Source organism: Deinococcus marmoris (assembly GCF_001949125.1).
GTDB lineage: Bacteria > Deinococcota > Deinococci > Deinococcales > Deinococcaceae > Deinococcus > Deinococcus marmoris_A.
In genome coordinates this window covers 52,024-92,985 of the sequence record NZ_MSTI01000007.1, presented here as the reverse complement: position 1 = coordinate 92,985, position 40,962 = coordinate 52,024, and the positions used below count along the sequence as shown (strand labels likewise).

63 protein-coding genes and 1 tRNA gene (1 of these 64 only partly in view) are annotated in these 40,962 nt (G+C 65.1%); 6 read left to right on the top strand and 58 right to left on the bottom strand.

The window, feature by feature from the left end; translation table 11 throughout:
- The 6 genes from BOO71_RS01270 to BOO71_RS01245 all read right to left on the bottom strand — a co-directional run.
- On the bottom strand, window positions 1-3,673 hold a 3,673-nt coding region (locus BOO71_RS01270; protein ID WP_075830187.1), incomplete at its 3' end, for a phage tail tape measure protein.
- A gap of 74 nt (window positions 3,674-3,747) precedes the next feature.
- Window positions 3,748-4,152, bottom strand: coding sequence for a hypothetical protein (locus tag BOO71_RS01265; RefSeq protein ID WP_075830065.1), 405 nt, complete (start codon window positions 4,150-4,152; stop codon window positions 3,748-3,750).
- Between the two features lie 56 nt (window positions 4,153-4,208).
- Window positions 4,209-5,147 carry a DUF3102 domain-containing protein gene (locus BOO71_RS01260; protein ID WP_075830186.1) on the bottom strand — a complete coding sequence of 313 codons (939 nt, stop codon included), beginning with the start codon at window positions 5,145-5,147 and terminating at the stop codon, window positions 4,209-4,211.
- Window positions 5,134-5,811 carry a hypothetical protein gene (locus tag BOO71_RS01255; protein ID WP_075830185.1) on the bottom strand — a complete coding sequence of 226 codons (678 nt, stop codon included), beginning with the start codon at window positions 5,809-5,811 and terminating at the stop codon, window positions 5,134-5,136. Before BOO71_RS01255 ends, BOO71_RS01260 begins: the two co-directional genes overlap by 14 nt.
- A 113-nt stretch (window positions 5,812-5,924) precedes the next feature.
- Complete coding sequence (locus tag BOO71_RS01250; RefSeq protein WP_139322669.1) at window positions 5,925-6,266, bottom strand: hypothetical protein; 342 nt, start codon at window positions 6,264-6,266, stop codon at window positions 5,925-5,927.
- Window positions 6,263-6,541 (bottom strand): hypothetical protein, encoded by a 279-nt coding sequence (locus BOO71_RS01245; protein WP_075830183.1) that lies wholly within the window; start codon window positions 6,539-6,541, stop codon window positions 6,263-6,265. Before BOO71_RS01245 ends, BOO71_RS01250 begins: the two co-directional genes overlap by 4 nt.
- 167 nt (window positions 6,542-6,708) lie before the next feature.
- Between BOO71_RS01245 and BOO71_RS01240 the strand changes: the two genes are divergently transcribed.
- The 3 genes from BOO71_RS01240 to BOO71_RS01230 are packed head-to-tail and all read left to right on the top strand — an operon-like array spanning window position 6,709 to window position 7,441.
- Complete coding sequence (locus tag BOO71_RS01240; protein ID WP_075830182.1) at window positions 6,709-6,936, top strand: helix-turn-helix domain-containing protein; 228 nt, start codon at window positions 6,709-6,711, stop codon at window positions 6,934-6,936.
- Window positions 6,933-7,223, top strand: coding sequence for a DUF4258 domain-containing protein (locus tag BOO71_RS01235; RefSeq protein WP_075830181.1), 291 nt, complete (start codon window positions 6,933-6,935; stop codon window positions 7,221-7,223). The genes BOO71_RS01240 and BOO71_RS01235 overlap by 4 nt, the downstream gene beginning before the upstream one ends.
- Window positions 7,223-7,441, top strand: coding sequence for a DUF2283 domain-containing protein (locus BOO71_RS01230; RefSeq protein WP_075830180.1), 219 nt, complete (start codon window positions 7,223-7,225; stop codon window positions 7,439-7,441). The genes BOO71_RS01235 and BOO71_RS01230 overlap by 1 nt, the downstream gene beginning before the upstream one ends.
- A gap of 146 nt (window positions 7,442-7,587) precedes the next feature.
- Here BOO71_RS01230 and BOO71_RS01225 read toward each other — a convergent pair whose 3' ends face one another.
- On the bottom strand, window positions 7,588-8,169 hold the full coding sequence (locus BOO71_RS01225; protein ID WP_139322668.1) for a hypothetical protein: 582 nt from the start codon (window positions 8,167-8,169) through the stop codon (window positions 7,588-7,590).
- Window positions 8,166-8,627, bottom strand: coding sequence for a hypothetical protein (locus BOO71_RS01220; RefSeq protein ID WP_139322667.1), 462 nt, complete (start codon window positions 8,625-8,627; stop codon window positions 8,166-8,168). Before BOO71_RS01220 ends, BOO71_RS01225 begins: the two co-directional genes overlap by 4 nt.
- A gap of 119 nt (window positions 8,628-8,746) precedes the next feature.
- Here BOO71_RS01220 and BOO71_RS27520 point away from each other — a divergent pair, with 119 nt between their 5' ends.
- Window positions 8,747-9,043, top strand: coding sequence for a hypothetical protein (locus tag BOO71_RS27520; protein ID WP_175607328.1), 297 nt, complete (start codon window positions 8,747-8,749; stop codon window positions 9,041-9,043).
- On the opposite strand, the gene BOO71_RS01210 is transcribed toward BOO71_RS27520, so the two are convergent.
- The 42 genes from BOO71_RS01210 to BOO71_RS01010 all read right to left on the bottom strand — a co-directional run bounded on the left by BOO71_RS01210 (window position 9,040) and on the right by BOO71_RS01010 (window position 35,443).
- A complete protein-coding gene (locus BOO71_RS01210; protein ID WP_075830176.1) occupies window positions 9,040-9,432 on the bottom strand; it encodes a hypothetical protein in 393 nt (130 codons plus the stop codon). The genes BOO71_RS27520 and BOO71_RS01210 overlap by 4 nt on opposite strands.
- Complete coding sequence (locus BOO71_RS01205; RefSeq protein WP_075830175.1) at window positions 9,429-9,623, bottom strand: hypothetical protein; 195 nt, start codon at window positions 9,621-9,623, stop codon at window positions 9,429-9,431. The genes BOO71_RS01210 and BOO71_RS01205 overlap by 4 nt, the downstream gene beginning before the upstream one ends.
- Window positions 9,624-9,633: 10 nt before the next feature.
- Window positions 9,634-9,909 (bottom strand): hypothetical protein, encoded by a 276-nt coding sequence (locus BOO71_RS01200; protein WP_139322666.1) that lies wholly within the window; start codon window positions 9,907-9,909, stop codon window positions 9,634-9,636.
- 132 nt (window positions 9,910-10,041) lie between these two features.
- A complete protein-coding gene (locus BOO71_RS01195; RefSeq protein WP_075830174.1) occupies window positions 10,042-10,767 on the bottom strand; it encodes a hypothetical protein in 726 nt (241 codons plus the stop codon).
- A 54-nt stretch (window positions 10,768-10,821) separates the two neighbouring features.
- Window positions 10,822-11,238 carry a hypothetical protein gene (locus BOO71_RS01190; RefSeq protein ID WP_075830173.1) on the bottom strand — a complete coding sequence of 139 codons (417 nt, stop codon included), beginning with the start codon at window positions 11,236-11,238 and terminating at the stop codon, window positions 10,822-10,824.
- A complete protein-coding gene (locus tag BOO71_RS01185) occupies window positions 11,235-11,678 on the bottom strand; it encodes a hypothetical protein (protein WP_075830172.1) in 444 nt (147 codons plus the stop codon). Before BOO71_RS01185 ends, BOO71_RS01190 begins: the two co-directional genes overlap by 4 nt.
- Window positions 11,659-11,886, bottom strand: coding sequence for a hypothetical protein (locus BOO71_RS01180; protein WP_139322665.1), 228 nt, complete (start codon window positions 11,884-11,886; stop codon window positions 11,659-11,661). The genes BOO71_RS01185 and BOO71_RS01180 overlap by 20 nt, the downstream gene beginning before the upstream one ends.
- A gap of 6 nt (window positions 11,887-11,892) precedes the next feature.
- The gene (locus BOO71_RS01175; protein WP_254842976.1) at window positions 11,893-12,381 is read right to left on the bottom strand and encodes a hypothetical protein; all 489 of its coding nucleotides are present in this window, start codon (window positions 12,379-12,381) and stop codon (window positions 11,893-11,895) included.
- On the bottom strand, window positions 12,378-12,785 hold the full coding sequence (locus BOO71_RS01170) for a hypothetical protein (protein WP_075830170.1): 408 nt from the start codon (window positions 12,783-12,785) through the stop codon (window positions 12,378-12,380). The genes BOO71_RS01175 and BOO71_RS01170 overlap by 4 nt, the downstream gene beginning before the upstream one ends.
- A 3-nt stretch (window positions 12,786-12,788) precedes the next feature.
- A complete protein-coding gene (locus tag BOO71_RS01165; protein WP_075830169.1) occupies window positions 12,789-13,253 on the bottom strand; it encodes a hypothetical protein in 465 nt (154 codons plus the stop codon).
- Between the two features lie 63 nt (window positions 13,254-13,316).
- A complete protein-coding gene (locus tag BOO71_RS01160) occupies window positions 13,317-14,429 on the bottom strand; it encodes a phage major capsid protein (protein ID WP_075830168.1) in 1,113 nt (370 codons plus the stop codon).
- A 71-nt stretch (window positions 14,430-14,500) separates the two neighbouring features.
- Entirely contained in the window at window positions 14,501-14,848 is a 348-nt protein-coding gene (locus BOO71_RS01155; RefSeq protein ID WP_075830167.1) for a hypothetical protein, read from the bottom strand.
- Window positions 14,849-14,902: 54 nt separating this feature from the next.
- Window positions 14,903-16,609, bottom strand: a complete 1,707-nt coding sequence (locus BOO71_RS01150) for a S49 family peptidase (protein ID WP_075830166.1) — start codon at window positions 16,607-16,609, stop codon at window positions 14,903-14,905.
- A gap of 8 nt (window positions 16,610-16,617) precedes the next feature.
- Window positions 16,618-18,105 carry a hypothetical protein gene (locus tag BOO71_RS01145; protein ID WP_075830165.1) on the bottom strand — a complete coding sequence of 496 codons (1,488 nt, stop codon included), beginning with the start codon at window positions 18,103-18,105 and terminating at the stop codon, window positions 16,618-16,620.
- Window positions 18,106-18,120: 15 nt separating this feature from the next.
- Complete coding sequence (locus BOO71_RS01140) at window positions 18,121-19,770, bottom strand: hypothetical protein (RefSeq protein ID WP_175607327.1); 1,650 nt, start codon at window positions 19,768-19,770, stop codon at window positions 18,121-18,123.
- Entirely contained in the window at window positions 19,673-20,164 is a 492-nt protein-coding gene (locus BOO71_RS26635; protein WP_139322664.1) for a hypothetical protein, read from the bottom strand. Before BOO71_RS26635 ends, BOO71_RS01140 begins: the two co-directional genes overlap by 98 nt.
- Before the next feature lie 37 nt (window positions 20,165-20,201).
- Window positions 20,202-20,540 (bottom strand): hypothetical protein, encoded by a 339-nt coding sequence (locus BOO71_RS01130; RefSeq protein ID WP_075830163.1) that lies wholly within the window; start codon window positions 20,538-20,540, stop codon window positions 20,202-20,204.
- Entirely contained in the window at window positions 20,537-20,869 is a 333-nt protein-coding gene (locus BOO71_RS29145; RefSeq protein WP_075830162.1) for a DUF6527 family protein, read from the bottom strand. The genes BOO71_RS01130 and BOO71_RS29145 overlap by 4 nt, the downstream gene beginning before the upstream one ends.
- 26 nt (window positions 20,870-20,895) lie before the next feature.
- Entirely contained in the window at window positions 20,896-21,120 is a 225-nt protein-coding gene (locus BOO71_RS01120) for a hypothetical protein (protein WP_075830161.1), read from the bottom strand.
- A gap of 134 nt (window positions 21,121-21,254) precedes the next feature.
- Window positions 21,255-22,346, bottom strand: coding sequence for a hypothetical protein (locus BOO71_RS01115; RefSeq protein WP_075830160.1), 1,092 nt, complete (start codon window positions 22,344-22,346; stop codon window positions 21,255-21,257).
- Between the two features lie 17 nt (window positions 22,347-22,363).
- On the bottom strand, window positions 22,364-23,014 hold the full coding sequence (locus tag BOO71_RS01110) for a metallophosphoesterase (RefSeq protein ID WP_075830159.1): 651 nt from the start codon (window positions 23,012-23,014) through the stop codon (window positions 22,364-22,366).
- Window positions 23,011-23,481: a hypothetical protein gene (locus BOO71_RS01105; protein WP_139322663.1), complete on the bottom strand. Its 471-nt coding sequence runs from the start codon at window positions 23,479-23,481 to the stop codon at window positions 23,011-23,013. Before BOO71_RS01105 ends, BOO71_RS01110 begins: the two co-directional genes overlap by 4 nt.
- Window positions 23,466-23,759: a hypothetical protein gene (locus BOO71_RS01100; RefSeq protein WP_075830157.1), complete on the bottom strand. Its 294-nt coding sequence runs from the start codon at window positions 23,757-23,759 to the stop codon at window positions 23,466-23,468. The genes BOO71_RS01105 and BOO71_RS01100 overlap by 16 nt, the downstream gene beginning before the upstream one ends.
- On the bottom strand, window positions 23,756-24,922 hold the full coding sequence (locus BOO71_RS01095) for a hypothetical protein (protein ID WP_075830156.1): 1,167 nt from the start codon (window positions 24,920-24,922) through the stop codon (window positions 23,756-23,758). Before BOO71_RS01095 ends, BOO71_RS01100 begins: the two co-directional genes overlap by 4 nt.
- Complete coding sequence (locus BOO71_RS01090; protein WP_075830155.1) at window positions 24,919-25,224, bottom strand: hypothetical protein; 306 nt, start codon at window positions 25,222-25,224, stop codon at window positions 24,919-24,921. The genes BOO71_RS01095 and BOO71_RS01090 overlap by 4 nt, the downstream gene beginning before the upstream one ends.
- 1 nt (window position 25,225) lies before the next feature.
- Window positions 25,226-25,897 (bottom strand): hypothetical protein, encoded by a 672-nt coding sequence (locus tag BOO71_RS01085; RefSeq protein WP_075830154.1) that lies wholly within the window; start codon window positions 25,895-25,897, stop codon window positions 25,226-25,228.
- A 15-nt stretch (window positions 25,898-25,912) separates the two neighbouring features.
- Entirely contained in the window at window positions 25,913-26,074 is a 162-nt protein-coding gene (locus BOO71_RS27515; protein ID WP_175607326.1) for a hypothetical protein, read from the bottom strand.
- Window positions 26,071-26,844, bottom strand: a complete 774-nt coding sequence (locus tag BOO71_RS01080; protein WP_139322662.1) for a hypothetical protein — start codon at window positions 26,842-26,844, stop codon at window positions 26,071-26,073. Before BOO71_RS01080 ends, BOO71_RS27515 begins: the two co-directional genes overlap by 4 nt.
- On the bottom strand, window positions 26,841-27,416 hold the full coding sequence (locus tag BOO71_RS01075; protein WP_075830152.1) for a hypothetical protein: 576 nt from the start codon (window positions 27,414-27,416) through the stop codon (window positions 26,841-26,843). Before BOO71_RS01075 ends, BOO71_RS01080 begins: the two co-directional genes overlap by 4 nt.
- Window positions 27,413-28,057, bottom strand: a complete 645-nt coding sequence (locus tag BOO71_RS01070; protein ID WP_075830151.1) for a hypothetical protein — start codon at window positions 28,055-28,057, stop codon at window positions 27,413-27,415. Before BOO71_RS01070 ends, BOO71_RS01075 begins: the two co-directional genes overlap by 4 nt.
- Window positions 28,054-28,338 carry a hypothetical protein gene (locus BOO71_RS01065; protein WP_075830150.1) on the bottom strand — a complete coding sequence of 95 codons (285 nt, stop codon included), beginning with the start codon at window positions 28,336-28,338 and terminating at the stop codon, window positions 28,054-28,056. The genes BOO71_RS01070 and BOO71_RS01065 overlap by 4 nt, the downstream gene beginning before the upstream one ends.
- Before the next feature lie 19 nt (window positions 28,339-28,357).
- Complete coding sequence (locus BOO71_RS01060; RefSeq protein WP_075830149.1) at window positions 28,358-28,750, bottom strand: helix-turn-helix domain-containing protein; 393 nt, start codon at window positions 28,748-28,750, stop codon at window positions 28,358-28,360.
- Window positions 28,747-29,073: a PadR family transcriptional regulator gene (locus tag BOO71_RS01055; protein ID WP_075830148.1), complete on the bottom strand. Its 327-nt coding sequence runs from the start codon at window positions 29,071-29,073 to the stop codon at window positions 28,747-28,749. Before BOO71_RS01055 ends, BOO71_RS01060 begins: the two co-directional genes overlap by 4 nt.
- A 57-nt stretch (window positions 29,074-29,130) precedes the next feature.
- Entirely contained in the window at window positions 29,131-29,277 is a 147-nt protein-coding gene (locus tag BOO71_RS27510; protein WP_175607325.1) for a hypothetical protein, read from the bottom strand.
- A gap of 53 nt (window positions 29,278-29,330) precedes the next feature.
- Complete coding sequence (locus tag BOO71_RS01045) at window positions 29,331-30,275, bottom strand: 3'-5' exonuclease (protein WP_075830146.1); 945 nt, start codon at window positions 30,273-30,275, stop codon at window positions 29,331-29,333.
- Window positions 30,272-30,700: a hypothetical protein gene (locus BOO71_RS01040; protein ID WP_075830145.1), complete on the bottom strand. Its 429-nt coding sequence runs from the start codon at window positions 30,698-30,700 to the stop codon at window positions 30,272-30,274. Before BOO71_RS01040 ends, BOO71_RS01045 begins: the two co-directional genes overlap by 4 nt.
- 100 nt (window positions 30,701-30,800) lie before the next feature.
- The gene (locus BOO71_RS01035; RefSeq protein WP_075830144.1) at window positions 30,801-32,264 is read right to left on the bottom strand and encodes a hypothetical protein; all 1,464 of its coding nucleotides are present in this window, start codon (window positions 32,262-32,264) and stop codon (window positions 30,801-30,803) included.
- A gap of 262 nt (window positions 32,265-32,526) precedes the next feature.
- Entirely contained in the window at window positions 32,527-33,063 is a 537-nt protein-coding gene (locus tag BOO71_RS01030) for a hypothetical protein (RefSeq protein ID WP_075830143.1), read from the bottom strand.
- Window positions 33,050-33,415 (bottom strand): hypothetical protein, encoded by a 366-nt coding sequence (locus BOO71_RS01025; protein ID WP_075830142.1) that lies wholly within the window; start codon window positions 33,413-33,415, stop codon window positions 33,050-33,052. The genes BOO71_RS01030 and BOO71_RS01025 overlap by 14 nt, the downstream gene beginning before the upstream one ends.
- On the bottom strand, window positions 33,412-34,053 hold the full coding sequence (locus tag BOO71_RS01020) for a hypothetical protein (RefSeq protein WP_075830141.1): 642 nt from the start codon (window positions 34,051-34,053) through the stop codon (window positions 33,412-33,414). Before BOO71_RS01020 ends, BOO71_RS01025 begins: the two co-directional genes overlap by 4 nt.
- Complete coding sequence (locus tag BOO71_RS01015) at window positions 34,050-34,859, bottom strand: BRO family protein (protein WP_075830140.1); 810 nt, start codon at window positions 34,857-34,859, stop codon at window positions 34,050-34,052. The genes BOO71_RS01020 and BOO71_RS01015 overlap by 4 nt, the downstream gene beginning before the upstream one ends.
- A gap of 83 nt (window positions 34,860-34,942) precedes the next feature.
- Window positions 34,943-35,443 carry a hypothetical protein gene (locus tag BOO71_RS01010; RefSeq protein ID WP_075830139.1) on the bottom strand — a complete coding sequence of 167 codons (501 nt, stop codon included), beginning with the start codon at window positions 35,441-35,443 and terminating at the stop codon, window positions 34,943-34,945.
- Between the two features lie 99 nt (window positions 35,444-35,542).
- On the opposite strand from BOO71_RS01010, the gene BOO71_RS01005 reads away from it, so the two are divergent.
- Window positions 35,543-36,511 carry a tyrosine-type recombinase/integrase gene (locus BOO71_RS01005; RefSeq protein WP_075830138.1) on the top strand — a complete coding sequence of 323 codons (969 nt, stop codon included), beginning with the start codon at window positions 35,543-35,545 and terminating at the stop codon, window positions 36,509-36,511.
- Window positions 36,512-36,568: 57 nt separating this feature from the next.
- On the opposite strand, the gene BOO71_RS01000 is transcribed toward BOO71_RS01005, so the two are convergent.
- From BOO71_RS01000 to BOO71_RS00970, 8 genes are all read right to left on the bottom strand, one after another.
- Entirely contained in the window at window positions 36,569-36,994 is a 426-nt protein-coding gene (locus tag BOO71_RS01000; RefSeq protein WP_075830137.1) for a hypothetical protein, read from the bottom strand.
- Window positions 36,987-37,289, bottom strand: coding sequence for a hypothetical protein (locus BOO71_RS00995; protein WP_075830136.1), 303 nt, complete (start codon window positions 37,287-37,289; stop codon window positions 36,987-36,989). Before BOO71_RS00995 ends, BOO71_RS01000 begins: the two co-directional genes overlap by 8 nt.
- A gap of 811 nt (window positions 37,290-38,100) precedes the next feature.
- A tRNA-OTHER gene (locus tag BOO71_RS27505) sits at window positions 38,101-38,176 on the bottom strand.
- Window positions 38,177-38,602: 426 nt separating this feature from the next.
- Window positions 38,603-39,388: a hypothetical protein gene (locus tag BOO71_RS00990; RefSeq protein ID WP_075830135.1), complete on the bottom strand. Its 786-nt coding sequence runs from the start codon at window positions 39,386-39,388 to the stop codon at window positions 38,603-38,605.
- Window positions 39,388-39,750, bottom strand: a complete 363-nt coding sequence (locus tag BOO71_RS00985; protein WP_075830134.1) for a hypothetical protein — start codon at window positions 39,748-39,750, stop codon at window positions 39,388-39,390. The genes BOO71_RS00990 and BOO71_RS00985 overlap by 1 nt, the downstream gene beginning before the upstream one ends.
- A gap of 50 nt (window positions 39,751-39,800) precedes the next feature.
- Window positions 39,801-39,992 (bottom strand): hypothetical protein, encoded by a 192-nt coding sequence (locus BOO71_RS00980; protein WP_075830133.1) that lies wholly within the window; start codon window positions 39,990-39,992, stop codon window positions 39,801-39,803.
- Complete coding sequence (locus tag BOO71_RS00975) at window positions 39,992-40,279, bottom strand: hypothetical protein (protein WP_075830132.1); 288 nt, start codon at window positions 40,277-40,279, stop codon at window positions 39,992-39,994. The genes BOO71_RS00980 and BOO71_RS00975 overlap by 1 nt, the downstream gene beginning before the upstream one ends.
- A gap of 18 nt (window positions 40,280-40,297) precedes the next feature.
- Entirely contained in the window at window positions 40,298-40,585 is a 288-nt protein-coding gene (locus BOO71_RS00970) for a hypothetical protein (RefSeq protein ID WP_075830131.1), read from the bottom strand.
- Window positions 40,586-40,669: 84 nt separating this feature from the next.
- Between BOO71_RS00970 and BOO71_RS00965 the strand changes: the two genes are divergently transcribed.
- Window positions 40,670-40,962: the 5' portion of a hypothetical protein gene (locus BOO71_RS00965; protein WP_075830130.1), read on the top strand. It continues 223 nt past the right edge of the window; only the first 293 of its 516 coding nucleotides appear in the window; it begins with the start codon at window positions 40,670-40,672; the stop codon falls past the right edge of the window.

Sequence of the window (40,962 nt, the reverse complement as noted above, 5' to 3'; positions counted from 1 at the left end):
CCGTCTCGCCGTTGCGTTTCTTCTCGGCACTGGCGGCAGCCAGGGCATCGGTGCTGATGGCTTTGAGATTCTTGCTGATCTCGGCAGAGGGGCGGCCCAGATCGCCCAGGCTCTGCGTGATGTCGAGCTGGCCCTTCAAACGGTCAAAGGTCTGGCCGTACTGGGAGGTGGCTTTATCTGCCTTTTTGGTGGCCAGTCCAGCATATTCCAGCGCTCGGGCCGTGATGTCGCTCTGATCGCCAAAGGATTTGAGGGCATCTTTGGCCTTGTTCCATTTGGCCGAATTGGGCGCGGTGCCGCCAGGTGCGTACTTCTCCACCTGATCCAGAATGCGTCTGGCCTCCTTAACGTAGGTCTCAAACGCCTTGATCGGCGCAGCAGACGCGGCTCCGCCTGCTCCTGCATCGGGCCGGACCTCGGGCACCTTGGCCCCCAGCACGGGCAGCATGTCACCGGGACGCACGATCCAGTTGGGCGTGCCCAGTTTACCAATCGCCACATCGCCCACGGGGTTCACGCCGGGGCTGGTGGGGTTGCCATACTTGTCGAATTTGCCACCGTTGGCCGCATAGGTCACGCGGTTGTTGCCACGCACCATGCCGTCGCCGATGTAGATACCAGTGTGATTCTGGCCATTCTCCGTGTAGAACACCACATCGCCCTTCTGAAGATCTTTCGTGCCGCTATACCGCTGAGCAAAACCCGCCTTGAGCAGGTTACGGGCGGCATCGGTGGCCTCGGTTTTGCCGTCCCCATTGCTGTCGGTCTGGAACAGGGCATTGATCTTGCCTGCCACTTCTGGTGTGGCCTTGCCAAGCACGAGCCGCACCCACTGGGCGCAGTAATTCACGATGCTGTCGGCGCTGACCTGTCCCAGCTTGCCCGCCCCGGCCTCGACCACCTTTGCGCCCAGGGCGTCGGCTCCCGCCGCCGTCAGGGCCACACCCGCTGGGCCACCGGTCTGAAGCGGGCCAGTGAAGGTGCCGTTGGCCTGGGCCTCCTGCTGCACCTGAAAGCTCAGGTCTGCCACTGCGGCTTCCAGCGCAGCCACCTTGGCTTTCTGGGCGTCCAGACGGGGCTGGAACTGCTCTGACACTTTGCCCGTCGCGCGTTGCTGCGCATCCGCCACGCTCTGCGCAGACGCCAATTGGCTTCTGGCCGTGGCCAGTTCCTCTTCCTTGGCCTCCTTCTGCTTGAGCAGATCCGACTTGCCGACGCCGTTTTTCAGGTCACGCGCCTGATTGAACTTGCTCAACACGTCGTTCAGGCCCGTGAGCATGTCGTTGATACCGTCCAGCACGCTGGTTTTGGTAGACGCAAACAGCTCGCCCACATTCACCCACAGCGACTTCCATTTGGCCGAAACCTCATCAGATTTCTGGCTGATGGTGGCGGCCACCTTGCCGTAGGCTTCCGCCGTTTTACCTGCCGCGTTCGCCTGCCCTTCCAGGGTGGCGGTCAGGCGCTCGAAATTGCCGTTAGCCAGACCCGTCACGGCGGTCAGACCGCCCACGTCGCCGAACAGCCGGGCCATCGCCTCGCTGTTGCCGTCGGTCTTCTCGATCACGTCGCGCAGGAATGGCACGAGGCCCTTGGCTGCCAGCGCCTGGGCATTGAACTGGATACCGAGATCTTTGGCGGTCTCTTTTGCCTGCATGCTGGGCTTGATGATGTTCGTCAGCGCCGAGCGCAGGTATTCGATGGCGGAGGACGGCTTGATGCCCTGCGCGGTCAGTGCGGCCACGCTGCCCAGCACCTCGTCCAGACTCAGGCCGGCCATTTTGGCGGTGGGCAGCACCATACCGAGACTCTGGGCGAGTTGCGAGAAGCTCATCTTGCCGTCGTCGACGGCCTTAAAGAGTTTATCGCTGACCATTGTGGCGTCAGACGCTTCCAGTTTGTAGGCGTTCAACACGCTGGTCAGCACGTCGGTGGCAGTGGCAGTCTCCGTGGCTCCAGCGCGCGCCAGTTCAGCGGACTGCTTGAGCAGCGCCAGGCTGGCCGTCATGTCCTCAGTGCCCTTGACCCCTGCACCCAGCACGTCATACAGACCCGCGTTGAGATCCGTGTAGGTGGCCCCCACGTCGCCGCTCATCTTCAGGATCGCGCGTCCAGTGTCCCCGAGCTGGGCGGTGGTCTTGTCAGTCAGCGTAGCGATCTGCGCCAGCCCCTTCTCAAATTTGGCGTACTCGTTGACCGCTTTGGTTGCCGCCAGCGCCGCGCCGCCCACCACCAGGGCAAGCCCACCCACAGCCAGCCCAGCAGGGCCAGCAGCAGAGGCGATGCCCTGGAAGGCATTGATGGCCGCGCCGCCCTGGGAAGCCATCATGCCCAGTTGACCGGGCAGCATCCCGAAGCTGTTGACGATGTTGCCGGACAGGCCACCCGCATTGATGCCGCCCCGGATGGTGTTCTGCTCACGGGCGAGGCGCTGAATCTCGCGGTTGACCTGACCAAGCTGCGTGGTGGTCAGGTTGCCACTGCGGGCCATCGTCTGCAAACTGGCGGTGATCCGCGCACTTTCGGCGGCATAGACGGCAGATGCGGCCCGGAACTCGGTGGAATTGCGCCGCACGCCCGCCGTGGCCGTGTCGAACGCCGCCCGCATGGCTCCAGCCTCGGTCCTGATCCGCTGGAAGGCGTCGGTGTTAATGGAGCGCAGGCTGCCCGTCAGGCGGGTCAATCCAGCGTCCAGCGCCTTGAAGTCGGCTGTCCCGGCTGTGGCCCCGGCAGACGCCGTGCGGAGACGGCCTTGCAGGGCAGTGAGCTGGGAACCGAACTGCGCGGCGTTTACGTCCCCGCGCTTCCACTGGTTGTTCAGGGCTTCCAGCTCGGCCAGGAGTGCCCGATTAGCTGCTGAGATGCCCGGCCCACCGCGTCCGCCGCCGCCACCGCCGCCCCCACCACCACCGAGAGCGCGGAGCTGGCTGATCAGGCTCTGAAGGGCCGTGATCTGGGTGTTGATTTGCGTGTACACCGCATTCAGCGCCGTGGTGTTCACGGTCACGCGGTATTGCATGTTCGCGCCGAGGCCGTTCAACATGCCCTTGAGGGTGGTCAGGTCATTCTTGATCGCGTCGAAATTCGAGAAGCTGACTTTCAGCAACACCGAGCGGCCCTGGAGGCGGGCCAGCTCAGCATTGACGCTGGTCAAATCAAACTTCAGGCGCACCGTTCCAGTGTTCTGGAGTTTGCCCAGCGTTTGCATGATGCCCTGTAAAGCCGTCTGTGCCCGTGCGAGGTCTGCGGCGTTGCCTGCCCGTCCCGCCAGTGTTGCCGCTTCCTTGCGGGCCGTCACGAGTGCCCGGACTGCCGCCGCCGCCTCGCGGTCTGCCTGTGCGCCTAGCCGCGCGGTCAGGACCGACTGGGCTGACAGGGTTTTGAGTTCTGCCGTCACGCCCCGGATGGCCCCAGCCTGCTCTTTGTAAGCCGTCCCCAGCAGTCGGGCAGCTTGCGCGCGGGCCTGAGCGTCCCGCTCTGACATTCCCTTGAGGGCAGCCAGATCAGCCTTAACCTGCTCAATCGCAGTCTTTGCCGCGCGGTTGTCGATGTTCAGCTTCACACCGTTGGTACGCTCAACAAACTGACGGGCCTTCTGAAGATCACGCTCGATGCCTGTCAAATCTAGGCCCGTATCGATAAAGAGGCCGCCCACAGATTGACCTTTGGTCATGGTTTAGTCACCTCCAGGGCAACGAAAAACCGCCCGGAAGGGCGGCGTGAATGGTTATGAACCTGAGAGGCGATCTATTCAATGTCTATTTCTAGATTTGTGCTGCTGCCCGTGCATTGATAGGTGGATTGAATCAACGCACCGAAACTGTTTTGCGCCTCTATTGTCCCATTCAGACGGTAACCACTCGTCACCGTCAGCACGTCACGGCCTATCTCATTCCCAAACTTTGCGGTAGATGGGGCCTTGAGCTTTTCGCGCACGCCGCGCTGGCAGGCCACCAGAAAACTGGTTTGGTAGTCAGGCGTGGAGGGAGCAAGAGAACCCCAGATCGCCAGCGCGGCCAGGACGGCGATTGGAACCCCGATCAGTACCGCCGCCCATTCCCAGAAGCCCTTACGCTGGCCCGTGCGTCGCACCTGCGCCCGGTAGGCTTCCTCGGCTTCAATGCGGGCGTTTGTCTCAGGGTCCAGGGTCATGCCCCCAAGATAAACGCCCCAGCGAGTGCCAGGGCGCGGGTGCGGATGTGGGCGCGTCAGTTCAGCTCCAGCACCCGTTCATCCTTTTTTGCTTTCACGTCCAGCAACGGCGCGGCATCAATGGTGCGGGTCTGGTCAGGAGCGCCCACCCACTTCTGATGAAGCTGCTCCAACATTTCTTTGATCCGGGTCACGCGCACCGGGCCGTAGAGCTGTCTCCCCTCTGGACTCTGGGCAATCTGCGCCACTTCATCCATGCTGTACACATCCAGGGCCGTCAGGGCAGCCAGGACTTTCGAGGCGGCGCTGTCGAAACGGGCCGCAGCTTTGGCGTAGTCACGCTGCTTGAGTTCCTGCTCCCGGGGAAGCAAGGGCAGCGAGGGCACCTGAATCACTGTGCCGTCCTCCAGTTCCAGATCCTCAATCTCGCGGGGCAAGGGCGTAAAGGGGCGCTTAGTCAAGGGAGGAGTCACGGCCCTTGCTAGCACGGGCGGCGCTGGAGGTGCGGCAACCTCAGCGACGGGTGGCGGACTGGGTGGCTCTACGGGCGGCGGCGCGGCATCCGGGACGAACTGCTGATGGTGCTGCTCCAGGCGTTCCACCACCAGTTTCCGGGTGATCGGCTCCCCGGCCTGGGCGCGTTCAACGATCTCCTCACGCAGCGGCGCGGGCATCGTGCCACTGGCAAGGGCGTAGAGGGCAGAGGGGGCAATATCCAGTTGTGCAAAATTTGCACTTCCGAAAACCTCGGCAACCTTGATGAAGTTATATGCGGCGCGGCGACTCCAGTCGAATTCAGCTTTTAGCCAGCTATCGAATTCGCCGTAGCCCAGGGCATCCCTGACTTGGATCAGCCGCTGGCCGATCTCCACAATGTCCTGTGCGGCGCGGCGGGCCAGGGTGCGAATCTCCCCAGTGTGTTCCTGCACCATCTCGCGCACCTGGGGCGTCAGATCGTCGTAATCGAACAGGGGTTGCAGATCAGTCTCCGGCATTCTTGACACGTCCTCTGGGGGGAATGATTTCGAGCATCATCGGCTGAATGCTGGGCAGCCTTTCGGCCACGCGCAGGCCGTTGGGCTTGAGGTTGTCTTCCTTGTAGCCCTGCTTTTCCTTGCTTCTCTGAATGCCGTTCTGCGTGCGGGTCAGGTGGTTCTGCCAGTCCATCCACATATCGATGGTGGCGATGCTGACTTCACCGTGCGAGTTCTTCAGGATGCTCAGGCCGCACATGGTCATCACGAAGCCGCGCAGGTAGCGGATCATGGTATCCACGTCCTTCAGCTCCACATCCAGGGCGACGGCCAGGTCTTCGCGGCTGAGCAGGTTGGGCAGCGCCTTCTCGATCAGTGCCAGCCCCTCAAAGTAAGTGCGGTTGGGCCGCAGATTGACCCCGGTCTTTCTCAACAGCAGCCGCGCCTGCACGAAGTGTTCTTCCTTGCCGTAAAACACGCCGTAGAGCATGGTGGAAAGCTGCTGGACGCTCATCCAATTCACGGCAAACGCGCCCATCACTGCGCCTGGCTCACGGAAAACGGAGCGGACCACCACCTGCGGAACCTTGCCACGCTTGTAAGGGATTTCCAGGGGGTGATGATCGAACATGGCCTGCTGCTGGGGCTTCTTGATCTGCTTCTTGTTTCTGGGTTTGCGGCTCATGGTGCCTCCGAAGATGTGCAATGACGCCCGCCCGCCACTGGGGCGGGCTGGGAAGGGCGGGTGTCAGGCGGCGTTCAGGTGGGCGTGCGCCCCGGTGCGGACCTTGGAGATGGTCATTTGCGGCCCTTGGTGTGGCGAGGCACGATGCCACGGGCCGTCAGCACCTCGGCGGCCAGCACGGGCAGATCGAACGGCTCAGAAAGAGCGCTGTGAAGTCCGCTCCACTGGAGGCGGTACGTGGGATTGTCCGCCCAGGCATCCAGCCACGCGTCGAAGACCTCACGCACCATCGCCTTGAGGTGCTGGGCACTTGCCTCCCAGATCACCTCGTCCTGAAGGCAGGCTGAGCAAAGCAGCCAGTCATGATCCCGAAGGGTGATCACCGTGGCATGCGGAGCGCCGCACATCTCGCAGGTGATCCGCTCTGCGCTGGGAGTCGCCTCCTTCCCGGTCACGCCGCCACCCCCTGCGCCAGTTCCAGCAGGTAGCTGGGGGTGGGGATGATCTCACTGACCAGGGTCAGGGCCGCGCCTTTCAGAATGCGGTCTGCTTCCAGCACAGGCACCTGCTTGCCGTCCACCGTGGCGATCATCTCGCCCGTCTGGCGGCTCAGGGTGACGCGGTAGGTCCTGACGCTGACCACCACGCCGCACTCGCGGTCAATGGTGTGGGCGTCCCAGGTGCGGGAGATGGCGGGAACTTTTGCGGGGGCTTCAGCGTAAACTGGCATACGAACCTCCTTGGGGTTCGCAGAAAGGGGGGCCATGCCGTGAGAAGTAGGGCCCTTTTCTGCTGCCCAAAGGTTACACCTATAGGTTGCATAGTGTCAACCTATAGGTGTAACATGCATGCATGGAAGCCTTAGACATATATGGAGACCGCCCGTACACTGGCGGGATGGTTCGGTGGCGCGTAGGCGAATTTCTAGAGCAGCACGGCATCACGCCCTACCGCTTATCGGAGAAGACCCAGGGGAAGATCAGCCGGAATGCGATCTATGAAATCTCCCGAGCCGACACGAAACAGGTGAAATTTGACACGCTGGACACGCTGATTAAGACGCTCCGCGAGATGACTGGTGCGCCTGTAGGGCTTGCCGATCTTCTGGAATTCACAGACGAGTGACCCCGCCAGTCTTCAAGTACACCGCCCACGCTGAGTACCAGTTGTTCAACCGCAACATCACGAAACAGGCGGTGGAGCGCACGTTGACTCAGCCTGAGATGATCAAGCTGGATGGTGAAGACCCGGATGTTTTTATTGCGAGCCGTGAGACTTCGCCGGGGACGGTGCTTAAAGTGTGGTATCGCCAGTTGGAGGGTGGGCCGGTGGTGCAAACTGTTCTCATCATCACGCTCCGCCGGGAACGCCCGGACGCGCCTAAGAAACCCAAGGGAAGGAGGAACCGCTAATGGAAATCCGTATCGACACTGAAGCCGACGCCGCTTACATCCGCCTTCGCAAGGGCAAAGTCCACCGCACCGAGGAACTCGGAGAGGGCTATATGCTTGACTTCAGCCGTGCTGGAAAGGTCATTGGCATCGAGGTTCTGCACCTGTCCAAGAAGTCTGCTGGCGTGCTGGGCGTGGATGTGCCTGAGCGCGTATGGAAGCTCGCACTCTCAGCCTGATCCCCTCCCGCTCCCGCTTCGGCGGGCTTCTTTCTGCATTCACTTCAAACCTCCTGCCCCGATCAGGGCCAAGTAAAAGCCCCAGCGAATGCCGGGGCGTTGATAGACGAATATGCGCGGAGAGAGCCGATTGAAGCGAGTGGCGTTCAGTGGTCCTTGTGGGTCTCAAGCCTCACAAGCGAAAACGGCAGGCCAGTGGATTGACGCAGAGTCTGCGCAAAACCCTGTGTTCCAGGTCCCAGAAACAAGAGACCTGCCGCAACCACAACCTTGAAAGACCGGGCAATCCGCACCAGGAATCTGCGCAGACTCGGTAAGGCTGTGGCCGCCAGCGCCAGAACCGCCACAACTAAGGAGAAGACCTCCGGGCGCTCAATCAATGAGGCGGTCAACAGCGCGGTGACCACCGTGGCAAGCGCGTAAGCTGCGCCAAATTCCTTGTATCGCCACTCGTGATCCAGCGTCCAGAGAATGGGACTCGTGGAATAGAAGATCAGGAACACAAGCAGCGCAGGTGCGCAGACGAGGGCCGAAACAGCCACCGCCTCACTCTCCGATTGAATACGTCCATTCAGGATCAGCAGTGTCAGCGCCGCCAGAACCGCGAGATACACCCCCAGTGCGACAAAGAACACCAGCATCCTGAGCAGATCGACACCAGGGTGGTTTGCCGAAATGCGTCCTACCAATCCCGTCCGCCGATGCGAATTCTTGGTGTGCTGGATCATGAGGTATCACCGTCCTTGAAAGGCGAGGCGTCTTCTGGGTCTCCGGTCTTCCATTTTGACCTATACCACTCTCTCACCCTCAAAGCAAGTCCGCCTAGGATGAACCATACAAAAGTGATCACCGCAGCTCTATCACCAACCCAACCTATGGCCGAGATTAAGAAAATGGGCGGATCAGCAGTGCGGAAGAAATTGGAGACCAACTCAATCACAAATGTGGTGGCAAGCGATCCGATGGTGATGCTGACCGCCGCAATAAAAGCCTGGGCGGTGTCGATCAGCAGGGCCATCAGCCATGAACTGGTCATGAAGCGCCAGGCAACATGAAGGGGCTGCGTGTTCAGGATGACTGATTTGTCATTCGTGATACGAATCACGTAAAAGCCCGGGGAGAGCCGCTGGAGCTGCCGCTTGAAGTCTTTGGCCTCATCGGCCTTACGCGCCTTGTCTTGTGCCATTGATGGGAAAAAGGATAGCGTTCCCATCTTCCAGAGAGCCGGGAGGCTGTTCCCCCGCTTTTGCAATAGGCGGTTCCCAGTCACTTCAGCCCTCCCGTCAAAGCCACCCCATCCCAGATTTGAATGAGGGGCCGTCCATCCCGCCCCGCAGGCCAGCGCGTCCAGACTGGCCCATTCAGCAGGCCCAGCCGCATGGCCTCACCCAGTCCCTGCGCCACCTCGGCATGCACGGGGTACGGCGTGGACCGACTGACCGGCCCACCCTCTCCCCTGCGCCGGAAGTCGGGCAGGATGCGGCTGTTCAGGTCTTTCGGGGCCTCTGCGCCCCAGGACAGGGCCGCGCCCCAGACCTGCCGCTGCCACTGCCGCCCCTCACTCTCGGCGTGCGCGTGCAGGGCGTACTTGATCTGGTCTAGCGGGGCGTCGAACCACTGGACAGCAGGCTGGAGAAGGCCGAGGGCCGCGAGGGCACTCGGCCAGTCGAAAAATCCGGGTCACCACCCTCACCTGAGCGCGGCGGCTGCGTGGCCGTCCACCACGCGGGGAAGTGGTCCGGCCCGGTCAGGTCCTCGAACTCGTCATAGGTCAGGCCGGGCAGACGGCGGTGGACCAGCAGATAAATCGCGCCCGTCTGCTCCTCCACATCCATCTGTCTCAGCGCCTGCACGATGCGGATTTCCCGCCAGGAAGGCGCAAGGTACGGGATCAGGAGCGGGCCGTAAGGGTCACAGAACTCGGTGTTCGGAATCCCGAGGGACGCCTCAATGGAACTTGAACGGGCGACATGCTGCTCCTGGGTAGTCATGAACGCAGCGGCCTCGCCAGAAAGCCGAGTTGCCAGCGCAGTTCCTGAAGATGCTCTTCTCTTGACTGGCCCGGAACCAGCACGCACATGGCGTTCAGAAAATCATCGGTGGACATGGCCGCTTCTCTGGCCTGTCCGCCGCGCTTTTCAAGCTCCTGCGCCATTTCCGAGAGGGATTCAGGGGTCAACATGGTTCCTCCATTACAGCTTCCCTCTTCTGACCAGCATGACCGTGATCGGCGTGTGCAGAAAGATGCCCTCTTCAGCCAGTCTGGGCACCCTGGCCCGCAGGCCACCGCGCGGCACGGTCCAGCCGCCCTCACCCTTCTGCATGCCGTCCAGGGTTCGGGCGCGGCGCAGCGGGGCATGGGCGATATAGGCGCGGGCCTCGATGCGGTCCGCGTGGACGGTGCAGCCCAGCAGCAGCAGGTGTGGCGTGCGGCCCCGCTCGCCCAGCACGATCAGTTTGTGGCTCAAGTCGGGGACACCTCCGGGAATTGGATTGGTGATGCATTGGCGCAGGCTGCCGGAGTTGCACCGGCATGGCCGTCTGGGGCCTGCAAAAAAAGGGCCAGCCACTGTGACTGGCCCTCTGGGGGGAGAGAAGCTCTAGTTGATGGGAATCCAGGTGGGCGTCGCGTCATTCAGGTTGGCCCAGTACGCGTTGCCGCTCAGGTTGCTGCTGAACTGAACACGCTGGGTGCTGCCCGCCGCCGCCGTCCGCACCGGGGCACCGATGTTGACCATGCCCAGCAGGGCAAACCCGTCCGGGTACAGCCACAGCAGCCGCTCACGGTTGTTCGGAGACTTCTGGGTGCCCTTGATGGTCAGGCGCAGGACCGTGGGGTCATCCAGGCCCGCCAGGGTCTTGATCATGCTGGTCAGGTCTTTGCCGTTCACGCTGCGGATGGGCGTGCTGCGCCCGTGGACCTTGATGGTTTCCTCGTCGTCGGCCAGGGTGGGGCTGCTTTCCTCGGCCAGCGGGATTTCCACCAGATTGGTGTAGGTGCTGACCGCGTTGATAGCGATGGCCGTCGCGGCGGGCGCGATGGTCACGGCACTGGCCGCGCTGGTCAGGTCCGCCGCCGCCGTCACGGTCACACTGGACGTGCCGAACCTCAGCACCGTATTCGCGGGGATGGTGACCGCGCTGGCGCTGCTGAGCTGCATGGTGGTGGCAGCAGCAGCCACGGCGGCAGTGTTCGTCACGGCGACTTCCGGGATGAAGACGGTGGCGTCCAGGGGGACCAGGAAGGTCCGCAGATCGGTGCCGCTCCAGGTCTGGGGAGTGGAATCGGCAGGAATCGAAGTCGGAAGTTTGCTGATCAGGGTCATGGTGGTCTCCCAATGAAGAACCCCGCTGGAGCGGGGGCAAGAGGCTTATGGGTTTCAGACAGGCGGAGGTTCCGTGTTCTGAATGAACGTCACACTCAGACGTTGTCCGGCGTAATGGCTGGAGGTCTCGGCGTCATACATCACGGGCGTGGCATCGGCCAGTTCCACCCGCTGAATGCGTAAGCCCGGCCAGCGGTCCACCGAACTCGCCTGACGCCGGAACCACGCCATGAGGTTGTCGAGCTGGCGCTTGCCACTCGCGTTGCCGCTGGCCCCGTAGAGCATCACCAGCACCAGGCGGGTCCGCTCCTGGTAGCCGTAACCAGTGCCCGTCTCGCTCTCCCCCTGTTCGGTGACCACGGCGTAGATGCCAGCGGGCTGCGGGGTGGGATTGAGATAGCTGGCGATGCTACCCGACTCGTCACGGGCCAGGGCGACACCCAGAGAAATCAGGAGCTGGTCTAGCGTCACCTGAGCCTCGCGCCGCGCTTCTTCACGGCTTCCACGAGACGCTGGCGCAGTTCGGCGTCGCTGAGGGCTTTCGAGACCCACGGGCGCGCACCTTTCGGCCCAGTCCGCTTGATCGGCGAGCCAGCAGGCGCTGGAAATTCAAGCGCCCAGGCTTCAGGTGGCACTGGGGCCACGCTGTTCAGCGCGCCCGCCCGCTGGTGGAAGGCGTCCACCGCTTCATGGCCGAGAGAGCGAACGAGCGCACCGCCCTGCATCGCGGGATATTCCCCGGGTGCAGAACTCGGGCGGGGCAGGCCGGGATGCTGAACCCCACTGCCAGAACCGGACATCTTCTCCTTGAGGAAGCCCGCCACCGTCTCCCCCATCGCCACGCTGACTGGACCGAGTTGGGCAGCAAGGGCGGCTTGCAGGCGGCTCTGGTCAATCACCAGGCGGTTCATGGGTCTCCAGTGGCGGCGGTGGGCCGTCAATCATGGTCACATCACTTGCCAACACGGTGAGCTTGATGGTGCTGAAGCTGCCGTATTGCTCTTCCAGGACGTAGCCTCGCAGAAGGGGGATGGGGTGACCATCCACCCTGACTTCCAACTCGTCTCTCTGTGCCAGGCCAGCCTGGCCTCGCCAGCGGTAGATTTCGATTTTCGCCATTTTCATTCACCCCCTCAGCGCGTTCTGCGCTTTGCCCAAAACAGCCCACGCGCACCGCTGAGTCCCTATGTCCTCTGCGTCCGCCAGAGGCCGCAGCCGAAGCGGTGCAGGCAGTTCTCCGCCTGTCACCACCAGCAACACCCCCGGCGTGGCCAGCGGCGCGGAATGGTGGATATAGACCTCCCACACCGGCACCGGGATGTCCGCCCCAATGCCAGCACGGGCGCGTTCCGTGGCGTCCAGTTGCATGGCAATGCAGCCGAAGGTGCCCAGGGGAACCCCTGCGCCCGGCGTATCTGGTGTCGGGTCATCCGGCAGTGGATTGACCGGGTTGCCGTTCTCGTCGTAGTCCTCCGGCGGCAACTCTCCCGCCCCCCCGGCACTCACAGCGTCCTGCTGCGCGTAGATGGTCACGAGCTGACCGAGTTCCGCATAGAGGATGTCCAGCTCCGGGCGGGCCAGGGCCTGAAGTTCGGCGGTCAGTGACCCGCTCACCGACTCGTTCCAGGGAACAGACGGCGCTGTGGATACGTCCCAGCCTGTTGCAAGGCCAGCTCGGCCCGCTCCAGCCAGTACTCAGCGCTCGCCAGCAGGTTGACCTGAGCGGTAGACCCATCCACCTGGGCCTTCTCGATCTCGATCTTGCCCACCTTGATGCGCTTCGTGGCGGCTGCCGTGGCGGCCTGACGGATCACCTGCACGTCCAACCCGAGGGCCAGCGCGACGGCATACGCCTGGATGGCCCGGAGCAGGGCGCGGGCCTTGATGGTGCCCGCCTCCGGGACTGGGCCAATCAGGTTCGTTTCCGCCCAGTCACTCGCCTCCTGAACGTCATCCACACTGACCGTGACCGCCTCCGGGAAGCGTTCTGCCATATCCGCCGGGGTGACCGGGGGCATGACCTACTCGCTCTCGGTCAGCGTGCCGTTCTTCAGCCCGGCATTGATCAGGGCCGTGGGAGCCACCCGCACCGGCCCCCCACCAATCACGCGGTGGCCTTCGGGCTGATCGGGATCGGTGTACGTGCCGCCGTAAGCCGCCACCTTCTCCGACACCTGCACAATCAGGGTCAGCAGCTCATCATCCGGTTCGGGTTCTTCCCCGGTGATGGCGGCCACCACGGCATCGTCATCCTCGTTGGCCAGCCACTCCGCCAGTTGATCGGCGGTCTGACCTTCCGGGATCTCGATGCCCAGGCGGTCCTCAAGCTGCGAGGTGAGGATTTCGAGCTTCACGGCGTCGGGTTCAGTCTCCGCGCGTTTGGCCCACTCCTCCAGCACGGGGGCCAGTGGCTCCCGTTGCGTGGCGTCGATCTGCACACCGAGCAGCGCGTTCAGCGCGTCGGCATTGTCCTGTCTGGTTGCCATGTGGGCCTCCGTTGAAACAGCGTCAGGGCCAGCGCTCAGGCTGGCCCATCAGGAGAGTGGGCTTCAGGCCCCGGTGCGGGTCAGGGTCACGGCGGCAGCGATGTCCGGCTTGCCGAAACCGTACTGCTCGCTGATCTGCACAGCCTTGATCTGACGCTCGATCACCGCGTCGTATTCCACCAGGTCCATCGCGGGGTTGTACGCCATGGTCAGGCCCAGGGCGGGATCAATCGCCATGAGCTGCTTGCTGCCGTCCATCACGCTGCGGGTGGGCGCGAATTTGGGCATCATCCCCAGCAGGCGCGGGAGCGTACCGTTCTCGCGCAGGTTCTCGGACTGCATGCCGTTGTTCGCCGGGCTGGACAGGAAGTCCAGGGCGAACAGCGCGCCCATCTCGGTGGTGTCGCCGGTCAGGATCATCGGTTCGGCCCCGAAGTCGCCCGCCCGCTGGATCAGCTTCACGATGTCGCCGATGGTGTAAGCCGCGCCCGCGCTCGCCACGTTGGGGGCCGCGTTGCCGCCGTCGCCGTTCTTGAGCATGGCCAGCGCCGCACGGATCTTGGTGGTCTCGGTGCGCCGCGCCAGGCGGGTGAGCCAGCGGTTGAAGGTGGACACCGATGCTCCAGCAATGGCCTCGTAGGTGGCCTCCAGCCGTCCGCCGCGCTTGAGCAGGATGATGGTCTTGCCCGCGCTCTTGATCACCAGCACGGGGAACTCCGCGCCCTCGGCGATCCGGGCGGGATCGGTCTCGGCGTCGTCACTGTCGGTCAGGGTGTCCATGCCCATCGCGCCGGTGGTCACGGGCACCATGTCGGCCACCAGATCGGTGATGCGGAGCTGGTTGGGGCGGTAGTTGTTGATCTCGCGGAAGCGGCCCTCGATGTACAGGGGGAACAGGATCTTGTTGTCGGGGTCCGTGAAGAACACGTCGTTGACCGTGGCGGCCTGGTGGCGGCCACGGGTCTCGATGCCCTGGGCGCTCAGAATCTCTTTCCACACGGGGACGGCGTGGCCTTGGGCGTCCTTTTCCTGACCGCTGATCTCGCGGCCACCGAGTTCCAGGTGTCCGGCCTCGGCCATGCGGGTCAGCTTGTCTTCAAAGCTCAGGCCCTCGGCCTTGGCCTGGCCCTTGAGGTCCAGATTGATGTCGCTGATTTTGGTGACGTATTTGCTCATGGGTGTCCCTCCTGGGGGCCAAAAATGCGCCCCGGTCAGGGGGCGCGGGGCGGTGGGTTGAAGGGCTGAACTTAGAGCTGAATGTTGGCGGTTCCAGCCACCACGGCATTGACCAGGTATTCCTTGCCGCCAGCCGCGACTTTGGCCTTGCCTGCGCCGTCCACCACGAGAAGCTGGAAGCCGGTGGCCAGGGTGCCCACGGCAGGAATGTCGGTGAAGCCCGATCCGGGCAGGGACACGGTGCCCAGGCCGTCAGATTCGATCTTCAGCACCTTGCCTGCGAGCTTGTCGCCGTCTGCGCCGCGCCCCACGGTGGCGGGGGCGGTGAAGGCCACGGCGTCACCGACAACGGTGCCGGGCGCGATGTTCATGGTGACGATGCTTTCCTGCTGATTGAACACGAGTTCGTTCACGCGCATAAAAAGTTCCTCCTATAGGAACGAAAGGGCGGGGAGGGAAGGGCGACGGCAGGCTCAGTTGCGGTTGAAGGCGCTGCGCTTGGGTTTGTTCACCTCCGGCGTGCTGGTTTCGGGCACGGCGCTCTGGCGTCCGGTGGGGACCAGGGTGTCGCGGCGGTCACGGTAGGCGGTCACGGTGGTTTGCAAGTCGGTGAGACTGGCCTGACCGGCCAGCTTGACGATCTGCGCCGCCGCGCCCGTGTTCCCGTCCACCGTCACGGCCAGCGTTTCGAGTTCGGAGAGCAGAGCCGCGCGGTAATCGGTCACGGCTCCAGCGCGGGCGGCGGCAGCGATCCAGGCGTCGCCCGTGCCGTTGATGGCCTGTTCGGCAGTGAGGCCGAAGGCCGCACCCAGATCAGTCATCACCGTGGCGACTTGTGCGTTGGCTTCTGCCAATGCAGCGTCAACAGCGCCAGCCTGCGCGGTCTGCGCCAGAGCGGTTTGAGCGGTGAGCTGCCCACTCAGGAATGCCTGAAGGGCTTCAGGGGTGGCGTCGATCTCGTGGACCGTGCCGTCGTGCGCGGTCAGGGTGACAGTCTTCATATCAGGAGCCTCCGGGGGCGTGGGGGTGGCGAGGGCGTGGGCCGCTTCCTGCAAGGCCGTGGCACGGACGCACAGGGCGGCGTAGTCGGGATCGAGGTAGTCGTGGGAGGCGTGGACGGTGCCCACCGCTTCCCAGAGGCGTTGACTGGCGGCCACCACCTCCGTCTGCGCGTCCTTCGGCAGCAGCAGGGGCGCGGCCAGCAGGGTGTCCAGGCGGTCTGCCTCGGCACTCAGCCGGCCATACGTGGGGTCCGCCGCCCGGCGCTGGCTTCTCGCCTGCCGGGCCTGCTGATCACTGGCCTGCTGGAGGTGTTCGGCCACCACGCTGCTCAGGGTGCCCACGCGGTCCGCCAGTCCAGCCGTCACGGCCTCCTGACCAAACCAGACCGCGCCGGTGGCCCAGCGCTCAGCCACTTCTGCCTCAGAGCGCTTGCGGCCCAGCGCCACGTCCGCGATGAACAGGGCGTGGATGCGGTCCACCTGCGATTGCCAGTCGGTCAGGATGTCGCCGCTCATGGCCTCGGTGGGCTGCCCCAGCGCCTTGCCGGGGGTGCTGCGGACGTAGGTGACCACCAGCCCGGCCTCGTCCATCAGCTTGCTCTCGTCCACATGGGTGCCGATCACGCCGATGCTGCCCATCTCCCCTGCCGGGGTGATGACCACTTCACGGGCCTGCGCGGCAATCCAGTAGGCGGCAGAACAGGCCGTGGTGTTGCAGACGGCGGTGGTGGGCTTGATCTGCGAGGCCCGGCGCACCGCTTCCGCCGCCACGTCGATGCCGCTGACCGCGCCGCCCCCGGAATCGATGTCCAGGATGATGGACGTCACGTTCGGGTCATTGGCGGCCCGCTGGACATCCTCAGCGAACGAATGCGGGCTGGCCGCGCCGCACAGTTCCACCATCATGTTCCCGCGCGGCAGGATCGTGCCGTACAGGGCCAGCACCGCCACGCCAGGGGCCTGGGCCTGGGCGCTGTCCAGCACCTCGGCGCGGGTGTCGCGGGCCGCGCGCAGTTTCTCGATCTGTTCGTGACCGGCGGGACCAGCCTTGAGGTAGGTGTTGTAATCGGACACGAGCTGGCGGTGGCTGGCCTCGCGGATGGCCCACGCGCCACTGCCGAGCAGGGAGGTCAGGCCGGAGAGGCGGGTGGGGGAACGGGTGGGGTTCTGGGGGTCCATGTAGCCTCCTAGGCGGTGCGGATGTCGGTGATGGGCAGGCTGACGCGGTAGCGCCGCGCCTGCCGGTCATAGGTCAGGGCGCTTCGGGCGGCGGTGTCGCCGTTCAGCAGGGGCAGGTTCGGGGGGGCGGGCACCGTGCCCTGCCACCATTCCGGGGCCTGCTTGGCATCCCCCTCGGCGATGTCCCAGCGCTGGGCGGCCTTGCTCCACCAGCCGTCGCCGAACACCTGCTTGCCGAGTTGATCGGTCTGCATGCGGGTGTACTCGGTCTGGGCCTGGGACAGGGCGAATGCGCTCTCTGCCGAACCGAAGCGCACCCACACCTGGGCGGGAATGCCCTTGAGGCGCAGGTGCAGGTTCAGGCCGTGTTCGAGCTGCCGGGCCAGGACCATCTGGATGTTGGCGGCCTCGGCTTCCACCATCGGGTAGGCCACCCTCGCCAGCGCTTCGGTTGCGCCGTCGAGGTGACCGCGCAGGAAGGGCAGGGTGCGGGTGCTCGTCCACAGGCGGCGGTTGTTCTCCAGCATCAGGTCTGGGAGACCGGCCAGCGACTGGGTCAGGTTGGTGACCTTGACCTCGCTGCCCGTCGGCCCCACGAACAGGCCACGCGGCGCGTTGTCGTACACCAGCGCGGCGGCCTGCTCGTAGTACGCGGCGGTCAGGGTCTCGAAGGCCGGATCCATCCGGGAGTTCAGCCCCAACTGCTCGGGCGTCGGCTCCGGGAAGGTGGCGGAGACGAACGCGAGGACGCGCATCATGTCCACCACCCGGTCCACGCTCTCGGTCAGCCGCACCTTGCGCTCGGCACTCTCCAGCGCCGCGATAAACAGCGGGATGCCGTACGGGTCCGCGCCGTCGGTCAGGATCGGCAGGTAGCGGTAGGTGAGGCCCGGCAGTTCCACCGGTTCCGCGCTCAGGGCCTGCTGCTCGTAGAGCAGGCCGGACTCGGTGCGGCGGATGAAGATGTCTTCTGCCGGAACCACGGCGACGTTCTCCACGCCCCGGCGGGAGGCCAGCGCGTACCACTCCAGGCTGGTGGCCCCGGTGCGGACGATCTCCCCCACCTGGTTGTTGTTCAGGCCGTCCAGCCCGCCGCCCTCGGGAAAGACCCGTTCGGCGAACGCCTGGATTTCCTGCTGGGCGGCCTGCACGGCCCGCTTCCCGCCCACAAACTCAAGGGAGTGGCCGGGATTGGCGATGGCGATCTGGTCTCTGAGGCTGCCGTTCATATCCTCGTCGCGCTGGGTGAGCCAGCGCATCAGGCGGATCACGCGGCGGCGGGAGTCTGCCGGGTAGCCGGGGAAGGTGCCTTCCAGGCGGACCAGGGTGGAGCCGAAGCCCGCTTCCAGTCCGGGGGAGGAGTGGCGGCCCAGCCCGCTGTTGCGTGCGCCCCGGAGGGCAGCGGCAGCGGCGTTGGGTCCCTGGGTGGGCGGTGGGGGCGAGGCGCGGGGGCCGAGGGTGAGCGGCGTGTTCAGGGCCGCCCAGAGGTCATTCATGCGTCCGATGGTGGATCACCTCCTTCGTGCCAGGCGGCTGAGGGTGTTGAGGGTGGTCACGGCGTTGACGACGGTGCCCTGAGAGGCAGCGGCTGGCTGGGACAGGATGCGTTCAAGCCAACTGTCCGCGTCCGCGATGTCGAAGGGTTTGAATTCGGGCAGGCGTTCCAGGGCGGAGAACAGCACCCCGTGGGTGCCGCGCACTTCCTTGAACTCCCCGCGCTCGCGTGCGCCGAGGGTGACCTGCCAGCGCTCCCGCTTGCCCCCGGTGGCCGTGCTGGCCTTGACCTGCTCCAGCCGGGGCTTGCGGGTTTGCAGCGTGATGCTGGGGTAATCGTCGGACTGGACCAGATGGTTCCAGGTGGCGTCGTAGGCCGTGATCCAGATGTCGCCGCCCTGGTTGCTTTCCAGGGCCACGCGGCTGGCTCCGTATTCCACGGCCTTGACCAGCGCGCGGGTGAGCATGCCGTCCACGGTGTCGCGCCCTTCCCAGGAGTACAGGCCCACGATCAGCCGATTGGGCAGGCGGCCTCCCACGCGGATGCCGTTGCTGTCGCTCTTGTCCGTGGCGGTCACGGCGGGATCACAGACCACGATGATGTCCTCGAAGTCTTCCAGAGGCGGCTCGTCGATCAGCAGGCTTTGCAGGCTGAAGTTGGCGTAGAGGCTGCCCTCCAGCGCGCCCACCTCGTTCTGCTTTTCCTCGATGAACTGCGTCGGCCCCATCTGGTTGAGTTCCGCTTCCAGCATGGCCAGAGGCCGCGCCTGGGGCCAGGTGCTCTCCCCTGCCGTGATCCGGTAGATCGGTCTGCCGTGTTCGTTCGAGCCTGCCTGCGCAAATTCCAGACCGCGCACGGCGGGCCAGGGGCCGGACACGAAGCGGTCCATCAGGAAGTCGGCGGGGTGGTCCGGGCAGAGGTCCGCGAGGCGGGTGAAGACGCCGTGCGGGTTGATGATGTTCTGGAGGCCGAGGATCACGCGGTTGGGCGCACCGGCTGGAATGATGCTGGAGGTGATCGTGCGGATCTTCTTCTCGGTGGTCCGCATGGTGTCTTCTTTGGCGTCCAGATCGTCGAGGATGATCACGTCGGGCCGCGCGCCTTCCAGCAGCAGGCCGCGCACGCTGACGTCCAGTCCGGCGGCGTCCACCACCACCCCGGAAGCAGTCCGCATACGGTCACGCCGCCAGCCCTTGCTGTTGCCGAAGCGGTTGACGCTGCGCTGGGAGAGCAAGGGATAGTAGCGCTCGACTTCTGGCGATTCGAGGACTGCGCCGATGTTCTGCACGGCGTCATCGGCCTGGTCCTGCGTTTCCTTGACATAGAGGATGTAGCGGAAGCCTGCCGCCGCCAGCCGGATCACGGCGCGTTCGGCGTTGGTGGTCTTGGAGAAGCCGCGCGGCCACACGTAGAACTCGGTGGCGCTCTGGTTGGGCTTCATCCGCCAGACGCGCTCCCAGAACTCGGTATGGTACTCGGCCAGCGGCTGGGTGTACGTGCGGGGGAACAGCGCTTGAAGCCAGGGCAGCGGCTCTCCAGGGGCGGGCAGGCCGTCACCCAGGGGCCGCTCAATTGAGGGCGGGGTCTGGGCTTCCAGCAGTTCGAGCAGTTTCCATGCTCGGCGCTGCCTGGGTTTGAGTCTGGCCAATTCGAGTGGCGAGAGCATGGTTGACCTCCTCCTCGCCCGTGGCGTCAGACACGATCTTGAATGCGCCGGAAATCTTGAACAGGTCCCGCTCATCAGCAGCCACCTTGATCATCCGGTCGAGCAGCACCTCTCGGGCGCGCTTGGCCTTGGCCAGGTAGGATTCCTGGATCTCGGTTTTAAGGGCGGCGATTGTTGATGCGCCACCTGTAGCGTCGGGTGGGTTTTCTGCCCACCGCATCAGTGTCGATCTCGCTACACCTGTCTCGCGTTCGGTGCGGCTGAGGTTGTGCCCGTTGGCCGCCAGCAGGGCGAGGATGACGGCGCGTTCCTCGTCCGTATAACTCCTGCGGGGAGGCTTGACCTTCCGCTTGGGCACCGGCTTCCCGGCGGTCTTCTTCTTGGATTCGGGCAACCGGGATCACCTCCTACAGGTGTGGCTTAACGTTAAGTTAGGCCCGTTCAGGCCAATGCCAGGTGCCGACAGCCTTCGTGTCCTCGTCCTGCTTGGCGCTGCCCACCGTGAGGACGCCGGGGTACGAAGCCGAGGCGCTGGACGGTACGAGGTCCGGCTTGCAGAAGCCAGGAAACACCGGTTCACCCCCGAAAGCAGCGTCACTGGAGCGGGCGTTCTGGAGATCATTGCAGCCGTCCAGATGCACCGTGAGGTTGGCGATGCCTGCCTGTACGGGATCAGGGCTAGGCCAGCAATTCACCACTGTTGCGGCACGGTGATCGCCGTTAGCAAGGACGTAATGAACGATTCTGCCGATAGAGGGGGCTTGATTCATGGTTCTCCTTGTGACTCCAGGTCAGGAGGCCACGTCCATTCAGGAAGCGGCCTGACCTGGCTTGCGAGGGCGTGCGTGCAATCGGACAGGAAGATGATCTCCCCCGGCTGGGCACCGTTGCAGCCCACGAACGAGTGGCAACGGGTCTCCCCTTCTGCGTTGCCACCGACAACGAGTACGGAGGGCGAGAAGACCGGCCTCTCGGTGTCTCCGTTCCAGGTCCACGCTCCCGGACCTTTGACGATGACCGTGTGGTAGCCGCCGCAACCCTCACAGCGGAAGGACAGGCCCTCTCGCCCGTCGGCGTACTGGACAGCGTGGGTTTTCAAAGGTGGCTCCTAGCTTGACGTTAAGTTCAGGGCTTTTGCAGCCAGGGCCGCGTCTTCTTGAATGCGTATTCCTCGGCGAAGGCCAGCTCGTATTCGGGCGGCAGATCAGCCACCTGACCAGCACACCACTCGTTGACATGGCTCAACCAGCCCCAGGGCCGCGTCCGCAGGTGCATGCGCCAGGCGGACAGGCTGAACAGGTGCGGCACACTGGCCCAGAAGTCGATGGACGGGCGGTCTGGTCTGGGCATGACACCCCCTGGGAAGGCATGAAAAAACCGCCCAGTGAAGGGCGGCGGCTGGGCGAGATTCAGAGTCAAAGCGAGACGATAAGTTCAAAGTACGGCATTCCGCCAGAATTGTCAACGCACGCTCTGCCAAAGCGCTAAATCGGAGTCAGCGAGCAGCGCAAAGCTTCCAGAGCGGCGATCAATCCGGGGTAGCGGTCCTGAATGCCGTCCTTAAGACGCAGATGCGTGTCATCCGTCCAGCGCCACACCAGATCGTCGTCCCCATCCGGCCTGCGCCCGGCCCCCTGCTCGTCCACGATGCGGGTGTGGGTGTCCAGCACCCAGGCAGCCAAACTCGCCCAGCCGCCGCCCACACGGATGCCGGTGCGCCGCTCGGTGGCCCCAGCTTCGCTGGCGTCCACGGTCAGGCCCAGGCCCCGGTCATCCCAGTACAGGTCCAGGTGGAAGACGTGGTCTCCCCCACCGTCGGGCAACTCCAGTGTGAAGGTGTCGCCGTCCTGGTAGTGGCGGCCTCTCAGGGTGCTGCGGCGCTCGCGGGTGATGCGGGCGTGGGCCAGCAGGTACTCGCGCTCCCCAGCCTCTGCCTGGGCGGCGTAGTGCTGGGCAAGGGTCCACTGTCCGGCACTGGTGTAGCGGGCGCACAGGCGCAGGGAGCTGAGCATCTGACTGTGGGACTCGATCAGCGTCTGGGTCAGGGGGTCCGGGTTCTCTCCCGGATTGGATCTGGCATGGGCCGGGGCGGGCATGGGGAACACCAGCGCCCTGGCGATCAGGTTGTGTTCCTGCCGCTGATGGTGCGTGACCACGGCAGGCGAGATTTCCAGGGCGGGCAGCGTGGGGGAGAGGCGCTCACGGCGGGCCTGAAAGCGCTGGGCGGCGCGGAGGGGGCGCTGTTGCACTTCCTGAAGGGCGTGGGCGGCTAGGGCCTCGGTCAGCTCGGCGCGGTGTTCCTTCGGGGCACTTCCGGCCATGCGGCGGGCGGCGGTCAGGGTGTCGAGCTGGGCTTCGGAGAGGGCGAGCTGGGCGGCGTCCAGGCGGGCGATATAGGTCAGGTGTTCAGGGGTGTTGTGCCAGTCCTCGGCTTCCTCGCGGGCTTCCTGGGCAGCGGCAGACCGCTCGCGCTCCACATCAGCGTACTGGAGCAGACCCCGGTAGGCGCTGCGGGTGCGCTGTTCATTCACCAGCAGGGCCAGGGTGTCGGAGTGGAGGGCTTCAGGTGCGGTCATTCGGTCCTAGCTTAACGTTAAGTTGAGCCATCTTGCTCCTCAAGGCGAATCAGGTGCGGGGTCCAGTCCGCCGTGTCCAGCGCACACAGCACGCCTGTATGGAAGGCTCCAGTATCGATGAACCATGCCACGGTGCCGTCCGGGGCCTGAAGGCTGACGGGCCGTTCCATCGGGGTATGCCCATGCACGGAATGGGAGACGCCAGGGCGCAGGCGGTGGAGCGGGGCCTCTCCGGGACGGCCCCACAGGTGAATGTCCTCGTCCTGGTCACTGGGGTCAGGGCGCATGGCATGGGCGAACAGGACATGCCCGCGCTGAATCCAGGGCCGGGCGTGTTCCAGCAGCCACTGAGCGTCATCTTCTAGGTCCGCAGAGTCGCCGCCGTAACTGTCAAGGGTGGCCTGACCGCCATTGTCCAGCCAGTGATCACGCGCCCGGCCTTTCAGGACGGCAGTGATCAGCATCTCCTCGTGGTTGCCCAGGCAGAGTTGAGCGCGCCCGGCTGCGGCAAGTGCGCGGACCAGCCCCACGACGCCTCGACTCTCAAAGCCACGGTCCACCAGATCCCCGATGAAGACCACCGGGCGGTGCGGGAAGCGGTCCAGGGCCAGGCGCAGCAGATCCAGGCGTCCATGAATGTCGCCAATGACGATGGGAAGCGTATTCAAGGCAAAACCTCCTGGATGGTGATCGTGACGGCGTGCAGCATGCTGAGCTGCTGAATGACGGTGAAACGGCGCACGCAGCCGTCCATGCCCGCTTCACCGTCGGAGTCGTCCCAGATGACGCCCAGTGGGATGAACAGGCCGCGCTTCTGACGGCGGTGCTGGCGGAAGAGGGCGAGATTGGACTTTGGGCGCACCAGGGAATCCAGCAGATGCTTGGGGGCCACGTATTTCGAGTCCACATCAAGCGGCGCAGGCGTGGCGATCACCACATCGATCTCCACACACCGCAGGGGCAGTTCTGGCATCTGACCAGTCCGCTTCAGTTCCAGGGCCACGCGGGCGCAGAGCAGATCCCGGGCCTGCGCCCGCCTGTGTTCAGACGTCCGGAGCATCTCGTTGACGCTCATCAGCCTTTGCCGGGGCAGGTGCAGGTGGATGCGCCGCAACCCACTCACGGCTGGGTACACAGCGTGCCCTGTTGAACATGCCAGAGGTGGCGGTCATGCCCGGCCAGGGTCAGCGAGTACCGGGGGTTTGCGCCGGGCTGCTCCACTGCCAGCCAGCCCTCGGTGTCCAGGCGGCGCAGGACCGAGCGCACGGCGGTCTCGTGGTCCAGCAATTGCAGGTAGCCAGGCACCTGCAAGCGCGCCTTGCCGGTCACGCCTGTCAGCCCGGCTGGGCCTGCGTCCAGGGCAGCCAGCAGGGCCGCTTCCAGACGCAGGCGGGGCGGAATGCCCGCGTTCAAACGGCAGCCTTGCGGGCGGCGAACACGTACTGACCGCTCCCCGTGCATTCCACCTGATCCGCCGTCACCAGTTGGACCAGGGCGTCGTCGAGCGCGCCTGATTTGATACCACTCTTGATCACGCGGTTGAGCAACATGGTCTTGCTCATGGGTCTGCCGTGGTTCTTGAGTGCGCCGCGCACGATCTCCACTTCCTCGCTCGTGGCCTTTACAGCGGCCTGGGGGACTGGCGGCAGGTCACGGGGCAGGTTGACCTCGCGGGGCGGCGGCGCTGCCTTGCGGGGTTCTGGGGCATGGGGCGTGGCCGTCTGAGGCTTTGGCGGGTGGTCTCGGATTACGGTCTGGGGCGGAGGAGCGGTCACGGTGGCAGCGGGGATCTCAGTGGCCTGTTCGGGGGCGGCGGTGTCGGCGGGCAACTCGGGTGCAGGCACGCCCGGCAGGCGGTAACGGCGCGGAGAGCCGTCGGCAACCACGTCACCACGCGCGAACATGCCGCTGATCTGGCTGTTCACCGTGCCGGGATTGATTCTGGGTAGACCCTGAGCAATCTCACGCATCAAACTGTGCGGGTGGGCCTCGATGAAGGCGAGAACCTGATCGTGGTTGGTGGATATGGGCGGCAGATCGTGACTGTCCCCTGAGCGCTCGTCAGATCCGGGGCAGGCGATTTTTTGCGGTTCAGGCTCAGCAGCCTGCGCGGTGGGCGTCTCGTCGCGACTGGGCTTCCTGGGGACCCTGAAACTGACTTCCTTGCCGCGCTCAGGATCAAAAACGGCATCGGGGTAATCGACGATGAACATCTTGTTGCCCGGCTGCTCCAACTCCAACCCGGCCTCCACGGGCAAGGCGACTTCAGGTGGGACGTTCTCAGGTGTGATCACCTCCGTCAGCTCAGGCACCTCTGCTGGGGCCTCAGCGTCCCCCGTGGGGGACAACACTGGGTCAGGCGACAGCGCTTCAGGTGCAGCGTCGCCGAACAGTTGGGCGGCGTGGGCTTCCAGGCCCGCCAGCAGGTGTTGCGCGCGCACCGCGTCCTGAATGCGGATGGTCAGGCGTTCGATGTTCTGGAGGCGCTCTTTCAGTTCAGCGTTCAGGGCGGTCAGCGGCGCGGCCTGCGTTTCAAGAAAGGCGATGCGGGCGGACAGGCTTTGGGTGTGGGTCATGCGGCTCCTTGGGGGCGGGGTGGCCAGAATTCGAGGCCCGGATGCTCACGGCCAGTGTTGATCTGCATCATCTGCGGCGGGGGTTCTCCCACCACGCGCACGCTGACGCCGTCCAGGAAGGGCATGCAGACCAGCGGGCGCAGCCACGCGCCGATCACCACCCGCCGGGGCAGGCAGATGGGGCGGCGGGACTCCAGATAGACGACATGCAGCGGCACGGCCCCCTGACCGACGGCGCGCAGGAGTTCGGCGTCGCAGGTGCAGGCCAGCAGGGCCACGGCGCGGGGGATGGCGGGGATCACCTCACCAAGCCGCCTTGCGGTTCCACAACAGCCAGCCCAATGACCACCGGGGCTGATCCGGGGCACTTTCCCCGGCATTGGCCACCATGAACAGGAAGCGCTTCTGGCTGATCTGGCCCACGCTGAAGCCCCACTCGCGCGAGCTGCCATACGGGTAGTTCCAGACGTGGACCGTGCCCAGCATCAGGCCCACGCTGGGCCGCGACGGCGTACTCGTGCGGAGTCGAAACTGGGGTGCGCTCAGCGACAACACGCCGGGGGCAAGGCGTGGCCGCGACAGGTTGACATGCAGGCTGACCAGGGGCAGATGCAGGGCGTATTCAAAGGAACTGAATTGACCAGTCCGCTTGTCGTACCCATAGCGGTCCAGGTACAGCACGGCAGGGCCGATACGGCGCAGGCTATGGCGGCTGACGTTCTTCATGTCCCTTGCGGTGCGCTCCCGCTGTGCCGGAGCGTCCCAGTTCTGGCGCAACCAGGTACGGAAATGGGCGCGGTAGGTGCGTTTCGTGCCCACGAGCTGGTAGAACTCCGCGCCCTGATACTTCGGCGCAGGGCCGCTGAAAAAACCACCCTCAGTACGGGGATCATGGAACGTGGTGGTTCCGTGGCTGTCGGTGACCCGGACCGTCCCAGGCTGGGGCGGGCGGCTAAGCAAGTCGTGAAGTTTCATGGGTGTTCCTCCGGTTCAGGGCACTTGATTCGGGGCAATGCGGCGCAGCTCGGCCAGCCGTTCGCGCTCGGCTTTCTTCTTCAGGCGGGCAGCGCGGGCAGCAGCACAGCCACAGACCTGACGCCAGGGAATGCGGCACTGGCAATGCGGACAGATGGGGCGGGTGTCAAGCGTCACGCGGCCCTCGCAGGCAGGGCGGCGTCCATCCGGGCCAGCACGGCCATCAGGTCACGGGGGCGAATCACGCCGGAGGCCAGCCACACCCGGACGGCATACAAGTCAAACCAGTAGCGCCCGTACAGGTCCTCTCGGTGGGGCGCGCCGGCCTTGACCCACTTGAACACCCGGCTGTCCGACACCCCGATCAGGTCCGTGAACTGCGGCGCAGTGTGCAGTCCGGCGTAGCGGCGGGGCAGGGCGCGGCGGCCAAAGCGGCGGTTGAGTTCAGGCAGATCGGCGGGGCAGAACAGCAAGGCGAATCCGCCCTGTCCCTGCGCCCGCACCCAGCGGATGCCCGCCAGTTTGTCCGGGTGTTTCGTGGTGAGCCGGAACAGCCGGGCCTGCGACGCTCCGATGGCGTCCGCTGCCGCCTGGGAAGGCAGCCACCCCGCGTAATCCGCCTGCTTTGGATGGGCATACATGGCCCGGACCTTGCGGGCCTCGGCGGGTTTCACGCAGGGGCAGTGGCCCCAGGGCGTCACCTTGAAGTCACCCTTGCTGGCCCGGTACCGCAGCGCCTGCCGGGTCACGCCCACCTCGATGGCCAGCAGGCTCAGGCGGATCAGCCCGGATTTCTCGGGGGCCAGGCCACGCTTGGCAATGCGGTACTCGATAGTCCGGCTGTTGACGTCCATCGCTCGCGCGATCTCACGGCCCGTCATGCCCCGGCGCAGGCGAAGGATGATGGCCGGGTTCGTCAGGGGTCTGCGAGATGGCCTGGGCGTCATGGCACTGGACCGCCCGCATCCACAAACCCCTTACGCGTCACCTTGACCCTGCGCCCATCCGGGTGATGCCAGACCAGGCCCTCCCAGTCGGGATGCGCGGCAAGGTAGGCCCGCAGGCCCTCAAAGTCGCGTGGCGCGTCCGGCAGGGGATGAGCGCCGTGCTGGATCAGGACATGCTGGTCGCCGTGAAGATCAGTCTCTTTGCCACCCTGCACCTTCGGCCCGATCAGCTCGTAGGTGCCGTCCAATAGGCCGGGGCAGGTGCGCCACGCCTCGCGGTGCCATCGGCTGGCCGGATCGGTGTCCAGCACGGGCACCCAGCCGGGCCAGTGACCGGTGGTCTCGTCTGCCGCAGGCTGGGCGGGAATGAAGTCGGCGGGCGGGGTTCTGCCGTGTTTGGCGTCGTAGCGCTTAAACAGTTTGCCTGCCTGGACCATGCAGCACGTCCCGTCGTATTTCCGGGTGGCCACGCCTTCCCCGGCCAGCACCCATTCGCTGCCGGGAACGACGTCATTGGTGAGTTCACGCTGGCCGTGATAGTTGCGCTGAAACAGGCTGGGGGTCTTCTTCATGGGCTTCTCCAGTCGGGAATGGGCGGGAGCGTCCCTTCCAGGATGTCCAGGGCACGCTCCAGGGCTTCAGCGGAGAAGGTGGCGTGATGCTCACCCAACTGCGGCTGATAGGTCTTGTCCAGCAGGGCGCGCAGCAGGTCAGCCGCCGGGCCAGCCGCCGAGGGGACAGGCGGCACTTCGAGTTCGTCGAGTCGGTGCCTGCCGAGGCCAGTGAGGCAGTACTCGCCCACCGCAGCCCGTTCCAGAAAGCCGTGTTTACAAAGGCGGTGCAGCGATGTCCGCAGTTGATCGTCTGCGATGTGCCGGTCCCAGTGCTGCTCATACCGGAAGGCGATCTGCCGGACCCCGAGTGGTTGGTCCAGGCAGACCAGCAGGACGTCATGCAGCGTGCTTCTGAACGACACGGGCCGCTGCGGCGCAGGCTCGGCGCGCTTGCGGGGGTAGGACATGCGGAACTTTCCGGGCACCTCCTCGTGCAGGCTGTTGCTGAGCAGGTCCATCAGGGTCTCCCAGAGGCCGAGCAGCAGCTTGATCTCCTCGGCGGGGGCGTTGCTGGCATGGCGGGCACGCAGGTGGGCTTTGAGACGGTCCGCGTGATCGATGAGGCGGACTCCAGTGGGGGGCGGGGCCTGGACGGTCACAGGGTCACGTCGGGCGGAATCAGCATCAGCCGCTGCACGGGGCGGAACAGGTTCCACCACGGGTGGACCACCGAGCAGCGCACAGAGACCTGGCCATAACACTCGGCCATGCCGCGCAGCTCCGCGTCCAGGGCGTCTCCGAAGTCCTGGCCTTTGCGGGGGCCTCGCAGGACGCGCTCCAGATCCAGATCGGTGTACAGGGTGATGAGGGCGATGCTGCGGGCCTGCTCGGCATCGTCACAGGCTGAGAGGACATCGCGGTAGGGCGGGCGGTGGTCCATAGCGACACCTTTGCGTGGTTTACACGCCCAGCACCCGGCGCAGGTGCAGGAAGATGATCAGGTACTCGGCGACACCGCGCGGACGCCGTCCCCGGTACTCAATGCGGGCCAGCAGTTCGGTCCACTCGGGCGTGACCTGCGGGCCGAACACCGGGTCATCCAGCAGGGCTTGCAGCCCCAGCGGGCGGCCCGCGCCGGTGAGCTGTCCGGCCCAGTCCACGCCCGTGAGCAGCTCGGAGACGCTCAGGCCGTAGACGTGGGCAAGGGCGCGCAGGCTGTCCAGGCCGCGCGGCGTGCGGCCCCGTTCGAGATCGCTCAGGTACGGCACGGTGTGTCCGGTAACGTCTCCGACATCCCGTAGACGCAGGCCACGCGCCTGCCGCAGCTCGCGCAGCCGCTGGGCGAGGGTCATGTGCCGCGCGGCTCAGTGCTGATCTGTACGGACACCAGCAGATCATTCAGGCGGGGGCGGTTCTCATCCTGCTCCACCCATGCGCGGCCCTCGGCGGTCAGGACGTATCGGCGGCGGCGGGGCGCAGGGCCGGTCTCGAACTCGCTCCAGATCAGGCCCGCACGTTCCAGACGGATCAGGTGAGCGTACAGGCTGCCGATGTTGACTGCGTATTCCTGGGAGAGGGGGAGGGCGTACTGGTGGCCGGTGAGCAGGGCATGCAGCACGCGGGTCTCTGCCGGGATTCGCCGGAGTCGGAAGCGGTTGATGATGCGGGTGAACATGTGGGCCTCCAAAGGACGCGCCCCAGCCGGGAGGCCAGGGCGGGGGAGAGGGACGGACTAGCTCAGGACGTGCTGGTAGTCATCCCGGCTGGGCGAGTACCGCACGCTCAGGACGCGGCGGTCACGGCCCGCGTGGAACACCCAGGAGCCGACGGGCAGGGCGGTGGGGAGGCGGAGGACGGGGGCGGTCTGGTGGGTTGCCATGCCGTGGATTGAACGCCTGGTAACGGGCACGAAGAATTCCGCCAGATGGCCGTTTACCAGTCCGGGTGTTCTTCCGGGGACCAGCCCACATCCTCCTCGGTCACGGTCATGCCGTCCGGCAGTGTCGTGGGCAGTTCAGGCGGCGCGCTGCTCAGCCGGGTCATCAACGCGGCCAGGGCCTGTGCGCCGCCGAGGGCGCGGTGGGTCTCGGCCTCGGGAGGGACATCCTGCTGGAGACAGGCGTTGCGAAGGGAGGTCCAGCGCCACTCGCCGTGGTAGTCGCTCCAGTGCCAGCCGATCGGGGCGTAGGCGTTCATGGCGCAGCGCCAGAACTGCGCGTCGGTCAGGGGATTGCTCAGGCCGTGTGCGGCATTGCTGGTGGCGCAGGCGCGCCGGTCAAAGTCGGCACTGAATGCGACGCACCAATGGCCCTGCATGACCGGGCTGAGCAGCGCCAGCACCTCCGGCCATGACGGCGCGTCACGCAGGTCCGCCTCGGTCAACCCGTGAACGCGGTGCGCGCCCTCCTCGATGGCCACCGTGGGGCGCACGAGGGTGTTCACCAGCGGCGTGCCGTCCAGCCGGACCACCGCGATCTCGATGATCTGCCCGGCCAGGCCAGTGGTTTCCGTGTCGAGGATCAGCATGTTCGGCGCGGCGGCCCAGCGCTGGAGTTTCTTCAGCCCCTTGCGCCAATGGGCCTGTGCTGCTGACAGGGCTTCGGCTTCCAGGGTGGCCACCTCCTCGGCGAAGTGGGCCTGGAGTTCCAGGCGGCGGGCGTCGCGGGCCAGCTTGCGGGTCTTCCTGGCCTGGGCCTCGCCCGCGCGGTCTATCGGGGCTGCTGCCGCCACGGCGTACAGGTTGCAGCGCTCGTACCCTTTCCGGGTGCGGTACTCGTACAGGGCCAAAACGTCCCCCGTGGGGGACAGGCCCAGCCGCTTCAGACCGGTCTTGTGGTTCAGGCCGTCCGGGATCTCGCGGTGGACGGGAAGGGTCACGCCTGCCCCATCTCCGTGCGGACTTTCGTGACCGACTCGCGCCGCGCGCCCACCAGCGCCGCCTGGGTGGACTGGTTCAGCGTGCCCGAGGTCAAGCGGTCCAGCCGGGTCAGCCGCAGCGCCAGCGACCCGGTGCGCAGCATCTGGGCATGCACCAGCGCCAGCCCGGACTCCAGTTCGCTGGGCAGTGCTTTGCGCGTCAGGCTGCCCGAGACGGACACAGTCTCAGCGGGGCGCAGTTCGTCGAGCCAGTCGGACGGCAGGGCGTCCAGGCCCGGCCAGGTGGCCCCCACGGGGAAGGTCAGGGTCTCGTGTTCGCCGAGGATGGCAATCATGCCATTGGTAACCGTCCAGGCGTGATCCAGGTCCGGGCCGGAGAGCATGCGGGTGTACGGGTGGGGACTGGGGCGGGTGGGGACGGTCACCAGAGGCTCCTTTTGGGCGGGGTCAACAGGCCAGCCACCAGCAGGTCAGTGGAAGCCGCGTCGGGGGAGGCCCGCAGTTGGGCGTCAAATTCCTGGCGGTTCATCCGCGCTTCTCGTTGGTGAATTCGCTGTGGAATTTCTGGAACTGGTATTCGCCCAGGCCCTCGACGAAGGCGCTGCGGCTGCTGACTTCCGCAATCTGGTAAGCCTTGCCAGAGCGTCTGCCGTACCAGGTTTCTCCCTCGGCCACCGGAGGCAGGGCGGCTTCGCGGGTGGCCTGTTCCTCCGGGGTCAGGTACGCCCCGGGCATCGGGGTCACGGCAGTCATGGTGCCACCTTTCCCACCCTTGATCTGACCCCCGACTTCCTTGTCCAGCGCCCGGATGATGTACGTCCAGGGGTTGTCCGAACCGGCGGTCTTGCGGGCCTCGGCGATCACCTCGACGGCCCGCTCGGGGTTGATCTGGGTGATCCAGCCCCGCCGCTGCCCATAGCGCAGGCCCGGCGGGGTTTCGTCCATCAGGTCGTTGAGCTTCTTCTGGCCACCCAGAGCTGGGACCAGCAGGGCGCGGGTTTCCTCCGGGTCATGCGGCTCGTCAGAGGCCGGGACAGGCGCAACCACGACAGGCGGCGCGGCGGGCGGAACATTTTCAGGAGCAGTCATCGTTGCCGATTTTTCGTTCGCCTGACCCTGATCTCCAAATAGGAAGCTCAGTTCGTCGTCTGTGATGGACGCGTCAGCGTCCCCGCCGTCAGGCGGCAGCACGGCCACGCTTGCGGATGGGCTGTCTGCCTCGCCTTCATCTTCTGGGCGCGAAGCGATTGTGGTGGTGATCGGTGCGTTGTTGATCTGGCTTACCTGCGCCTCTGGACCCTCGGGCGCGGGTGCGTTACCAGTAACGTTGTATTCACCACCTCTCTGTAAAGTCTCTGGAAAAGTCTTTGTGGTGTTCTCTGTTATAGGTAACCCCGTTTCGGCGTTTTCGGTCGCCCCCTTTGGGTGTTTTGCAAAACTCCCATTCGGCGTTTTGGAAAACTCCCTTTCGGCGTTTTGCAAATCCCCCTCACCCGCTTCCGCTTTCGCCTTTGACCGAGGTTTGGCTTCTCCGTCCTTAGCCTTTGGGCGACGGGTCAGATCGGGGCGTTTGGTCCGGGTACCCGGCTCGGCATTGCGCTCCTCCTCAGACTTCTTTGAGGTCTCGTTCCAGAGAGTCAGGAACACGTCCCAGTCCAGACGCAGGTGCGTGGTGCGGTCCCCGGCGAATTTGTAGACCTGTTTGATGACGATGCCCTTGCTGGCCAGAATCTCGCCTGCACGGATGGCCTGCTTCTCGGTCAGGCGCACCTCGGCCCACCACTGCGTCCATTGCTTGGCGATCCACAGGTGGCCGTCCTTCTGGACGCGCAGCTTGACGTTCCCTTCCCTGTTCGGGAGATGCCAGTACACGATCTGACTCAACAGCAGGCCAGCGGCGAGATCGCCTGTCATATCGACGTAAACTTTTTTGAAATCGAGGGTGTCGCGGCTGTCTCTTTCCCAGCGTAAAAACTCGGCTGAATTCAAGGTGGAACTCCTAACGCTCCTGGCCCTTCTCTCGGGGCCATTCGGTCTCGGTTGACCGAACCCCATAGGGCGCGTATCCTATGGGTAGGCGAAAGCCACCGCGTAAAGGCGGCAACTAAAACGGTGTGGATAACCTCTGTGGATTACGAGCTGGCCGGCTCCCACTGGGGTTTTTCCCTTTTGGTCTGTTGCTCGGTGACCGCCGGGGTGCTTACAACATAGCGCGAATGGCTGGCAATGGTGGCCTGAAACCCACTGCCGTTCACGGTGCTGGTCCTGCCAAGACCTCCCGCAGCCGCCCCTGCTGCCATGCCCGGAGCTGCGGCCCCCATTTCGTGCGGAGCCACGCCATCTCCTCGTGCAGCTCCGCCCGCGACATCCGGCGCACCGCGTCGTCCCTGGCCTCATGGGCCTGGGCAGTGAAGGTGCGGTGTCGCCAGGGGGCTTGTGGGTCCGTCAGCAGGGCGACGATCTCGGGGGAGGGTGGATCGGTGTCGCCTTCATCCGGTGGGTCTTCGGTGGGCGAGTCGGGGCGGATCACCAGGTAGCGCGATCCGGCGATGTCCTGCCAGTCTGTGGAGTAGCTGATCCAGCCTGCCTTCTCGGCCACCACTGCGGCCTCCAGCATGTCCGGCTCGCCTGCCTTGCGGCTCAAAGCCACGAAATCGCCGTCTGCTGTCCCGACGGTGAGCTGTAAGCCATGCCCCAGCGTGTGCGCCCGCTGGCGTCCGTCCGTACGGCTGGCGGTGAAGAGGGAGGAGAGGGTCAGGGCGAGCTGGCCGGGGTCAGAGCTGGGCATGGGCGGTCCCGTAGCATTTCAGGGTCTTCCAGACATCCAGTTCATTCATCAGGGCCTCGCGTGCCCCCTGCCGCTGCTCTTCCTCCAGGGCGCGCAGGAGGTCCGGTGGGCCGTCAATGGTGCGCCCACTGTCCAGGTAGGCGTCGGTGGTCAGCACGCAGACCAGCAGGGCCTCGTGATCGCTGGGCGTCAGGATCAGGGGCGTTTCCGGGAGGATGCTGGCCGTCTCCAGCACGTCGCGCAGGCGCAGCAGATTGGGACGGTCCAGTGGGGGCGGCAGGGGAGGCCCGCCGTTCAGTCCGCTGAGGCCCAGGCTGACGGCGGCCAGGAGGGTGGGGAGGTGGGCATTCACGCTGACACCTGCTGTCTGCAACACTCGTCCATCTCGGCGAAGACGTCGTCCCATTGCTTGACTCGCGCCCCCAGATGGGTCACGCGGGCTGCCGCATCCATCGGGCCGAAAATCTCAAAGAGCCTGCGCGTGCGGTTCAAGTCCTCCATAGGACCGTGATTCAGCAGATAGGTTTGTCGGTCCTCAGCAAGCTGACGCTGTTCTTCAGCGCAGACAGTTAGAAAATCGCTCTCGATATCCGAGAACCATTCGCGTCCCATAACCACCAAGTGAGCAAAGCGCACCTTGATCCGCTTTTCGGCGGCCCTGACCAGTCGATTTGGGCCGCGTACAAACCTGATCAATCTGAAGTCGTCGCCATGACCGTGTGCGGCATTCACGCTTTTGATTGACTTGGCTCGGTTCAGAGCATCCTTACCGATCCCGATCTTGTATGCCCCCAGATGTTCTGAGTGGCCGAGGTAGAGGTCCAGATAGTCCTCTCCTGGGATTTCCAGTGGATAACCGTACTCCAGCGCTCTGGCGAGGATGTCTCGCACCATGACGTCGTAAAGCTTCTCGTAGGGTGGCAGGGCCTGTTGTGCCCGCCCAGCTTTGAGCAAGCTGCCTAAGCGGCGCAGACGCTCCTTCGGATTCACAACTCACCCCTGAAGAGTCCGCCGTCCGTCTGATAGGAGGCGATTTGAAGATCCAGGAACTTCACGGCGTCATCGAACTGGCCTACAGTCAGGTCCCGGTACCCGATGACTTCATAGCGGTCCTTCAGACGCCTCCAGGCATCACTGAAGTGGGCGCGTTGCCCACCCATGAGCTTGGCGAGCTTGCCGACGCGGCTATGAATCTCGCGGGGCTGACTGCCACTGATGGGCCACTCGCCCAGCGTCTGAGTGATCTCAGTGCGGATCTCCGCCTTGACCTCCTCTTTGGTGGTGTGGGCTTGTTGCTGAATGGCCACCAGCACGTTCCCGGCGAACTGTTGCAGAAAATCCATGCCGACAGGCGCGGGTAGAGTGGGGGCGGCGGCGGGAAGCGCGCGGGCCTGCTGATCCTCCAGGGCCTGGCGTTCCACCGTCTCCATCTGGTGGGTCTTGACGACGAAGTAAGACTGGGCGCAACTGATCTCCGGCTTGCGCGGATCGCCGTTCATGGCGAAGAGGTAACAGCCATACCGGCTCATTCGGAAGTCGAGCAGATCGCGGGCGCTCTTGGAGCCGATGGCGACCATTTTCGAGGCGGGTCGAAAATGGTTCTGGGCGCTTGCACCCGCGTTTTCTGCGGCTGCGCTCGCGCGTTCGATCAAGCCCGGAATCTGCTCCCAGTTCCGGTACCCGAGGATGGGGGCGAGGCCGCGTGCGCTCCAGAACTCCTGACCATTCTCGTCAAACTGCCGTTCGCCCTCGATCTGGCTTTTAATCTGGGTGATCCGTTCCTGTATGCTTTGCATTGAAAGTCCTCCAAGTAGGCGGCCCCTGGGATCTCACCCCTGGGGCCTTTTCTATTGCGGTGGCTTGTTGGCCTCCGCCGTCCTTACTGGCTTGCCCCGCTGGCCATGACCGCGAGCAGCTCTTTCGCATAGTCCCGGGCCACCGCGTCTGCTTCAGCCCAGGTCAGCGCCTGCACGTCCTGCACCTGGAAGAACTCCGGCTGCCGGTGGTGCTGCGAGGCCCAATCGTCGAAGGCCCGGCCCACGCGGTCCAGCAGGTCCTGGTGTTCGGCGGGACTGAGGTTGCCCAGCCAGTCCGACGGGCGGCGGGCGCTGAGCGGCCTGTCCCGGTGCATGTCGTAGGCCGTGATGCGGGCGTCGCCGATCAGTCCGTCCAGATCCGGCAGGAAGCTGCTGGCGAGTCCTGGAGCACAGCGCCCGATGTATACCCATGGCTGATCGCTCTCTGGGATGGCTGGGGTGGTGGGATCGCTGAGCGAGTCCAGTGCTGAAGTGCCTTGATCGGGGTCTGGTCCATGGAAGGGGCCGCTGGGGTGACGGCTCCAGCACCAGAGGCGGTTGTCGGGTGGAGTGGGTTCAGTCATGGGTAAAACCTCGTTGAGTTAGTTGGGGTTACATAACTGATGTAATCGGCTGCCTTGTGACTCTTCTGACCCAGCATCCGCCACGGCTTAAGCTGGGTCATGTCTCTTGATCTGATGGCCGCCCGACTGGACCTTGCCGCCCGCTCGGAACGGCTTGCCCGGCTGGAACCCGACGCGCTGAGGCGAGAGGCCCTGCGCTGGGCTGCCGAGCGGGACGAGGCGGGCCTGTGGGATCTGACCGAGGCATTTCTGGTCACCAGGGGAAGTGCAGGCGCGCGGGTCAGCCAGAACACCCTGATGAGCTACCGCGCCGGACTGTCCGCCTTCCTGAACTGGGCTGGCCCTGGCGGAATGAGCCTGCTGCGGCCCCGTCCGAATGACGGGTACGGGTACGCCCGCCATCTGGAAGCCTCCGGGCTGGCCCCAGGCAGCGTGCGGGTGCGACTGGCGGCAGCGCGGGCGCTCTTCGCAGCGCTCCGGTGGTCAGGAGCGAGCGACGCGGCCCCGCTGACGGACGTGCGGGCCGCCCCCGATCCGGTTCCGGCGTGGCAGAAGCGCCAGCCCTACAGCAAGGCGGACATTGAGTTGCTACTGAGACAGGCGGATCCACAACAGAAGGTCATGGTGTTGCTGGGTGCGCACTGTGGGCTGAGGGTGGGGGAGATGGCGGGTTTGATGCGGGCAGACCTACACCTGACGGCGGAGCGGCCTTACCTGACCGTGACCGGCAAGCGGCAGAAGCGTCAGGAGGTGCCGGTGTCGCGGAGGTGCGGCGTGGCACTCTCGCGCTGGGTAGAGATGACGCCGAAGCTCGGGCCGCGCGTCCTGAATTGGGAGACCCGAAAAGGCATCAGCGACAGCCTGCGCGAGCTGTGCAAGGTGACTGGCGTGCGGTATGTGGGGCGCGAGGTTCACGGCCTGCGCCACACAGCAGGCACCGAGGTCTATCGCCAGACACGCGATCTGCTGGAGGTGCGTGACCACCTGCGCCACGCCTCGGTGGAGACGAGTTCGCTGTACGTCAATCATGCGAGGCAGCAGGACCGGGCTGTGAATCTGGACTGGTGAAACCGAGGAAAACGGCTTTTGCACGGTTATACCGAACGGTGCAATTCCGGCAGAAAGTTATACGGGGCGCTTCCTCAAACCAAAGGTGTCCCGTAGGGCGTCCCAGAATGCTCTGCCGCCCTCGGACTGGCCATAGAACGGCCCGGCGGGTGGGGGTGGGCGGTTCCGGGGGCCGCCGTCGTACGGTTCATCCGGCCAGCTCAGGGTCAGGCGTCCGGTGGGCGTTTCGGCAAAGCCTCGGTGCCAGTAAATGACCTCGCAGCCGAGACTGTTGGCTTGACTCGCCACCTTTATGGCCAGGGCGGGCGGCACGTGAATGTCGCAGCTCGTCTGGCCGAGGCACGCTACCGGAAACGCCACGAATCCAAGTTGATGAACCAGCGCATCTGCGGCCAGCTCCTCTTTGCGCAGCCTGCGGGCCGCGAAGGCACGGCGGGCCAGATCCTGACCCGTGATCGTGCCGCGTTCCTGATGGTCAGACATCCAGGGCCTCCGGGTTTTCCGGCCAGTTGACGTTCAGCCGCGCCTTGGTGGCCTCGGGGAAGGGCAGGCTGGCCCACGCCTCGAACCGCAGCGCGTGCAGCTCCTCCACCAGCCGGACGCGCACGCGGGCCGGAATGAGGTAATCGGTCAGGCACGTCTTCTTGTCAGCGGCCTGGACGGTGATGGCGTGGAGGACGTGGGTGAGTTCGTCCGCGACGGGTTCAGCCCGCAGCGCCGCGTGGGTGATGGCGGCGGCGTCTCTGGCGTTGCGGACAGTTTGGGGGGTTGTTGGCATGAACACTCCTTTGTTGGCGGCGGGCGCTGGACTCGAACCAGCAAGGACCTGGGTCCGCCGTGATTGGCCAGCAGCTAGCCGTTCTGCTGGCACACCCGCAAGCGCTGGACTACTTCATGGGATCTCCTTTCGCCGTGCAAAAGACTGCGGCGGCGGGCCGGGCTTGACCTCCCGGTGAGGCTGAGGTTCGGCGGCTCCTGGCTCAACCAGGGACTGCCGGTAAGGCCCGGACAGGTCCAGCGCAGAGGGCCACCTGTGTTGTCCTGTCCGGGCTTGCTGCTACGCAATGCAGGGTCTGTGCGCGCATGGGGCGCGCGGCCCTGGCCTCTGGCAGAGAATGCCGACTGTCGCCCGTTTTCTCTCAAACGGAGCCGAACGTCACCCTGCTGGCCGGGTGGGCCTCCCTGTCGCGGTGTGTGGCGAGCGCGGGACGCGCGGCGCATTGCGCCTTTAAGCCAGTGTCTTAATTGACGCTGGCGGTTGATGGCCGGATGTTCTGGCCGAGGGTGGGGAAAAGCCGCAGTGGACGCCCAGGGACATCCAGCGCAGCGGAAAGAAGCGCCCTGACGCTACTTGGAACAGGGCAGCCAATGGCGGACGGTGGCCCTCCACGAACGCCGGATGACGCGCCTCACAGTCACGGGGTAGGGCGTGAAATTCCCTGTCGTCCAGTCCGGTGGTTCAAGCCCTCCTGATCGGGAATGCCTGCCGGACCTGCTACGCGCGTGCGCCCCCCGTAAGGGGCGTGGTGCCTCAGCAGTCACTCTGTCAGAGGCGGGTGCCCTGCGGTCAATTCCGCAGCGCTGGAATTCGGGAGCGGCGGGAGTCGAACCCGCTGTTTTCGGTCTTCACTCGGACCTATCCCCATCCATTGGGGTTTCGCTCCCGACACCGCCCCAGCGCAAAGGCTGAGGCGTGGGTATTGCGTCTTCGTGGAATCGGGCATGTGGGCCGTGCGGCGGGCCTGCCTATGCCGTCAACTCGGCAGAGTCCGCGACGACCGCCCTGGCTGGGATTGGCGGCCTCCTTGTCTCGCGTCAAGGGAAACGCCCCGCGCGGGCCAGCGCCGAGGAAGAGGCTGGGAGTTCGCGGGTTCTCAGGGGTGCAGGGACCTTTGGCCGTGTCTCGCCGGACCTGCTGCCACGGGGCAGTGGTTTCCGTCTTCACGCGCCGCTCCGGCTGAGCCGGTGGGGCCTGCACAGCGTCCCTATCCTGCTGGGACGCCTTGAAGCTCATGTTGTCATGCTGCCCGGTCCTCGGTGGGACCTTTGGTGGCCGGGATTAACGTGGGACGGCCATCCACGGGGAAGGTGTTAGGAAGGCTTGCCGTACAACACGGGCCAGCGGGCCTGGGCGTGGTCCTTCAGATCCGCGATCAGGGCCGAGACGGCCTCTTCCTGGGCCGCACGCAGGTCACCGTGGACGGTCAGCAGCAGGAACTTGCCCGCGTCGTGATCGAATTCGACGTAGACGTTGACCTCGTACAGGTCACCGCGCGCGTCAGGGATGTCGTAGACGGGCACGTTGAGCTTGATGACCTCCGGGGCGCTGCCCCCGTTGCGGTCTGCCACGCTCTGGCGGATGCTGCTGTCCAGGGCGTTGCTGGCCGGGCGCACCTCGCTGGTCTGCTCCCGGTTGTTCGTGAACTTCAGGGCGCTGAATGTGTCGATCACCGTGGGATCCACGTGGTCCCGCAACTCGGTGCGCAGCAGGCGGGTCAGTTCCTTCTGGGTCAGTGCGGTGAGCTGCTTCCACGAGGCCACCCGCACGAAGGCCGGGTGCAGGGGCAGGTTCAGCACGGCGGTAAAGCGCTGATCGATGTCGTCGTCCTCGCATAGCGCCACGATCTGGCCGTCCGAGACGTAAATCGCCTCCAGCACCCCGGCCTCGTGGCTGGCCTCGGCAGTGATTTTCAGGCTGGGCAGGTCAAACACGGTGGTGTTGTGGTGGTCCAGTTCCACCACGAACAGGTAAGGCTCCCCTTCTTGATTGCGGATCAGGTGGGTGCTGCCGGGGCGGGCATCTTCGATCAGGATGCCGTTGGCTTCCTTGGTCAGGCGTTCAACGTCTTGAATGGCGGTGCTGTCGAGGTGGCTCATCAGTTGCTCCCGGCACGCAGCAGCGGCATCTGGGCGAAGGTGGCCTGAATCACGGGCTTGCCGTCTGCGCCAATGCTCTCGGCGACGTTCAGGAATTCACCGCTGCTGGCGCGTGGCGGCGAGCTGGTCTTGACGTCGGCCAGGACGCCCACGCTGTTCAGCCCGGCGCGGCCCTGATCCAGGGTGCTGGCGCGGGGTTTGAACTTCAGGGTGATGGTGACCGTGCGGGCCTTTTCCAGGCCGGGGCGGCGCGAGCAGTCGGCCATCATTTCCTCAATGGCGGCGTTGATCGCGTAGCCGATACCGCCAGCTTCCAGCTCTCCGATGGTGTCGTGCGTGAGGGGCGGGGCTTTCTCGGACATAAGGACTCCAGTGGGCCGGGCTGCGGCGTGAGGGGAGGTGGAGAGGGTGTTTAGCGGCGCTGCTTCTTGCGGGCTTCCTTCTTGGCCTTGCGGCGGGTTTTGGCCTGGGCCTTGACCTGGGCAGTGCTGGCCCGCTGGGCGGTGAAGGTGGGGCGCACATCGGCGGTGTCGGTGGTCTGGCGGGCCGGGAAAAGCAGGTCATCCCCTCGGGCGTGTTCGCCCATGCGCAGGCGGGCGTCCATCAGCGGCGCTTCATGTGCGGAAGGTGGCGGTGGGCTTGGCTTCTGGGCAGGTGGGCGATGATGGCCCCGCCTGCGTAGGCCGCGATCTGCTCGGAGCGGCCCGCCACGCTGAATGCGCCGCTGTGGTTCAGGAAGTTCTGCGGGCGTTTGGTGCCGGGGTTGGCGTACACGGCGAGGTGCTTGGCGGGCGTGCGCTCGATCAGGCGTTCGGTGGCCATGCTCATGGCTCCAGCGGGGGCGATGTGGCGGGCGTTGGCGGTGGCTCGGCGTTCAGTTCGGGTGCGCATGGCTTGGACCTCCTGGGGTCAGTTGAGGGCGTCGGTGGTGGTGTCGGGATCAAGCAGGGGCAGATCGCCCAGGCCCTTGAGGTTGAACGTGCCAGTGGGCAGGGCAAAGTCGTCGGCGGGGCTGAAGACGTGTTCACGGCGGTTGAGGATCACCGTGCGCGGCGCGAAATTGTCGTCGTGGTAGGTGGTCTGGACGTGGGTGCCGTTGAACGCCGTGACGATATGGACGCCGCAGGTGTAACTGCGGTCTCCGCAGGCGGAGTTGGCGGTGATGGTGTACTTCTGGCCTTTCATCAGCTCTTGCATCGGCGGAACCTCCGGGAGTGGGTGAGGGAAGTGATGCCTGTCGTTTACGTAAAGCGAGTGCGCGGGGCTGTGGTGTAATGGCCCATGTCCACTCTTTTGGCTGCCGTGTTCCTGATCGTGGGCGCGGCCCTGGTGTATGCCGCCGTCCATGCCCGCCGCAGCACGCCACGTCCACCGATGGCCAGCACCTTCAGGAGCGTGGTGGTGGGCGCACTCGTGTTTGTTGTGGGATTGGGCATCCTGGGGGTGTTGCCCAGTGGGGCAGACCGGCGCACCGCAGCGCCTGCGCCGTGGCGAGCTGCCCCACCTGCGCGCACGGATATCCAGAACCTCGCCATCGTGGCGGGCGTCAGCGAGAACGATCCCGAGTTGACCCG

Coding starts and splice junctions, on each gene's coding strand:
- BOO71_RS01170 (WP_075830170.1), bottom strand. CDS start 12,785: ATGCCCCCGGTCACCCCGGCGGATATGGCAGAACGCTTCCCGGAGGCG.
- BOO71_RS01060 (WP_075830149.1), bottom strand. CDS start 28,750: ATGACCCTCGCCCAGCGGCTGCGCGAGCTGCGGCAGGCGCGTGGCCTG.
- BOO71_RS01055 (WP_075830148.1), bottom strand. CDS start 29,073: ATGTTCACCCGCATCATCAACCGCTTCCGACTCCGGCGAATCCCGGCA.
- BOO71_RS00975 (WP_075830132.1), bottom strand. CDS start 40,279: ATGCGCACCCGAACTGAACGCCGAGCCACCGCCAACGCCCGCCACATC.
- BOO71_RS01220 (WP_139322667.1), bottom strand. CDS start 8,627: ATGGCACAAGACAAGGCGCGTAAGGCCGATGAGGCCAAAGACTTCAAG.
- BOO71_RS01240 (WP_075830182.1), top strand. CDS start 6,709: ATGGTTCGGTGGCGCGTAGGCGAATTTCTAGAGCAGCACGGCATCACG.
- BOO71_RS01205 (WP_075830175.1), bottom strand. CDS start 9,623: ATGTTGACCCCTGAATCCCTCTCGGAAATGGCGCAGGAGCTTGAAAAG.
- BOO71_RS01075 (WP_075830152.1), bottom strand. CDS start 27,416: ATGAAGAAGACCCCCAGCCTGTTTCAGCGCAACTATCACGGCCAGCGT.
- BOO71_RS01160 (WP_075830168.1), bottom strand. CDS start 14,429: ATGAGCAAATACGTCACCAAAATCAGCGACATCAATCTGGACCTCAAG.
- BOO71_RS01260 (WP_075830186.1), bottom strand. CDS start 5,147: ATGCCGGAGACTGATCTGCAACCCCTGTTCGATTACGACGATCTGACG.
- BOO71_RS01010 (WP_075830139.1), bottom strand. CDS start 35,443: ATGACTGAACCCACTCCACCCGACAACCGCCTCTGGTGCTGGAGCCGT.
- BOO71_RS00985 (WP_075830134.1), bottom strand. CDS start 39,750: ATGTCCGAGAAAGCCCCGCCCCTCACGCACGACACCATCGGAGAGCTG.
- BOO71_RS01130 (WP_075830163.1), bottom strand. CDS start 20,540: ATGAATCAAGCCCCCTCTATCGGCAGAATCGTTCATTACGTCCTTGCT.
- BOO71_RS01030 (WP_075830143.1), bottom strand. CDS start 33,063: ATGCCCAGCTCTGACCCCGGCCAGCTCGCCCTGACCCTCTCCTCCCTC.
- BOO71_RS01245 (WP_075830183.1), bottom strand. CDS start 6,541: ATGCCAGTTTACGCTGAAGCCCCCGCAAAAGTTCCCGCCATCTCCCGC.
- BOO71_RS01005 (WP_075830138.1), top strand. CDS start 35,543: ATGTCTCTTGATCTGATGGCCGCCCGACTGGACCTTGCCGCCCGCTCG.
- BOO71_RS00980 (WP_075830133.1), bottom strand. CDS start 39,992: ATGGACGCCCGCCTGCGCATGGGCGAACACGCCCGAGGGGATGACCTG.
- BOO71_RS01085 (WP_075830154.1), bottom strand. CDS start 25,897: ATGAAACTTCACGACTTGCTTAGCCGCCCGCCCCAGCCTGGGACGGTC.
- BOO71_RS01080 (WP_139322662.1), bottom strand. CDS start 26,844: ATGACGCCCAGGCCATCTCGCAGACCCCTGACGAACCCGGCCATCATC.
- BOO71_RS27510 (WP_175607325.1), bottom strand. CDS start 29,277: ATGGCAACCCACCAGACCGCCCCCGTCCTCCGCCTCCCCACCGCCCTG.
- BOO71_RS01185 (WP_075830172.1), bottom strand. CDS start 11,678: ATGAACCGCCTGGTGATTGACCAGAGCCGCCTGCAAGCCGCCCTTGCT.
- BOO71_RS01095 (WP_075830156.1), bottom strand. CDS start 24,922: ATGACCCACACCCAAAGCCTGTCCGCCCGCATCGCCTTTCTTGAAACG.
- BOO71_RS00990 (WP_075830135.1), bottom strand. CDS start 39,388: ATGAGCCACCTCGACAGCACCGCCATTCAAGACGTTGAACGCCTGACC.
- BOO71_RS01155 (WP_075830167.1), bottom strand. CDS start 14,848: ATGCGCGTGAACGAACTCGTGTTCAATCAGCAGGAAAGCATCGTCACC.
- BOO71_RS01015 (WP_075830140.1), bottom strand. CDS start 34,859: ATGCAAAGCATACAGGAACGGATCACCCAGATTAAAAGCCAGATCGAG.
- BOO71_RS01230 (WP_075830180.1), top strand. CDS start 7,223: ATGGAAATCCGTATCGACACTGAAGCCGACGCCGCTTACATCCGCCTT.
- BOO71_RS01065 (WP_075830150.1), bottom strand. CDS start 28,338: ATGGACCACCGCCCGCCCTACCGCGATGTCCTCTCAGCCTGTGACGAT.
- BOO71_RS01000 (WP_075830137.1), bottom strand. CDS start 36,994: ATGTCTGACCATCAGGAACGCGGCACGATCACGGGTCAGGATCTGGCC.
- BOO71_RS01115 (WP_075830160.1), bottom strand. CDS start 22,346: ATGACCGCACCTGAAGCCCTCCACTCCGACACCCTGGCCCTGCTGGTG.
- BOO71_RS00995 (WP_075830136.1), bottom strand. CDS start 37,289: ATGCCAACAACCCCCCAAACTGTCCGCAACGCCAGAGACGCCGCCGCC.
- BOO71_RS01180 (WP_139322665.1), bottom strand. CDS start 11,886: ATGGCGAAAATCGAAATCTACCGCTGGCGAGGCCAGGCTGGCCTGGCA.
- BOO71_RS01140 (WP_175607327.1), bottom strand. CDS start 19,770: ATGCTCTCGCCACTCGAATTGGCCAGACTCAAACCCAGGCAGCGCCGA.
- BOO71_RS01145 (WP_075830165.1), bottom strand. CDS start 18,105: ATGAATGACCTCTGGGCGGCCCTGAACACGCCGCTCACCCTCGGCCCC.
- BOO71_RS01210 (WP_075830176.1), bottom strand. CDS start 9,432: ATGACTACCCAGGAGCAGCATGTCGCCCGTTCAAGTTCCATTGAGGCG.
- BOO71_RS01255 (WP_075830185.1), bottom strand. CDS start 5,811: ATGAGCCGCAAACCCAGAAACAAGAAGCAGATCAAGAAGCCCCAGCAG.
- BOO71_RS01150 (WP_075830166.1), bottom strand. CDS start 16,609: ATGGACCCCCAGAACCCCACCCGTTCCCCCACCCGCCTCTCCGGCCTG.
- BOO71_RS01225 (WP_139322668.1), bottom strand. CDS start 8,169: ATGATCCAGCACACCAAGAATTCGCATCGGCGGACGGGATTGGTAGGA.
- BOO71_RS01120 (WP_075830161.1), bottom strand. CDS start 21,120: ATGCCCAGACCAGACCGCCCGTCCATCGACTTCTGGGCCAGTGTGCCG.
- BOO71_RS00970 (WP_075830131.1), bottom strand. CDS start 40,585: ATGCAAGAGCTGATGAAAGGCCAGAAGTACACCATCACCGCCAACTCC.
- BOO71_RS01195 (WP_075830174.1), bottom strand. CDS start 10,767: ATGACCCTGATCAGCAAACTTCCGACTTCGATTCCTGCCGATTCCACT.
- BOO71_RS01165 (WP_075830169.1), bottom strand. CDS start 13,253: ATGGCAACCAGACAGGACAATGCCGACGCGCTGAACGCGCTGCTCGGT.
- BOO71_RS01265 (WP_075830065.1), bottom strand. CDS start 4,152: ATGACCCTGGACCCTGAGACAAACGCCCGCATTGAAGCCGAGGAAGCC.